The following is a 57,671-nucleotide window of genomic DNA, read 5'->3' on the forward strand; positions in this document are numbered from 1 at the left end:
GTATCTCTAATCGTCAGCAGTAACAGCGAGGCAATAAGATGGATTATACGCTCACCCGCATAGATCCTAACGGTGAGAATGACCGTTACCCCCTGCAAAAACAGGAGATCGTAACCGACCCCCTGGAGCAAGAAGTCAATAAAAGCGTGTACATGGGCAAGCTCGAACATGCCATGCACGATATGGTCAACTGGGGTCGTAAGAACTCCATCTGGCCTTACAACTTTGGCCTTTCTTGCTGCTACGTTGAAATGGTGACGTCATTCACTGCGGTGCATGACGTTGCGCGTTTTGGGGCCGAGGTACTCCGTGCTTCCCCGCGTCAGGCTGACCTGATGGTGGTAGCTGGTACGTGCTTTACCAAGATGGCACCTGTTATTCAGCGTCTTTATGACCAGATGCTGGAGCCAAAATGGGTTATCTCCATGGGCGCATGTGCAAACTCTGGCGGTATGTACGACATTTATTCCGTCGTGCAGGGCGTAGATAAATTTATCCCAGTGGATGTGTACATCCCGGGTTGTCCGCCACGTCCGGAAGCCTACATGCAGGCGCTGATGCTGCTGCAGGAATCTATCGGTAAAGAACGTCGCCCACTGTCGTGGGTTGTTGGCGATCAGGGTGTGTATCGCGCGAACATGCAGTCTGAGCGCGAGCGTAAACGTGGTGAACGTATTGCCGTCACCAACCTGCGTACGCCTGACGAAATTTAATTTGCGCCTGTAGGCCTGGAGAACACCTTCGCATATCACTACTCAAATAGCGCGAAGCCAGGCTCAACAGTCACCACGGACCATTTGCAATGGTGAACAATATGACCGACTTAACCGCGCAAGAAGCCGCCTGGCAGACCCGGGATCATCTGGATGACCCAGTCATTGGCGAACTGCGCAACCGTTTTGGGCCGGATGCCTTTACTGTTCAGGCTACCCGCACCGGGGTACCCGTTGTTTGGGTGAAGCGTGAGCAATTGCTGGAAGTTGTCGATTTCCTCAAGAAATTGCCAAAACCGTACGTCATGCTGTTTGACTTACACGGCATGGATGAACGTCTGCGTACCCACCGCCAGGGTCTCCCTGCTGCGGATTTTTCCGTTTTCTACCACCTGATCTCAATAGACCGTAATACGGATATCATGCTCAAGGTGGCATTGTCTGAAAACGACATGCATCTGCCGACAATCACCAAACTTTTCCCGAACGCGAACTGGTATGAGCGTGAAACCTGGGAAATGTTCGGCATGACCTTCGACGGCCACCCGCATCTGACGCGCATCATGATGCCGCAGACCTGGACCGGCCACCCGCTGCGTAAAGACTACCCGGCACGTGCAACCGAATTCGATCCGTTTGAGCTGACCAAAGCCAAACAGGATCTGGAAATGGAAGCGCTGACCTTCAAACCGGAAGACTGGGGCATGAAGCGCGGTACCGACAACGAGGACTTCATGTTCCTCAACCTCGGTCCAAACCACCCGTCTGCGCACGGTGCATTCCGTATTATTCTTCAGCTTGATGGCGAAGAGATTGTCGACTGCGTTCCGGACATCGGCTACCACCACCGTGGTGCTGAGAAGATGGGCGAGCGTCAGTCCTGGCACAGCTACATTCCGTATACCGACCGTATCGAGTACCTCGGCGGCTGCGTCAACGAAATGCCATACGTGCTGGCCGTTGAGAAACTGGCGGGTATCGTTACGCCGGATCGCGTTAACGTGATTCGCGTTATGCTGTCAGAACTGTTCCGTATCAACAGCCACCTGCTGTACATCTCCACGTTCATTCAGGACGTCGGCGCGATGACCCCGGTCTTCTTCGCCTTTACCGACCGTCAGAAAATTTACGATCTGGTCGAAGCGATTACCGGCTTCCGTATGCACCCGGCCTGGTTCCGTATCGGCGGTGTGGCACACGATCTGCCGCGCGGCTGGGACCGTCTGCTGCGTGAGTTCCTCGACTGGATGCCAAAACGTCTGGCCTCTTACGAGAAAGCCGCGCTGCGTAACACCATCCTGAAAGGCCGTTCCCAGGGCGTTGCTGCCTACGGCGCGAAAGAAGCGCTGGAGTGGGGTACGACAGGTGCAGGTCTGCGTGCGACCGGTATTGATTTCGACGTGCGTAAAGCGCGCCCTTACTCTGGCTACGAGAACTTCGACTTTGAAGTCCCGGTGGGCGGCGGTGTTTCCGACTGCTATACCCGCGTGATGCTGAAAGTGGAAGAGCTGCGCCAGAGTCTGCGCATCCTTGAGCAGTGCCTCAACAACATGCCGGAAGGCCCGTTCAAGGCGGATCACCCGCTGACGACGCCGCCACCGAAAGAGCGCACGCTGCAACATATCGAAACCCTGATCACCCACTTCCTGCAGGTTTCATGGGGTCCGGTCATGCCGGCGCAAGAATCCTTCCAGATGATTGAAGCGACCAAGGGTATTAACAGTTACTACCTGACCAGTGACGGCAGCACCATGAGCTACCGTACCCGCGTACGTACGCCGAGCTTTGCGCACCTGCAGCAGATCCCGTCCGCCATCCGCGGCAGTCTGGTCTCCGACCTGATTGTGTATCTGGGTAGTATCGATTTTGTTATGTCAGATGTGGACCGCTAATTATGCACGAGAATCAACAACCACAAACCGAGGCTTTTGAGCTGAGTGAAGCAGAACGTGCCGCCATTGAGCACGAGATGCACCACTACGAAGACCCGCGTGCGGCGTCCATTGAAGCGCTGAAAATCGTACAGAAACAGCGTGGTTGGGTGCCGGATGGGGCGATCTATGAGATCGCGAAAGTGCTGGGTATTCCGGCAAGTGACGTAGAGGGCGTAGCCACGTTCTACAGCCAGATCTTCCGTCAGCCGGTAGGCCGCCATGTGATCCGGTACTGTGACAGCGTTGTCTGCCACATCACCGGTTATCAGGGCATTCAGGCTGCGATTGAGAAAAAGCTCAATATCAAGCCGGGCCAGACCACGTTCGATGGACGCTTTACCCTGCTGCCAACCTGCTGCCTGGGTAACTGCGACAAGGGGCCGACCATGATGATTGATGAGGACACTCACAGCCATCTGACGCCGGAAGCGATTCCTGACCTGCTGGAGCAGTACAAATGAAAACTGTAATTCGTACTGCTGAGACGCATCCGCTGACCTGGCGTCTGCGCGATGACAAACAGCCGGTATGGCTCGATGAATACCAGAGCAAAAACGGCTATGCCGGCGCGCGTAAAGCCCTTGGCGGCATGGCGCCGGACGACATCGTTAACGCGGTGAAAGACTCCGGCCTGAAAGGGCGCGGCGGTGCGGGCTTCTCCACCGGTCTGAAGTGGAGCCTGATGCCGAAAGACGAATCCATGAACATCCGTTACCTGCTGTGTAACGCCGATGAAATGGAGCCGGGCACCTATAAAGACCGCCTGCTGATGGAACAACTGCCGCACCTGCTGGTGGAAGGCATGCTGATCTCCGCGTTTGCGCTGAAAGCCTACCGTGGCTACATCTTCCTGCGCGGTGAGTACATCGAAGCGGCGGAAAACCTGCGTCGCGCGATTGCCGAAGCCACCGAAGCGGGCCTGCTGGGTAAAAACATTCTGGGTACCGGCTTTGACTTTGAACTGTTCGTGCACACCGGCGCAGGACGTTATATCTGCGGTGAAGAAACCGCGCTGATTAACTCCCTGGAAGGCCGCCGCGCGAACCCGCGTTCCAAGCCACCGTTCCCGGCAAGCTCCGGCGTATGGGGTAAACCGACCTGCGTAAACAACGTTGAAACCCTGTGTAACGTTCCGGCTATCCTCGCCAACGGCGTGGAGTGGTATCAGGGCATCTCCTCAAGCAAAGATGCTGGTACCAAGCTGATGGGCTTCTCTGGTCGCGTTAAAAATCCTGGCGTCTGGGAACTGCCGTTCGGTACCACCGCACGTGAAATTCTTGAGGACTACGCTGGCGGCATGCGCGATGGCCTGAAATTCAAAGCCTGGCAGCCGGGTGGGGCAGGGACAGACTTCCTGACCGAAGCCCACCTTGATCTGCCAATGGAATTCGAAAGCATTGGTAAAGCAGGCAGCCGTCTGGGTACGGCGCTGGCGATGGCCGTCGACCACGAGATCGGCATGGTCTCGCTGGTGCGTAATCTGGAAGAGTTCTTCGCCCGCGAGTCCTGCGGCTGGTGTACACCGTGCCGTGATGGTCTGCCGTGGAGCGTGAAGATCCTGCGTGCAATCGAACGTGGCGAAGGCCAGCCAGGGGATATCGAGACGCTTGAGCAGCTGTGTCGATTCTTAGGCCCGGGTAAAACCTTCTGTGCCCACGCACCGGGTGCCGTCGAACCTCTGCAGAGCGCGATCAAATATTTCCGCGACGAGTTCGAAGCAGGTATCAAGCAGCCGTTCAGTAATACCCATGCGATTAATGGGATTCAGCCGAACCTGCTTAAAGCGCGCTGGTAACGACAAGAATTTTGATTAACGCTCGGTTTCGACCGAGCCAACTGGAAGCATGCTAATGGCTACGATTCATGTAGACGGCAAAGAATACGAAGTCAACGGGGCGGACAACCTGCTGGAAGCTTGTCTGTCTCTTGGCCTCGATATTCCGTACTTTTGCTGGCATCCGGCGCTGGGCAGCGTCGGTGCTTGCCGCCAGTGTGCGGTGAAGCAATATCAAAACGCGGAAGACACGCGTGGTCGCCTGGTGATGTCCTGTATGACGCCAGCCACCGAAGGCACTTTTATTTCGATTGATGACGAAGAAGCCAAACAGTTCCGCGAAAGCGTTGTGGAATGGTTGATGACCAACCACCCGCACGACTGTCCGGTCTGTGAAGAGGGCGGTAACTGCCACCTTCAGGATATGACCGTGATGACCGGCCACAGCTTCCGTCGCTATCGCTTTACCAAGCGTACCCACCGTAACCAGGACCTGGGGCCGTTCATCTCTCACGAAATGAACCGCTGCATCGCCTGCTACCGCTGCGTGCGTTACTACAAAGACTACGCAGACGGTCAGGATCTGGGCGTATATGGCGCGCACGATAACGTCTACTTCGGTCGTCCGGAAGACGGTACGCTGGAAAGCGAATTCTCTGGTAACCTGGTAGAAATCTGCCCGACAGGCGTATTCACGGATAAAACTCACTCCGAGCGTTACAACCGTAAATGGGACATGCAGTTTGCGCCAAGCATCTGCCAGCAGTGTTCCCTCGGCTGTAACACCAGCCCGGGTGAGCGTTACGGCGAGCTGCGTCGTATCGAAAACCGTTACAACGGCACCGTTAACCACTACTTCCTGTGCGACCGCGGTCGTTTCGGCTATGGCTATGTGAACCTGAAAGACCGTCCGCGTCAGCCGGTTCAGCGCCGTGGCGACGACTTCATTACCCTGAACGCTGAGCAGGCGATGCAGGGCGCGGCAGATATTCTGCGTCAGTCGAAGAAAGTGATCGGTATCGGCTCCCCGCGCGCCAGCATCGAAAGCAACTTCGCGCTGCGCGAGCTGGTTGGAGCGGAAAACTTCTATACCGGTATCGCTCAGGGCGAGCAGGAACGTCTGCAGCTGGTACTGAAAGTGCTGCGTGAAGGCGGTATTCATACCCCTGCGCTGCGCGAAATCGAATCTTATGATGCGGTCCTGGTGCTGGGTGAAGACCTGACGCAGACGGGCGCACGCGCGGCTCTGGCGGTTCGTCAGGCGGTGAAGGGTAAAGCACGTGAAATGGCAGCGGCGCAGAAAGTGGCTGACTGGCAGATTGCGGCGATCCTGAACATCGGCCAGCGCGCGAAGCATCCTCTGTTTGTGACCAACGTCGATAACACCCGTCTGGACGATATCGCTGCGTGGACCTACTGCGCGCCGGTTGAAGATCAGGCTCGTCTTGGCTTTGCGATTGCCCACGCGCTGGATAGCAGCTCGCCGGCCGTTGAGCTGGATCGCGACCTGCAGAACAAGGTCGACGTGATTGTTCAGGCCCTGGCCGGTGCGAAGAAACCGCTGATTATTTCCGGTACCAACGCCGGTAGCGCAGAGATCATTCAGGCAGCAGCCAACGTGGCCAAAGCTCTGAAAGGCCGCGGTGCTGACGTCGGTGTGACCATGATTGCCCGTGCGGTGAACAGCATTGGTCTGGGCATGATTGGCGGCGGCTCGCTGGAAGCAGCGTTAAGCGAACTGGAGTCCGGTGCCGCTGACGCCGTTGTGGTGCTGGAAAACGATCTGCATCGCCACGCCTCTGCCGCTCGCGTTGACGCTGCGCTCTCCAAAGCGCCGCTGGTGATGGTGATTGACCATCAGCGCACCGCGATTATGGACAAAGCGCACCTGGTGCTCTCTGCGGCAAGCTTCGCAGAAAGCGACGGTACCGTTATCAACAACGAAGGCCGCGCGCAGCGTTTCTTCCAGGTTTACGACCCGGCGTACTACGACAGCAACACCGTGATGCTGGAAAGCTGGCGCTGGCTGCACTCCCTGCACAGCACCGTGCAGAGCCGTGAAGTGGACTGGACGCAGCTCGACCACGTTATCGACGCGGTAGTCGAAAAACTGCCTCAGCTGGCAGGCATTAAAGATGCCGCGCCTGAAGCAAGCTTCCGCATTCGCGGCCAGAAACTGGCGCGTGAACCGCACCGTTACAGTGGCCGTACTGCGATGCGTGCCAACATCAGCGTGCACGAACCGCGCCAGCCGCAGGATAAAGACACCATGTTCGCCTTCTCGATGGAAGGGAACAACCAGCCGTCTGCGCCGCGTTCGCAAATCCCTTTCGCATGGGCACCGGGCTGGAACTCCCCGCAGGCATGGAACAAGTTCCAGGCTGAAGTGGGCGGCTCCCTGCGCCACGGCGATCCGGGCGTGCGTCTGATTGAAGCCTCCGAAACCGGTCTGGACTTCTTCACCACCGTACCGGCGAGTTTCCAGGCGCAGGACGGTAGCTGGCGTATTGCCCCGTACTACCACCTGTTCGGTAGCGACGAGCTGTCCCAGCGTTCACCGGTCTTCCAGACCCGTATGCCGCAGCCGTACATCAAGCTTAACCCGGCTGACGCCGCGAAGCTTGGCGTTAACGCGGGTGCAAACATCGCCTTTAGCTATGACGGCCAGACCATCAGCCTGCCGCTGATTATTTCTGAAAGTCTGACAGCAGGGCAGGTAGGTCTGCCGATGGGTATGCCTGGCATCGCGCCGGTTCTGGCGGGTGCGCGTCTTGATAATCTGCAGGAGGCAAAAGCATGAGTTGGTTAACGCCGGATCTTATCGACATCCTGCTGAGCATTCTGAAAGCGATTGTTATCCTGCTGGTGGTGGTCACCTGCGGCGCGTTCATGAGCTTTGGTGAACGTCGTCTGCTCGGTCTGTTCCAGAACCGTTACGGACCGAACCGCGTGGGCTGGGGTGGTTCACTCCAGCTGGTCGCGGATATGATCAAGATGTTCTTTAAAGAGGACTGGATCCCGCGCTTCTCGGACCGCGTGATCTTTACTCTGGCACCGATGATCGCCTTCACCTCGCTGCTGCTGGCGTTTGCTATCGTTCCGGTCAGCCCGACCTGGGTGGTCGCTGACCTGAACATCGGCATTCTGTTCTTCCTGATGATGGCAGGCCTCGCGGTTTACGCGGTCCTGTTCGCAGGCTGGTCCAGTAACAACAAATACTCGCTGCTGGGGGCGATGCGTGCTTCCGCGCAGACCCTGAGTTACGAAGTGTTCCTGGGTCTTTCCCTGATGGGCGTGGTGGCGCAGGCCGGTTCATTCAACATGACCGACATCGTCAATAACCAGGCCGACATCTGGAACGTTATTCCGCAGTTCTTTGGGTTTATTACCTTTGCCATCGCGGGCGTTGCAGTGTGTCACCGTCACCCGTTTGACCAGCCAGAAGCCGAACAGGAACTGGCCGACGGTTACCACATCGAATATTCCGGTATGAAATTCGGTCTGTTCTTCGTGGGCGAGTACATCGGTATTGTCACCATTTCCGCGTTGATGGTAACGCTGTTCTTCGGTGGCTGGCATGGCCCGTTCTTACCGCCGTTCATCTGGTTCGCGCTGAAAACCGCGTTCTTCATGATGATGTTCATTTTGATTCGCGCAGCGTTACCGCGTCCGCGTTACGACCAGGTAATGTCCTTCGGCTGGAAAGTGTGCCTGCCGCTGACGCTCGTCAACTTGTTGGTAACGGCCGCTGTCATTCTCTGGCAGCAGCCATAAGGGGCTATAGACCATGACCTTAAAAGAATTACTGGTAGGCTTCGGTACCCAGGTACGCAGTATCTGGATGATCGGCCTGCACGCGTTTGCCAAACGCGAAACCCGGATGTACCCGGAAGAGCCGGTATATCTGCCGCCGCGCTACCGTGGCCGTATCGTGCTGACGCGCGACCCGGACGGTTCCGAGCGCTGCGTTGCCTGTAACCTGTGTGCGGTAGCGTGTCCGGTAGGCTGTATCTCTCTGCAGAAAGCAGAGACGGTAGACGGCCGCTGGTACCCTGAGTTCTTCCGCATCAACTTCTCACGCTGCATCTTCTGCGGTCTGTGTGAAGAAGCGTGCCCAACCACGGCGATTCAGCTGACTCCAGACTTCGAGCTGGGTGAGTACAAGCGTCAGGACCTGGTGTATGAGAAAGAGGATCTGCTGATTTCCGGTCCGGGCAAATACCCGGAATATAACTTCTACCGGATGGCGGGTATGGCAATCGACGGCAAAGATAAGGGCGAAGCAGAGAACGAAGCTAAGCCTATCGACGTCAAGAGCCTGTTACCGTAAGGAGAGGGCAATGGAATTCGCTTTTTATATCTGTGGCCTTATCGCCATCCTGGCTACGCTGCGAGTGATTACGCACACCAATCCGGTGCATGCGCTGCTGTACTTAATCATTTCGCTGCTGGCCATTTCCGGGGTGTTCTTCGCACTGGGCGCGCACTTCGCCGGTGCGCTGGAAATCATCGTCTACGCCGGGGCCATCATGGTGCTGTTCGTGTTCGTGGTGATGATGCTGAACCTGGGCGGCTCTGAAATTGAGCAGGAACGTCAGTGGTTAAAACCGCAGGTGTGGATTGGTCCGGCAATTTTGTCGGCCATCATGCTGGCGGTGATTGTTTACGCCATTCTGGGCGTCAACGATCAGGGCATCGACGGCACGCCGATCGGCGCTAAAGAGGTCGGTATTACCCTCTTTGGCCCATACGTTCTGGCGGTTGAACTGGCCTCAATGCTGCTGCTGGCAGGTCTGGTTGTTGCTTTCCATGTTGGCCGCGAAGAGCGTGCTGGTGAGGTGCTGAGCAACCGCACTGACGACCGCGCGAAAAGAAAAACGGAGGAGCGCGCATGATCCCCTTAACACATGGACTGATCCTCGCTGCGATTTTATTCGTTCTGGGTTTGACCGGTCTGGTTATCCGCCGCAATCTGCTGTTTATGCTGATCGGTCTGGAAATCATGATTAACGCCTCCGCGCTGGCCTTCGTGGTCGCCGGAAGCTACTGGGGCCAGACCGATGGTCAGGTGATGTACATTCTCGCCATCAGCCTCGCGGCTGCCGAAGCGAGTATTGGCCTGGCGCTGTTGCTGCAGCTCCATCGTCGCCGCCAGAATCTGAACATCGATTCAGTAAGTGAGTTGCGTGGATGAACATGCTTGCCTTAACCATTATTTTTCCGCTGATTGGCTTCGTGCTGCTGGCGTTTTCTCGCGGCCGCTGGTCTGAGAATCTGTCTGCGACCGTCGGCATGGGCTCTGTTGGCCTGGCCGCGCTGGTGACGGCGTATGCGGGTATCGACTTCTTTAACAACGGTCGTCAGCCTTTCAGCGTACCGCTGTGGACCTGGATGTCGGTCGGTGATTTCAACATCGGCTTCAACCTGGTGCTGGACGGCCTCTCGCTGACCATGCTCTCCGTGGTCACCGGCGTTGGCTTCCTGATCCACATGTTCGCCTCCTGGTATATGCGCGGTGAAGAGGGTTACTCCCGCTTCTTCGCCTACACCAACCTGTTTATCGCCAGCATGGTGGTTCTGGTGCTGGCCGATAACCTGCTGCTGATGTATCTGGGCTGGGAAGGCGTAGGTCTGTGTTCTTACCTGCTGATCGGTTTCTACTACACCGATCCGAAGAATGGCGCAGCGGCCATGAAGGCGTTCGTCGTGACCCGCGTGGGTGACGTCTTCCTCGCTTTCGCGCTGTTCATTCTTTACAACGAACTGGGCACGCTGAACTTCCGCGAAATGGTGGAACTGGCGCCGGCGCACTTCGCTGCAGGCAACAACATGCTGTGGTGGGCAACGCTGATGCTGCTTGGTGGCGCCGTGGGTAAATCCGCGCAGCTGCCGTTGCAGACATGGCTGGCCGACGCGATGGCGGGTCCAACCCCTGTCTCCGCGCTGATCCACGCCGCGACCATGGTAACCGCCGGTGTCTACCTGATTGCGCGTACCCATGGCCTGTTCCTGATGACCCCGGAAATTCTGCATCTGGTGGGTATCGTCGGTGCGGTCACGCTGGTGCTGGCAGGCTTTGCCGCGCTGGTGCAGACCGACATCAAACGCGTTCTCGCGTATTCCACCATGAGCCAGATCGGTTACATGTTCCTGGCGCTGGGCGTTCAGGCATGGGACGCAGCCATTTTCCACCTGATGACACACGCGTTCTTTAAAGCGCTGTTGTTCCTGTCATCTGGTTCCGTGATCCTGGCCTGCCACCACGAGCAGAACATCTTCAAGATGGGCGGACTGCGTAAGTCCATTCCACTGGTTTATGTCTGCTTCCTGGTAGGCGGCGCGGCGCTGGCGGCACTGCCGCTGATCACCGCGGGCTTCTTCAGTAAGGACGAAATCCTTGCGGGTGCCATGGCGAATGGTCATATCAATCTGATGGTTGCGGGTCTGGTCGGTGCGTTCATGACCTCCCTGTATACCTTCCGTATGATTTTCATCGTATTCCACGGTAAAGAACAAATTCACGCTCACGCAGGGAAGGGGATTACCCACCACCTGCCGCTGATTGTGCTGCTGGTACTGTCCACCTTCGTTGGCGCGATGATTGTGCCACCGCTGCAGGGCGTACTGCCAGACACCACCGAGCTTGAGCACGGTCGCGTTCTGACGCTTGAAATCACCTCCGGTGTGGTCGCTATCGCGGGCATCCTGATCGCTGCGTGGCTGTGGCTGGGCAAACGTAGGCTGGTGACTGCCGTTGCCAACAGTGCGCCGGGCCGTCTGCTGGGCACCTGGTGGTACAACGCGTGGGGCTTCGACTGGCTGTACGACATGATCTTCGTTAAGCCGTTCCTGGGCATTGCGTGGCTGCTGAAGCGCGACCCACTGAACAGCCTGATGAATATCCCGGCGATCCTTTCCCGCTTTGCAGGTAAAGGCCTGCTGTACAGCGAGAACGGTTACCTGCGCTGGTATGTGGCGTCCATGAGCATCGGTGCGGTTGTCGTGCTGGCGCTGCTGATGGTGTTGCGTTGATCGTTAAGTGAATTTTATTCGAATTCGTTGAAAATCAGGCCCCTGCTGGGGGCCTTAAAAAGGAATGTAAATCGCCATGTTACTACCCTGGCTAATATTAATTCCCTTCATCGGCGGCTTCCTGTGCTGGCAGACTGAACGCTTTGGCGTGAAGATGCCGCGCTGGATCGCGCTGATCACCATGGGATTGACGCTCGCGCTTGGCCTGCAACTGTGGTTGCAGGGCGGTTACTCACTGACCCAGTCTGCGGGCATTCCGCAGTGGCAGTCTGAGTTCATCCTGCCGTGGATCCCGCGTTTCGGCATTACGATCCACCTGGCGATTGACGGTCTGTCGCTACTGATGGTGGTGCTGACCGGTCTGCTCGGCGTTCTGGCGGTACTTTGCTCCTGGCGAGAAATCGAAAAATACCAGGGCTTCTTCCACCTGAACCTGATGTGGATCCTGGGCGGCGTGATCGGCGTGTTCCTTGCCATCGACATGTTCCTGTTCTTCTTCTTCTGGGAGATGATGCTGGTGCCGATGTACTTCCTGATCGCGCTGTGGGGCCACAAGGCGTCCGACGGTAAAACGCGTATCACGGCGGCAACCAAGTTCTTCATCTATACCCAGGCGAGTGGTCTGGTGATGCTGATTGCTATTCTGGCGCTGGTGTTTGTTCACCACAACGCGACCGGCACCTGGACCTTCAACTACGAAGATCTGCTGAAGACGCCAATGTCCCACGGCGTTGAATACCTGCTGATGCTGGGCTTCTTCATCGCGTTCGCGGTGAAAATGCCGGTCGTTCCGCTGCACGGCTGGTTGCCAGACGCGCACTCTCAGGCACCAACGGCGGGTTCCGTTGACCTGGCGGGCATCTTGCTGAAAACGGCCGCCTATGGTCTGCTGCGTTTCGCACTGCCGCTGTTCCCGAATGCCTCCGCAGAGTTCGCACCGATTGCCATGTGGCTGGGTGTGATCGGTATCTTCTACGGTGCCTGGATGGCCTTCACGCAGTACGACATCAAGCGTCTGATTGCCTACACCTCCGTTTCCCACATGGGCTTCGTGCTGATTGCTATCTACACCGGCAGCCAGCTGGCGTACCAGGGCGCGGTGATCCAGATGATTGCGCACGGTCTGTCCGCAGCCGGCCTCTTCATCCTGTGCGGTCAGCTGTACGAACGTCTGCATACACGCGACATGCGCATGATGGGCGGCCTGTGGAGCAAAATTAAATGGCTGCCAGCGCTGTCCATGTTCTTCGCGGTGGCTACCCTGGGGATGCCGGGTACCGGTAACTTCGTCGGCGAATTTATGATTCTGTTCGGCAGCTTCAAAGTGGTACCGGTGATTACCGTGATCTCCACCTTTGGTCTGGTGTTCGCTTCCGTGTACTCGCTGGCGATGCTGCACCGCGCCTACTTCGGTAAAGCGAAGAGCGAAATTGCTGCACAAGAACTGCCGGGGATGTCGCTGCGTGAGCTGTTCATCATCCTGCTGCTGGTCGTACTGCTGGTGCTGCTGGGCTTCTTCCCGCAGCCGATTCTGGATACCTCGCATAGCGCGATGGGCAACATCCAACAGTGGTTTGTTAATTCTGCTTCTACTACAAGGCCGTAATTCGCCATGACAATAACTCCACAACAACTGATCGCGCTGCTACCGCTGCTGATCGTCGGATTGACGGTGGTGGTTGTGATGCTCTCCATTGCGTGGCGACGCAATCACTTCCTGAATGCCACGCTGTCGGTCATCGGCCTGAACGCCGCGTTAGTCTCTCTCTGGTTTGTTGGCCAGGGTGGGGCGATGGACGTCACCCCGCTGATGCGCGTTGACGGTTACGCCATGCTGTATACCGGTCTGGTGCTGCTGGCGAGCCTGGCAACCTGTACCTTTGCGTACCCGTGGCTCGAAGGCTACAACGACAACAAAGAAGAGTTTTACCTGCTGGTTCTGATTGCCGCGCTGGGCGGCATTCTGCTGGCGAATGCGAACCACCTGGCCGCGCTGTTCCTCGGTATTGAGCTGATCTCTCTGCCGCTGTTCGGCCTGATTGGTTACGCCTTCCGTCAGAAGCGCTCCCTGGAAGCAAGCATCAAGTACACCATTCTGTCTGCTGCTGCGTCCTCGTTCCTGCTGTTTGGTATTGCGCTGCTGTACGCACAGTCCGGTAACCTCTCCTTTATGGCGCTCGGCAAGAGCCTCGGTGACGGCATGCTGCATGAGCCGCTGCTGCTGGCAGGTCTGGGCATGATGATTGTTGGCCTCGGCTTCAAACTCTCTCTGGTGCCGTTCCACCTGTGGACGCCAGACGTATACCAGGGCGCCCCGGCTCCGGTGTCGACCTTCCTGGCGACGGCGAGCAAGATCGCTATCTTCGGTGTGGTCATGCGTCTGTTCCTGTACGCGCCTGTGGGTGACAGCGAAGCGGTTCGCGTGGTGCTGGGCATTATCGCGTTCGTCTCCATCATCTTCGGTAACCTGATGGCGCTGAGCCAGACCAACATCAAGCGTCTGCTGGGCTACTCGTCTATCTCTCATCTGGGCTACCTGATGGTGGCGCTGATAGCGCTGCAGAGCGGCGAGATGTCGATGGAAACCGTAGGCGTGTATCTGGCCGGTTACCTGTTCAGCAGTCTCGGCGCCTTCGGCGTGGTGAGCCTGATGTCCAGCCCGTACCGTGGCCCGGATGCCGATTCACTGTTCTCCTACCGTGGTCTGTTCTGGCACCGTCCGATCCTGTCCGCGGTAATGACCGTGATGATGCTCTCTCTGGCAGGTATCCCGATGACGCTTGGCTTCATCGGTAAGTTCTACGTGCTGGCTGTGGGTGTGCAGGCGCACCTGTGGTGGCTGACCGCGGGCGTGGTTATCGGCTCCGCGATTGGTCTCTACTACTACCTGCGCGTGGCCGTGAGCCTGTACCTGAGCGCGCCTCAGCAGCTCAACCGTGATGCCCCAACCAACTGGCAGTACAGCGCCGGTGGTATCGTCGTGCTTATCTCCGCACTGCTGGTGCTGATCTTCGGTATCTATCCGCAGCCGCTGATTGATATCGTGCAGCGAGCGATGCCGCTGATGTAAAAACAAAAAACCCGCCTCGGCGGGTTTTTTTATGGTTTTCTCCCTCTCCCAGTAGGAGAGGGCCGGGGTGAGGGCACCAGCCCGCACCATGCTTAAGCCAGCTGCTTGCGGCTAATCAACGGCCCGTCAATCTTCTTCATCGAGCGGTCCAGCACTTCCTCAATCACCGACGACAGCTCGTTCAGCTCAAACTTCGCGACGTACCCGTCGGCCTTCACCTTGCGAATATGGTCTTCGTTGGCGTTGCCGGAAAGGGAAGAGTGGATCACTACCGGAATGTCCTTCAATACCGGGTCGGTTTTGATTTTGCGCGTGAGCGTAAAACCGTCCATCTCAGGCATTTCGAGGTCGGTCAGCACCAGAGCGATCTTATCGGTGATGGGAACTCCTTCAGCCTGCGCCTGTGCGGCCAGCACGCCAATTTTCTCCCACGCGTCTTTGCCGGTGATATGCAGCTGCGCGGGGATCTCCATCGCCTGTAGACCTTTCTCCAGCATCGAGCGCGCCACCTTGGAATCTTCTGCAACGATAGCGACAGCGCCTGGCTTGATATGGAATTTGGTGGTCTTTAGATTCGTGGCGTGCAGATCGTGATTGGCCGGGGTGATGTCATACAGGATCTGCTCAACGTCCAGCACCATCGCCAGATCGTTGGTATCGGTCTTCTCGTCAAGACACGCAATGCTGGTGATGTAGCGACCGCTGACGGCGGTTTCCGCCGCATGCACCTGCTTCCAGTCCAGACGCATGATGTTCTCAACCGATTCCACGGCAAACGCCTGCACGCTGCGCGCATATTCGGTGATCAGCAGGATGTTCAGCCCGGTAGTGGGCTTACAGCCCGCCACGGCGGCCAGGTCAATCACCGGGATCACCTGATCGCGAATATTCACCATTCCCATCAGCGGCGATTTCATCCCGGCGGGTTTCGTGAACTCCGGCATCGGCACAATTTCACGCAGCTTAAAGACGTTAATGCCAAACAGCTCAGATTTATTTTCGTTCAGAGAGGTGCCAAGACGGAACAGCAACAGTTCAAAACGGTTCGACAGGGTCAGATTCGCCCTGTCATCAATATCTTTCTGGAAATTATCCATTCTACCCTCGAGAGAAATGCTGACCTTTTAATCGTTATCGGCATCCTGAAGGAAAAATGAAGGACTAAACGCTAACCTGAGCGAAATCTTCGGCCAGCTCACATTCCGGGAACAGCGCGCGGCACTCTGCCAGCAGCTTTTCGCAGCCCCGCGCGTCGTAGCGCGAGCTGACATGAGTGACGATGAGCCGCCCGACGCCCGCGTCACGGGCAAGCTGTGCCGCCTGTCGCGTGGAGCTATGGCCCCGGCCGTTGGCCTTCTCTTCCATCGCCGTTTCAAGCGTCGCTTCATGCACCATCACGTCCACGCCCTGAGCCAGCGTGAGCGCTGCCGGGCATGGGGCCGTATCGCCAAAAATCGCCAGCTTTTTGCCGGGCTGCGGTGCGGCGAGATAATCCTGGCCGTTAATGACGCGTCCGTCCTCCAGCGTGACGGTCTCTCCGTGCTTAAGACGCTGGAACAGCGGCCCGGGTTTTACGCCGTCGGCCATCAGCGCGGCGGCATCCAGCGCGCCGGGTTTATCACGCGCATCAATACGGTAGCCATAGCACTCCACAGGATGATTGAGCGGTTGAGCAGTAACCCGATAATCCTCGTCATCGAATACCAGCCCTTCGGCAATCTCAACGACCTCCAGCGGATAATCGGTCCATGACCCGCTCAGGCGTAGCGTAGTTTCAACAAATTCACGAATACCCGCTGGCCCGTAAATCGTCAGCGGGTTGGCGTTACCGGCCATCGAGCGGCTGCACAGAAGGCCGGGAAGGCCAAACAGGTGGTCGCCATGCAGATGGGTGATAAAAATTTTATCCAGCTTGCCGGGGTGGTAAGCGGTGTGTAACAGCTGATGCTGCGTCCCTTCACCACAGTCAAACAGCCACAGCCCGCCGCGGGTGGGATGCTTAAGATCCAGCAGGATCGCCGTCACGTTTCGTGAGCGGGTTGGCACGCCAGCGGACGTACCCAGAAAAATCAGTTCCATAACGCAATCAGACCTTTGCCGAACGGGGAGGGGTTTAGTATAACGTGATGAACCCCAGGAAGGAGACTGACATGATCCAGTGGCAAGATTTACATCATAGCGAACTCACCGTTCATTCACTTTATGCCCTGCTGAAGCTGCGCTGTGAAGTGTTTGTTGTAGAACAGACCTGCCCGTATCAGGACATCGACGGCGATGACCTCGTTGGTGAGAACCGCCATATCCTCGGCTGGCGGGATAACGAGCTGGTGGCGTATGCGAGGATTCTGAAAAGCGAAGACGATTTTGAGCCTGTCGTCATTGGCCGCGTCATCATCAGCGGCAAGGCGCGCGGTGAAAAGCTGGGCTATCAGCTGATGGAAAAAACGCTGGAGGCGTGCCGGAAACAGTGGCCGGACAAGGCGTTATACCTGGGCGCGCAGGCGCACCTGCAGTCCTTCTACGGCCATTTTGGTTTTACGCCGGTAACGGAGGTATACGATGAAGATGGTATTCCGCATATCGGCATGGCGCGGGAAACGAAGCAGGCGTAATGGCGAGTCGTTGGCTATAGTTAGCGGACTGGTGTACTAACATGGAGAAAAATATGTCATTTCAATCCTGGGATACCCGTATCGACGACGACCTGGCCTTGCTGAGCGAAACGCTGGAAGAGGTGTTACGTTCCTCTGGCGACCCTGCCGATCAGAAATATATTGAGCTAAAAGCCCGCGCCGAGCAGGCGCTGCATGAAGTGAAAAACCGCGTCAGCCATGCGTCTGATACCTACTACTACCGTGCCAAAAAAGCGGTGTATCGTGCCGATGATTACGTTCATGAAAAACCGTGGCAGGGTATTGGGGTGGGTGCTGCCGTGGGGCTGGTGCTGGGGCTGCTGTTAGCCCGTCGTTAAGCCGCTTAACCACTCCCTATACGTGGGTACTGCTATTTATGGCCAGTACCCCGTATAATATGACGTTTTAACAGGGAGAGGTTCGCGTGAATTCGATTTTCCTCGCGCTGGAGCAACTGCGTACCCAGCTTTCGCAAGCGTTACCCGCAGCACCCGGCATACGTCATTTCGACGTCTCTTTCCCGTTAAACGACGCCTTCGATCCCCTCGCCTGGCTGGGCGAGCAGCAGTGTTATCCGCAGTTTTACTGGCAGCAGCGTAACGGTGATGAAGAGCTGGCCGCGCTGGGGGCGGTCACCCAATTTTCCTCTCTGGCATTAGCCTCGCAGTTTTTGCGCGCGCAAAACGCGGCAGGTGATACCCGCATCTGCGGCCTGAACGCCTTTAATCCCGAACAGGGCAGCCTCTTTTTACCGCGACTGCTCTGGCGACGCACCGCCGGCACCGCTACGCTGCGTCTGCAGCTGTGGAGCAACCGCTCGCTTCAGGAGGATGCCCGCGTCGCGCAGGATTTTTTACAGCAGCTCCGTCCTGCGAGATCTATCCGTCCGCTCTCCGTGCAGGTTGAGCACGAAACCCATCAGCCGCAGCAGGCCGAATGGCTGAGACTGATCCGCAGGGCGACGGAGACCATCGCGCGCGGTGATTTTGAAAAAGTGGTGCTCGCCCGGGCAACCGATCTGCAGTTCACGCAGCGCGTTAACCCTGTCGCGCTGATGGCCGCCAGCCGCGCCCTCAATTTACATTGCTATCATTTCTGCATGGTATTCGACGCCAGCAACGCTTTTCTCGGCTCGACCCCCGAGCGTCTCTGGCGGCGGCGCGGCAAGCTGCTGCGCACGGAAGCGCTCGCGGGAACCGTCGCCAGCCATACCGATGATAGCCAGGCGCAGCGTCTCGGCGAGTGGCTGCTTAACGATGATAAAAACCAGCGCGAAAATATGCTGGTGGTGGAAGATATCTGCCAGCGTCTTCAGCACTCTACGCAGACGCTTGAGGTACTGCCCCCCCAGGTGGTACGCCTGCGTAAAGTGCAGCATTTGCGCCGCTGTATCTGGACCGAGCTGAAACAGGCCGACGACGAGCAGTGTCTGCTCATGTTGCAGCCGACCGCGGCCGTTGCCGGATTACCCCGACAGCCCGCGCGCGAGTTTATCCAGAAGGTTGAACCCTTTAACCGCGAGTGGTACGCCGGTTCGGCCGGGTATTTATCCCCCGAACAGAGTGAGTTCTGCGTGGCGCTGCGCTCCGCGCGCGTTCAGGAGGACTCCCTGCGGCTCTACGCCGGTGCCGGTATTGTCAGCGGATCTGACCCGGAGCAGGAGTGGCAGGAGATCGAAAACAAAGCCGCCGGATTGCGCTCTCTGCTCCTAAGGGATTAATACAGATTCGCGCAATCCCGATTCATATCAAAATTCCAATTTTTTCTATTATTTATACTGTGTCGCATTCTTGATACCGGACAATCTCATGTCAGTAAGTTCTTTTAACCGACGCTGGGCGGCGGTGATCCTTGAAGCCCTGACGCGCCATGGCGTCAGGCACGTGTGTATTGCACCGGGTTCTCGCTCAACGCCGCTGACGCTGGCGGCCGCTGAAAACCGGGCGTTGATTCACCACACCCACTTTGATGAACGCGGTCTCGGGCATCTTGCGCTGGGTCTGGCGAAAGTCAGCAAAGAACCTGTGGCGGTGATCGTCACCTCCGGTACCGCCGTGGCGAACCTCTATCCGGCCCTGATTGAAGCCGGGTTAACCGGTGAAAAGCTGATCTTACTGACGGCCGATCGTCCCCCTGAGCTTATCGACTGCGGTGCCAATCAGGCCATTCGCCAGCCGGGGCTCTTTTCTTCGCATCCTTCGCAGACGATTTCGTTACCGCGTCCCACCCAGGATATTCCGGCAAGCTGGCTGGTCTCCACCGTCGATCACGCCATGGAGACGTTGCGCAGCGGGGCGTTGCATATCAACTGCCCGTTTGCCGAGCCGCTGTACGGCGAGCTGGACGACACGGGTCTTGACTGGCAGCAGTCCCTCGGCGACTGGTGGCAGAGTGAAAAACCGTGGCTGCGCGAGCAGATGCATCTTGAGAGCGCGAAACAGCGCGACTGGTTCTTCTGGCGGCAGAAGCGCGGCGTGGTGATTGCCGGGCGCATGAGCGCCGCTGAAGGCAAACTGGTTGCCGAATGGGCGCAAACCCTTGGCTGGCCGCTGATTGGCGACGTGCTTTCGCAGACCGGTCAGCCGCTGCCGTGCGCCGATCTCTGGCTGGGTAACGCGAAAGCGGTCACCGAGCTTGCGCAGGCGCAGATTGTGGTCCAGCTTGGATCGAGTTTAACCGGCAAACGGTTACTGCAGTGGCAGGCCACCTGCACGCCGGAAGAGTACTGGCTGGTGGATTCGCTGGAAGGACGGCTTGACCCGGCGCACCACCGCGGCCGTCGTCTGGTCAGCAGCATCGACGCCTGGCTGGCGCTTCATCCGGCTGAAAAACGCAAGCCCTGGGCGGTGGCTATACCGGACCTTTCGCGCCAGGCGTGGGAACTGACCAAAGCGCATTGTAAAGCGTTTAGCGAAGCCGGGCTGGCGCACCGCATTCGTCAGTACCTGCCTGAACAGGGGCAGCTGTTTGTCGGCAACAGCCTGGTCGTGCGGCTGATTGACGCTTTCTCGAAGCTGCCCGCGGGTTACCCGGTGTACAGCAACCGCGGCGCCAGCGGAATCGACGGGCTGATCTCGACGGCGGCGGGCGTGCAGCGCGCCAGCGCGAAATCGACGCTGGCGATCGTGGGCGATCTCTCCGCGCTCTACGATCTCAACGCGCTGGCGCTGCTGCGTCAGGCGTCAGCCCCGTTTGTGCTGATTGTGGTCAACAACAACGGCGGGCAGATTTTCTCCCTGTTGCCAACGCCCCAGAGCGAGCGCGAGCGCTTCTATCTGATGCCGCAGAACGTGCAGTTCGAACACGCCGCGGCGATGTTTAGCCTGAAATACCATCGCCCGGAAAGCTGGGAACAGCTGGAGGCGGCGTTAAGCAGCGCCTGGAAACAGCCGGGCGCGACGCTGATTGAGCTGGTGGTGAACGAGGCTGACGGTGCGCAGGCCCTGCAAAGCCTGCTGGCGCAGGTGAGCCAGCAGTGAACCTCTCGGGCGTGCAGCAGGCCGGTAAGACAGGCTATCCCTGGCTGGTCTTTTTGCACGGTTTTTCTGGAGATTGCCGCGAGTGGCAGAGGGTCGGTGAAGGGCTCGACGATTATCCCCGGCTCTATCTGGATCTGCCGGGTCACGGTGGTTCCTCGAATCTGGGCGTGGCGGGGTTTGACGAGATGAGCACGTTGCTCACCCGAACTCTTCTTAGTTACAACATACTTAAATTCTGGCTCATCGGGTACTCCCTCGGCGGCCGCATTGCGATGTCCCATGCCTGCCAGCAGCCGAAGGGGCTGCTCGGGGTGATTGTTGAAGGTGGGCATCCGGGCCTGCAGGATGCCGAGGCGCGAAGTGCGCGGCTGGCGTCCGACCGCCGCTGGGCAACGCGTTTTCGCACCGAACCGCTGGAGAAGGTGTTCGCTGACTGGTACCAACAGCCCGTTTTCGCCTCCCTCACGAACGCCCAGCGCGAGGCGCTGATTACCCTGCGCAGCCAGAACAACGGCGCGACGCTGGCGATGATGCTCGAGGCGACCTCGCTGGCCGTGCAGCCCGATTTGCGTGCCGCGCTTAGCGCACGCGATTTCTCTTTTGACTATCTCTATGGCGAACGGGATGAGAAGTTCGCGGCCCTTGCCGCGGAAGTGAACGCCGTTCGCCATGCCATTCCCAACGCCGGACACAATGCCCACCGGGAAAACCCCGATGCGGTTATCGCGCGTCTGGCTCAGATAATGCGTTATCGAATAAAGGACACTCTATGATCTACCCTGATGAAAACATGCTTTACGCCCCGGTTGAATGGCAGGACTGCTCCGAAGGCTACACCGACATTCGTTACCACAAATCCACCGACGGCATTGCCAAAATCACCATCAACCGCCCGCAGGTGCGTAACGCCTTCCGTCCGTTGACCGTGAAAGAGATGATTCAGGCCCTGGCGGATGCGCGCTATGACGACAACATCGGCGTGATTGTCCTGACCGGCGAAGGCGATAAAGCGTTCTGCTCCGGCGGCGATCAGAAAGTGCGCGGCGACTACGGCGGATACCAGGACGATGCGGGTACCCACCACCTGAACGTCCTCGATTTCCAGCGCCAGATCCGCACCTGTCCAAAACCGGTGGTGGCGATGGTGGCGGGCTACTCCATCGGCGGTGGTCACGTGCTGCACATGATGTGCGATCTGACCATTGCCGCCGAGAACGCCATCTTCGGCCAGACCGGCCCGAAAGTGGGCTCCTTCGACGGCGGCTGGGGTGCCTCCTATATGGCGCGCATCGTCGGGCAGAAAAAAGCCCGCGAAATTTGGTTCCTTTGCCGTCAGTACAACGCCCAGGAAGCGCTGGATATGGGCCTGGTGAATACCGTGGTGCCGCTTGCCGATCTCGAAAAAGAGACCGTGCGCTGGTGCCGTGAAATGCTGCAAAACAGCCCAATGGCGCTGCGCTGCCTGAAAGCGGCACTCAATGCCGACTGTGACGGTCAGGCGGGTCTGCAGGAGCTGGCGGGTAACGCCACCATGCTGTTCTACATGACCGAAGAGGGTCAGGAAGGGCGCAACGCGTTTAACGAAAAACGCCAGCCGGACTTCAGCAAATACAAACGGAATCCGTAATGCGTCGCGCGCAGGTTTACCGCTGGCAGATACCGATGGACGCGGGCGTGGTGCTGCGTGAACGGCGGTTAAAAACCCGTGATGGCTTCTTCGTGCATCTGCAGCAGGACGAGCGGGAAGGCTGGGGCGAGATTTCACCGCTGCCGGGCTTTAGCCTGGAGTCGCTGGATGACGCGCAGTCAGCATTGCTGGCGTGGGCAGACGCGTGGCGTGAGGGCGCGGCTCCGGCGCTGCCGGACGTGCCTTCCGCGGCTTTTGGTATCAGCTGCGCGCTGGCGGAGCTGGACGACAGCCTGCCGGAAGAGGCTAACTACCGCGCGGCACCGCTCTGTACGGGCGATCCTGACGAGCTGTTCGCGCTGCTCTCCGCCATGCCGGGCGAGAAAGTGGCGAAAATTAAAGTCGGTCTCTACGAAGCGGTGCGCGACGGCATGGTCGCTAACCTGCTGCTGGAGGCGATCCCCGACCTTCATCTGCGTCTGGATGCTAACCGCGCCTGGACGCCGCTTAAGGCGCAGCAGTTTGCAAAGTACGTCAACCCGGCGTACCGCAGCCGCATTGCTTTCCTGGAAGAGCCATGCAAAACCCGCGATGACTCGCGCGCGTTTGCCCGCGAAACGGGGATTGCCATCGCCTGGGATGAAAGCCTGCGTGAGGACGATTTTGAATTTATCGCCGAGCCCGGCGTCAGCGCGGTGGTGATTAAGCCGACGCTGACCGGCAGCCTGGCGAAGGTGCGCGAGCAGGTCGCGGCGGCGCACGCCTCGGGGCTGACGGCGGTCATCAGCTCGTCGATTGAGTCCAGCCTTGGGCTGACCCAGCTGGCGCGCATTGCCGCCTGGCTAACGCCGGATACGATCCCCGGCCTCGACACGCTGAACCTGATGCAGGCCCAGCTTATCCGCACGTGGCCGGACAGCGCGCTGCCGTGCCTCGACGTCACGGCGCTGGAGCCGTTGTTATGAGTTTTACCGACTGGCCGTGGCGGCACTGGCGCGCGCAGTTTGCTGATAAACCGGCCCTGAGGCTGAACGACGAGGTGCTCAGCTGGCAACAGCTGTGCGTGCGCATCGACCGCCTTGCGGCAGGCTTTCACCGGCAGGGCGTGGAGGAGGGCAACGGCGTTCTGCTGCTGGCCCATAACCACCCGCAAACCCTGCTTGCGTGGCTGGCCCTGCTCCAGTGCGGGGCGCGTATTCTTCCCGTTAATCCGCAGCTGCCTCGCCCGCTGCTGGACGTGTTGCTCCCGCAGATGACGCTGCGCTTTGCGCTGGTGCTGGACGGTACCTTTGACGGTATTCCTGGTCTGAGCATGCGCGAGCATGCGGGGGAATATCGCGTTGCGTGGCAGCCGGCGCGGCTGGCGTCGATGACGCTAACCTCCGGCTCCACCGGGCTGCCGAAAGCGGCGGTGCATACCTGCGACGCCCATCTCGCCAGCGCGCGCGGCGTGCTGGCGCTGATGCCCTACGGCGAAGACGACGACTGGCTGCTTTCGCTGCCGCTGTTTCACGTTTCCGGTCAGGGGATTTTATGGCGCTGGCTGCAGGCCGGCGCGCGGTTAACCGTGCGCGAGAAACAGCCGCTGGCGCAGGCTTTGCGCGACTGTACCCACGCCTCGCTGGTGCCGACCCAGCTCTGGCGTCTGCTTAATACCCGTCAGCCTGTCACACTGAAAGCGGTGCTGCTGGGCGGTGCCGCCATCCCTGTGGAGTTGACGCAGCAGGCGCGCGAGCAGGGAATTCGCACCTTCTGCGGCTACGGCCTGACCGAGTTTGCCTCTACCGTCTGCGCAAAAGCGGCGGACGGCGAGCCGGACGTAGGCTATGCGCTGCCGGGCAGAGAGGTGCAGGTAGTTAACGGTGAGGTCTGGATCCGGGCAGAGAGTATGGCCTCAGGCTACTGGCGGGACGGCGAATTGGTTCCGCTGACCAACGCGCAGGGATGGTTCGCCACCCGCGATCGCGGTGAATGGCATGACGGCCGCCTGACGATCCTCGGCCGCATGGACAACCTCTTTTTTAGCGGCGGAGAAGGGATCCAGCCGGAGAGCCTTGAGCGTGTTATCGCCCGCCATCCGCAGATTAACCAGGTGTTTATCGTCCCGCTGGACGACGCCGAGTTTGGACAGCGTCCGGTGGCGGTGGTGGAGTGCGAGCCGGGAACGGATATCAGCTGTTTACCTGACTGGGTCAGGGATAAGGTGGCGCGTTTTGAGCAACCCGTCCGCTGGCTGCTGTTGCCGACCGAACTCAAAAATGGCGGGATTAAAGTCTCGCGCCGCGCGTTGCAGCAGTGGGTGAACGCCTCGCTGAAGGGATAATAGCCGTTTCAAATAATTACAATCTACTGACCTGCCGCACGCAGAGTGCTTGATCCCCGGGAGACTCCGGTTAAAATCTCGCGGTTTTGGGACTTCTTTATAATAATTGTGCGGGATCACGACAATGAAAAAAGTGGCATTAGTGGGCTTCGGCCTGATGGTTGTATCTGCGGCGGCTAACGCCATCAGCATTAACGGCTCGGCGGGTCAGGATTATACCCACCTGGGCTTTGGCATGGGTACCGAGACTTCCGGTCTGGCGATGACCGGCGGCTGGACGCATAACGATGACGACGGCGACGCGGCGAGCCTCGGCCTGGGTCTGAACGTTCCTCTTGGCCCGTTCCTGGCCACCGTCGGCGGTAAAGGTATCTATACCAACCCAAATGACGGTGACGAAGGGTACGCGGCGGCAGTGGGCGGCGGCCTGCAGTGGAAAATTGGCGACAGCTTCGGCCTGTTTGGTGAGTACTACTATTCGCCGGACTCCCTCTCAAGCGGTATCGAAAGCTATGAAGAGGCCAACGCCGGTGCGCGCTGGACCATCATGCGTCCGATTACCATCGAAGCGGGCTATCGCTATCTGAACCTGGCCGGCAAAGACGGCAACCGCGACAACGCGCTGGCCGACGGCCCGTACGTGGGCGTCAGCGCAGGCTTCTAATCACTCCGGCGCGGCGTTCTGTCGCGCCAGTTTCTCTCTTCTCCACCCCGCGTTTGCGCTATAGTGTTTTGACCAAATAAGCGGGAGAACATAATGATTAACGTGGAGATGTTATCCACCGGCGACGAAGTGCTGCATGGACAAATTATTGATACCAATGCTGCCTGGCTTGCCGATCTTTTCTTTGAGCAAGGATTACCGTTAACGCGCCGCAATACGGTGGGCGACAATCTTGAGTCGCTGGTCGCTATTCTGCGCGAGCGCAGCGAACAGTGCGACGTGCTGATTGTGAATGGCGGACTCGGCCCCACCGGTGACGATCTCAGCGCGCTGGCCGCCGCGACCGCAAAAGGCGAAGGGCTGGTGCTGCACGAGGCGTGGCTTTCGCAGATGGAGCGCTTTTTCTCCGAACGTGGCCGCGTCATGGCCCCCAGCAACCGCAAACAGGCTGAAATTCCCGCCAGCGCCGAGCTGGTCGATAACCCGGTGGGTACCGCGTGCGGGTTTGCCATGCAGCTGAACCGCTGCCTGATGTTCTTTACGCCGGGCGTGCCCTCAGAATTTAAAGTGATGGTCGAGCAGCAAATCCTGCCGCGCCTTCGCGATCGTTTTACCCTACCTGAACCGCCGCTGTGCCTGCGTCTGACCACCTTTGGCCGCTCGGAAAGCGATCTGGCCCAGAGCCTTGACCCTCTCCCGCTGCCGCCGGGCGTCTCCATGGGCTACCGCTCCTCCATGCCGATCATTGAACTCAAGCTGACAGGTCCGGCCGAACAGAAAGAGGCGATGCTGGCCCTGTGGCCCGAGGTGCAGCGCGTGGCGGGCGAAAGCCTGATCTTTGAAGGGACGGAAGGGCTGCCCGCGCAGATTGCGACGCATCTGCAGTCGCGTCAGCTGAGCGTGACCTTAAGCGAACAGTTCACCGGTGGCCTGCTGGCGCTGCAGCTGTCGCGCGTCAACGCGCCGCTGCTGGCCAGCGAAGTGGTGCCGTTCCAGCAGGAGACCCTGGCGCAAACCGCCCGCTGGGCTTCCGAGAGAAGGGTGAAGCATTTTGCCGGTCTGGCGCTGTTCGTCGGGGGGCTGGACGAGGAACACCTTAACTTCGCGCTGGCGACGCCGGAAGGCACCTGGGCCCTGCGGGTAAAAATGAGCATCACCCGCCACAGCCTGGCGGTGCGTCAGGAGGTTTGCGCCATGATGGCGCTGAACATGCTGCGCCGCTGGCTGAATGGCAAAGAGGTTGCCAGCGAGCACGGCTGGATTAACGTTGTCGAGTCGCTGTTCATTGAGTAAAACCTGTGCCGGGGCGTTTCGCCCCGGCACTGTTTAGCCCAGCGCCTTCGCCAGCAGGGAGATTGGATGCTCGCAGCGCTTGCTGGTGGACATCTCAATCTGCCACTTGCAGGTTTCGCAGTCCGTCACCACGATATCCGCGCCGCTCTCCTCAATCTGACGGAACAGCGGGGCGCCGATCGCCTGCGACGTTTCATAGTTTTCACGCTTAAAGCCGTAGGTTCCCGCAATCCCGCAGCAGCGCGAGTCCAGCACCGTCAGCTCCAGCCCCGGGATTAACCGCAGCAGCTCCAGCGTATAGAGCGACCAGCCCATCTTCTCCATATGACACGGCGTGTGGTACACCACTTTCAGCGGCAATTTCCCCAGCGGCAACGTCTGCCCGCTGTCCAGCTTGCGCCACAGGAAGCGTGTTGCCAGCTCGATGTGCTCTCGCAGGCCGGTGTTATCTACGTCCAGCAGATGCGGATACTCATCGCGCAGGGTGAAGGTACAGGTGGACGAGGTCGCCAGCACCGGTATGCCTTTGTCGACGATGGCTTCACGCAGGGAGGTGACATTGCTTCGAGCCTGACTGCGCGCTTTATCGGTAAACCCGTTAGCAATCAGCGGCACGCCGCAGCACTTCTCTTTGTTCAGTAGCTGAACGCCCGTTCCCATGGCGTTCAGCACCTTCAGCAGGTCTTTACCCAACTGCGGGTGGTTGTAGTTCACATAGCAGCCGTGGAAGAAGGCCACCTGATCGGCGTACTGCGCCTGCTCCGCCGCAACGGATTTGTACCAGCGGCGGAAGGTACCGTGAGAATATTTCGGCAGGCTGCGGTGATGGTCTATCTTCAGCGTGGCATCCAGCAGCTGGCGCACCGGTTTGAGAGAGGTCGCGGCATTCACCAGCGGGGCAAACGGCGTCGAGACGCTGCCCATCAGATCGGTGTGGCTCAGAATAGCGTCACGCAGCGTCGGCTTTTGCGTGCTGTAGCGCGCCCGGGCGCGCTGGATGATATCGCCGATTTTCACATCCGACGGGCAGGCGACTTCGCAGCGTTTGCAGTTAATGCAGTATTTCAGCGCCTCGTCGTACAGCTTGCCGTCCTTCAGACGCAGACGCTCGCCGTCCGGTCCGGCCTGCTTTGGCCCGGGATAGCGTGGGTTCACGCCGCTCACCGGGCAGACGGTGGTACACAGCGTGCATTTAATGCAGCTTTCAAAACGGGTGTCGTTCATTGTTCAGCCTCCGTGCGCTGGCTAATCTGCTCTGCCACATACAGCGCCGTGACGGCGCAGACTCCGCCACCGCATCCCTGGGCAATGGGATCGTACCCGCCCAGCAGCGAGCCGATGGCAAAGAGATGACTGGCGGGCTTCCCGGAAAGTTGCGGATGCAGCTGGCTATCGACAATCACGCCGAACTGCTGCCAGGGCTGCGGCGAGAAGAAATCGCTCTGATACCAGTCCGCGCGGGAGGCTCGCTGACGAACATCCAGCCCCATGATGGCTTCCCGGATGCCCTCCCGGCTGCTCAGCAGCCCGTTGCTGAAGAAGCTGCCGCTTGCCAGCACCGTATAGCGGGCACGAAGCGGAATATCGTCGTGGTTGCGCGTCCAGATTTCGCTCACCGCGCCGTCGGTCAGGGTGATTTTTTTCACCTCATCGCCCGCCATCCACACGCCGCCCTGCGCGACAAACTGGCGCTGGAGCTGGGTATGCAGGCGAATGCCGGGTACGGAAGGGGGAAGGGTTGGCAGCAGGCCGAGCGTGCAGGGCAGACGATCCGAGAGCCAGCGCCAGAGCCGGTTGTCGCGTAAACCGAAGCAGGCGGGCATCAGCAGGGCATCACAGCTATCGCTGAGCGGTCTGAGCGCGTCATACAGCAGCGGCCATTTGTCCTCGTTATCCAGAAAACGGGCGATATTCACCGCGCGAAACTCGCTCGGGTTGTCGCGCAGGACATCAAGCTCAGGCAGCTCTATCTCTGCCGTTTCGGCATTGACGCCCTGGCGACAGAGCGACGCGGCCGCGAGATGGGGCTGAAAATCCAGAAAGCCGCTAATGCCCACGACCCGGACGCGTGCGGCATTGAAGGGAGCAACGGGCACTTCTTCCGGGCTGAGCCAAGCAGAGCGCAGGGTGCCGAGCGGCGTGACGCGCTGGTGATTGAGCCGGGCGCTTCCCTTCAGACGCGCGCCGCAGTCCGCCAGCAGCGCTTCGGTTTCCAGCGCAAAGCGGTCAATATGCTGGGCGCCAATCAGGTGATACGGGTGCTCCGGCGGCAGCTTATCGCGGTACGCATCGTCCACCAGATCCAGCGAGCCCGACGAGAAGTGCAGGGCGCTCTGGCCCCGGGTGATAATGGCGCAGCGAAGACCCTGCTTCGAGAGCTTGATGCCGCAGAGCAGGCCTGCCAGCCCGCCGCCGACGATTACGGTATCAAATTTCATCGCGTTGCTCCTTCTCAAGACCGCAAAGCCCCTGGTAGACCCAGCGGGTAAATTCGCTTTCGCGCAGGGCATCGCCCCAGGCGACAGGCTGAATGCCTTTCCAGCGCTCGTTTAAAAACGCGCTGAGCTGATCGAGCGACTGGGTGGCGGTGGTGGTATGAAAACGCTGCAGCAGCCCGGCGGCACGACAGGCGCACAGCTCGCCCTGACAGGTACCCATTCCCACGCGGGTGCGGCGACGAAGATCGAGCAGGCTTGTGACCGTCAGGCTCTCCACCGCGTACTGCACCTCACCGGCGGTGACGGCTTCGCACTCGCATACCAGGCTGCGGCTCAGGCGTCCTTCACCGAGCCACTGCGGCGTTCTGTCGCCGTGGCGGTAAATCGCGGACCCGCGCAGCGGCGCGGGCAGGGAGATAATTTTTTGCAGCGTTTTTTCGGTGGACTGCCGCGAGCCGGGCAGCGGCTGGTCTGCCGTCACGCATGTTTCGATATTCCCCAGCTTGCGGCAGACGGCATCGGTCGCCCACTCGGCCATCAGGCGGTAGGTCATCAGCTTGCCGCCGGTGATGGTGATAAACCCGTCCATGCCGTCGCGCTCGGCGTGATCGAGCAGCACGATGCCCCGGCTGACGTTACGTCCGCTCGGGTCGTTGTCGCTGGCAATCAGCGGACGCACGCCCGCGTAGGCGCGCAGAATACGCGTCTGCGCCATCACCGGGGCCAGTTTTTCCCCTTCGCGCAGCAGGACGTCGACCTCTTCGGCGGTCACGCGGTTGTAGTCAATCTCGCTGTAGTCGATGTGGGTTGAGGTGGTACCGATTAACGAAATGGTGTCGCCCGGCACCAGGATATCGGCATCGGACGGCTTGCGGCAGCGGTTAATCACGTGGTTATTGATGCGGTGGTCGAGGATCAGCAGCGAGCCTTTCGCCGGGAACATGCGCACCGACAGGTCCGCGTATTCCGCGATGCGCTGCCCCCAGATCCCCGCCGCGTTGACCACCACGGCGGCATACAGCTCGCTGTGTTCATTATATTGCGCATTAAAAAGCCGCACGCCGCAGATGCGGTGACCTTCGCGGATAAGGCCGGTCACTTCGTGCCCGGTCAGGATGCGCGCGCCATGCTCGCGGGCGTCCAGCATGTTGGCGGCGGTCAGGCGGAAGGGGTCGACGGTGCCGTCAGGCACTTTCACCGCGCCGATAAGCGCCGGGTTAACCGACGGTTCCAGCCGCCGCGCCAGCGCCGGGTCCATTGCCTCAGCCTGAATGCCCGCCGCAGTGCAGGCGGTAATAAAGGTGTCCTGAAAGGCGAGATCATCTTCGGGAAGAGTAATAAAGAGGCCGTTGGTTGGCTCAATGCAGTGGCGGGCGATACGCTTGAGGATCTGGTTTTCAGCAATACATTCGCGCGCGGATTCACCGTCGGTAACCGCATACCGCGCGCCGCTGTGCAGCAGGCCGTGGTTACGCCCGGTTGCGCCCGTGGCGATATCGTGGCGCTCCAGCAGCGTAACGCTTAAGCCGCGAAGGGCGCAGTCGCGTGCGATCCCGGCGCCAGTTGCGCCACCGCCAATGATTATCACATCGCTGTAGCGAGGATCGTGAATGGTCATTGTTTACCCTCTATGTTCGTTTTTTTATCATTTAGCCATATCAATAGTGTGGTTTGTTTGATTTCGAACATAAACGCGCGAAATTCGAAAATGGAACGTGATTTCATGCGCTTTTTTGCGCATTCTGTCATATTTCTGTAACAATCTGTGCGTTGATTCACAGTAACAATCACCGTGATTTCTTAACATCCCCGCCTCTGGAATTCAGGTGCGAGCCACCTGCCCATTCAATTCAAGGCCACGGAGGCTGTTATGCTCAGTATCTTCAAACCTGCGCCGCACAGGGCGCGTCTGCCAGAGGCAGAAATTGATCCGCTATACCGCCGTCTGCGCTGGCAAATTTTCCTGGGTATCTTCTTCGGGTACGCGGCGTACTACCTTGTGCGTAAAAACTTCGCGCTCGCCATGCCGTATCTGGTGGAGCAGGGCTTCTCCCGCGGCGATCTGGGGTTCGCGCTGTCGGGGATCTCAATCGCCTACGGTTTTTCCAAATTCATCATGGGTTCCGTGTCGGATCGCTCGAATCCGCGCGTGTTCCTGCCCGCCGGCCTGATCCTGGCGGCCGCGGTCATGCTGTTCATGGGCTTTGTGCCGTGGGCGACGTCCAGTATTGCGATTATGTTCGTGCTGCTGTTCCTCTGCGGCTGGTTCCAGGGGATGGGGTGGCCGCCGTGCGGACGTACCATGGTGCACTGGTGGTCGCAGAAAGAGCGCGGCGGCATCGTGTCGGTGTGGAACTGCGCGCATAACGTGGGCGGCGGTATTCCGCCGCTGCTGTTCCTGCTGGGGATGGCCTGGTTCAACGACTGGCACGCGGCGCTCTATATGCCTGCCTTTGGCGCCATTCTGGTGGCGATTATTGCCTTCGCCCTGATGCGCGATACGCCGCAGTCCTGCGGCCTGCCGCCGATTGAAGAGTACAAAAACGATTATCCGGATGATTACAGCAAGGAGCACGAAGAAGAGCTGACCGCCAAACAGATCTTCATGAAGTACGTGCTGCCGAACAAGCTGCTGTGGTACATCGCGGTGGCAAACGTGTTCGTTTACCTGCTGCGCTACGGCATCCTCGACTGGTCGCCAACCTACCTGAAAGAGGTTAAGCACTTCGCGCTGGATAAGTCTTCCTGGGCCTATTTCCTGTATGAATATGCCGGGATCCCGGGCACGCTGCTTTGCGGCTGGATGTCGGACAAAGTGTTTAAAGGCAACCGCGGGGCGACGGGCGTGTTCTTTATGACCCTGGTCACCATCGCGACCGTCGTTTACTGGCTCAACCCGCCGGGCAACCCATCAGTAGACATGGCCTGCATGATCGTTATCGGCTTCCTGATTTATGGTCCGGTAATGCTGATCGGCCTGCACGCGCTGGAGCTGGCGCCGAAAAAAGCGGCGGGCACGGCGGCAGGCTTTACCGGCCTGTTCGGCTACCTCGGCGGTTCGGTCGCGGCGAGCGCCATTGTGGGCTACACCGTAGACTTCTTCGGCTGGGACGGCGGCTTTATGGTGATGATCGGCGGCAGCGTGCTGGCGGTACTGCTGCTCATTGTGGTCATGATCGGTGAGAAACGTCACCACGCGGAAGTGCTGGCGCGTCGTCAATAAGGAGCATTGCGATGAAATTATTTTACGTAACAACCGGCCTGCTGCTGGCGGGCCTGATGACAGGCTCCGCGCTGGCGGCGGATAAAATCGTTATCGCCCACCGCGGCGCCAGCGGCTATCTGCCGGAGCATACGCTCCCGGCGAAAGCGATGGCCTATGCCCAGGGCGCGGATTATCTGGAGCAGGATCTGGTGATGACCAAGGACGACCAGCTGGTCGTCCTGCATGACCACTACCTGGACCGCGTGACGGACGTGGCGGAGCGTTTCCCGGACCGCGCGCGAAAAGATGGCCGCTACTATGCCATTGATTTCACCCTGGCGGAGATCCGTTCCTTGAAGTTTACCGAAGGCTTCGAGATCGAAAACGGCAAGAAGGTGCAGGTCTATCCGGGACGTTTCCCGATGGGAAAATCTGACTTCCGGATTCATACCTTCCAGGAAGAGATTGAGTTTGTTCAGGGGCTGAACCACTCAACCGGTAAAAATATCGGCATCTACCCGGAGATCAAAGCGCCGTGGTTCCACCATCAGGAAGGCAAAGACATTGCCGCGAAGACGCTGGAGGTGCTGAAACAGTACGGCTACACCAGCAAGAAGGACAAAGTCTACCTGCAGTGTTTTGACGCCGCCGAGCTGAAGCGCATCAAAACCGAGCTGGAGCCGAAGATGGGGATGAACCTCAATCTGGTGCAGCTGATTGCCTATACCGACTGGAATGAAACCCAGGAGAAGCAGCCGGACGGCAAGTGGGTGAACTATAACTACGACTGGATGTTTAAGCCGGGCGCGATGAAGCAGATTGCGCAGTACGCCGACGGCATCGGGCCGGATTACCACATGCTGGTGGCGGAAGGCTCAGCGCCGGGCCACGTGAAGCTGACGGCGATGGTGAAAGAGGCGCACGCCAGCAGGATGCAGGTACATCCGTATACCGTGCGTGCAGACCAGCTGCCGCCGTATGCCACGGACGTGAATCAGCTTTATGAGGTATTGTATAACCAGGCGGGCGTGGACGGACTGTTTACGGATTTCCCGGATAAAGCGGTCGAATTCATTCACCGGAAGTAGGTTTGGCAGGTCGGGTAAGGCGAAGCCGCCACCCGACAATCTGGCTCTGCGGCCTGATGCCCTCACCCTAACCCTCTCCCACCGGGAGAGGGGATAAGGACAACATCACATCTCGATCTCTATATCGCCTTTTGCCCGGCAGCAGCAGGGCAAAATTTCCCCTTCGTTGATAAAGGCCAGCGGCTCGGTCAGCCAGTCCACCTGGCCGGCGACCAGGCGGCAGCGGCAGGAGCCGCAGTAGCCGGAACGACACTGGTACTCTACTTCTACCTGATGCGCCTCAAGCGCCACCAGCAGAGAAGGGTGCTCCTCCCGACACAGCACCTCAGTGCCGGAAAGACTTAACGTGACGCGTGACATCAGAGCTGGAAGTTGCTCAGGTCGTCGGTGTTGACTTCAGAATCAATCTGACCGACCAGATAAGAGCTGACTTCCACTTCCTGCGGCGCAACCTGCACGTTATCGGACACCAGCCAGGTGTTGATCCACGGAATCGGGTTAGAGCGCGTCTGGAATGGCAGGTCAAGACCGACGGCCTGCATGCGGATGTTGGTGATGTACTCAACGTACTGGCACAGGATGTCTTTATTCAGGCCAATCATGGAGCCGTCACGGAACAGGTAGTCGGCCCACTCTTTCTCCTGCTGAGCCGCCAGCACGAACAGGTCGTAGCACTCCTGCTTGCACTCTTCGGCGATTTCCGCCATCTCCGGATCGTCCGTACCGCTGCGCAGCAGGTTCAGCATGTGCTGGGTACCAGTCAGGTGCAGGGCTTCATCGCGGGCGATCAGACGGATGATTTTGGCGTTGCCTTCCATCAGCTTGCGCTCGGCAAAGGCGAAGGAGCAGGCGAAGCTCACGTAGAAGCGGATCGCTTCCAGCGCGTTGACGCTCATCAGGCACAGGTAAAGCTGTTTTTTCAGCGCGCGCAGGTTCACAGTGATGGTTTTACCGTTCACGTTGTGCGTACCTTCGCCCAGCAGATGCCAGTAGCTGGTCATCTCGATCAGCTCGTCGTAGTAATGGGCAATGCCTTCCGCGCGCTTCTGGATCTGCTCGTTGGTGACGATATCGTCAAACACCACCGCCGGATCGTTCACGATGTTGCGGATGATGTGGGTGTAAGAGCGGGAGTGGATAGTCTCGGAGAACGCCCAGGTTTCCACCCAGGTTTCCAGCTCCGGAATGGAGATCAGCGGCAGCAGCGCCACGTTCGGGCTACGGCCCTGGATGGAGTCCAGCAGCGTCTGGTACTTCAGGTTGCTGATGAAGATATGTTTTTCGTGATCCGGCAGAGACTGGTAGTCAATACGGTCGCGGGAGACGTCCACTTCTTCCGGACGCCAGAAGAAGGAGAGTTGCTTTTCAATCAGCTTTTCGAAGATGTCATATTTTTGCTGATCGTAGCGTGCCACGTTGACCGGCTGGCCGAAGAACATCGGCTCTTTGAGCTGGTCGTTTTTCGTCTGTGAAAAGGTGGTATATGCCATTGCGGTGAGTCCTGTTGAGATTTTATTGCCCGGCGGCACTGCGTTTGCCGGGCCTACAAAACCGTAGGCCGGGTAAGCGTAGCGCCACCCGGCGAAGTGCTTAGATCTTACATGCGCCGCTTTCGCAGCCATCGTCCTGAATTGACGGAACCAGGTCGTCCTGCGCGTCTTCCGCACCATCACGGGTGTTGTGATAGTACAGCGTTTTCACGCCAAATTTGTAGGCGGTGAGCAGGTCTTTCAGCAATTGCTGCATCGGTACCTTGCCGGACGGGAAGCGCGTCGGGTCATAGTTGGTATTGGCAGAGATCGACTGGTCGATAAACTTCTGCATGATACCCACCAGCTGCAGGTAGCCGTCGTTGTTTGGCATTTCCCACAGCAGCTCGTAGTTGTTGCCCAGCGTTTCGTAGTCCGGTACCACCTGACGCAGCACGCCGTCTTTCGACGCTTTGATGCTGACGTGGCCGCGCGGCGGTTCAATACCGTTGGTGGCGTTAGAGATCTGCGAAGAGGTCTCGGACGGCATCAGGGCAGAGAGCGTAGAGTTACGCAAGCCGTGGGTCTTGATGGACTCGCGCAGGCCTTCCCAGTCGAGATGCAGCGGCTCGCTGACGATCGCATCCAGGTCTTTCTTGTAGGTGTCGATTGGCAGAATGCCTTTCGCGTAGGTGGTTTCGTTGAACCACGGGCACGCGCCTTGCTCTTTCGCCAGCTCATTAGAGGCTTTCATCAGGTAGTACTGAATCGCTTCGAACGTCTGGTGCGTCAGGTTGTTAGCGCTGCCGTCGGAGTAACGCTTGCCGTTTTTCGCCAGCCAGTAGGCGAAGTTGATCACGCCGATACCCAGGGTACGGCGGCCCATTGCACCGCGTTTAGCGGCCGGGATCGGGTAATCCTGGTAGTCCAGCAGGGCGTCGAGCGCGCGAACCGCCAGCACGGCCAGCTCTTCCAGCTCGTCCAGGCTCTTAATCGCGCCCAGGTTGAACGCGGACAGTGTACACAGCGCGATTTCGCCGTTTTCGTCGTTCACGTCTTCCAGCGGTTTGGTCGGCAGGGCGATCTCCAGGCACAGGTTAGACTGGCGCACTGGCGCAACTACTGGATCAAACGGGCTGTGGGTGTTGCAGTGGTCCACGTTCTGGATGTAAATACGGCCGGTAGAGGCGCGTTCCTGCATCATCAGAGAGAACAGGTCTACCGCCTTCACGCGCTGCTTGCGGATGCTGTCGTCTTTTTCGTATTTGGTGTACAGACGTTCGAACTCGTCCTGATCGGCAAAGAACGCGTCGTACAGGCCCGGAACGTCGGACGGGCTGAACAGCGTAATGTCTTCGCCTTTCAGCAGACGGGTGTACATCAGCTTGTTGATCTGCACGCCGTAGTCCATGTGACGCACGCGGTTGCCTTCCACGCCGCGGTTGTTTTTCAGGACCAGCAGGCTTTCCACTTCCAGGTGCCACATCGGGTAGAACAGGGTCGCAGCACCGCCGCGCACGCCGCCCTGAGAGCAGGATTTTACGGCCGTCTGGAAGTGTTTATAGAACGGGATACAGCCGGTGTGGAACGCTTCACCGCCGCGAATCGGGCTGCCCAGCGCACGGATGCGACCGGCGTTGATGCCGATACCGGCACGCTGGGAGACGTATTTCACGATGGCGCTGGAGGTGGCGTTGATGGAATCCAGGCTGTCACCACACTCGATCAGTACGCAGGAGCTGAACTGACGGGTTGGAGTACGCACGCCAGACATGATTGGCGTCGGCAGAGAAATCTTGAACGTGGATACCGCATCGTAGAAACGCTTCACGTATTCCAGACGGGTGTCACGCGGGTAGTTAGAGAACAGGCAGGCGGCCACCAGAATATAGAGGAACTGGGCGCTTTCGTAGATCTCACCGGTTACACGGTTCTGAACCAGGTATTTGCCTTCGAGCTGCTTCACCGCCGCGTAGGAGAAGTTCATGTCGCGCCAGTGATCGATAAACCCGTTCATCTGCTCGAACTCTTCTTCCGTATAGTCTTCCAGCAGATGCGTGTCGTATTTGCCCAGCTCAACCATTTTCACCACGTGATCGTAAAGCTTCGGCGGCTCAAACTGACCGTAGGCTTTTTTACGCAGGTGGAAAATCGCCAGACGTGCAGCGAGGTACTGATAATCCGGTGCTTCGCGGGAGATGAGGTCTGCCGCTGCTTTAATGATCGTTTCGTGGATATCAGACGTTTTGATGCCGTCGTAGAACTGAATGTGAGAACGCAGTTCAACCTGGGAGATAGATACGTTGTTCAGTCCTTCTGCTGCCCAGTCGAGAACTCGATGGATTTTGTCCAGATTGATACGCTCGGTAGTACCGTCGCGCTTTGTCACCAGCAGACTCTGATTCATGTGGGTTTTACCTGTCCGTGAAATAAAAAATATCCCCCGTTTATCCACAGATCCGTCTTGTGACTAACTCTGTGGATAAATACTACATGTAGGGGGTTTGCGATAAGAAAAACGCTATATGGTGAGTATTCTAGTATCGAATCTTTTCAGCACAAGGGTTGATTTTGGCGTTAAATTGAGGTTGTGAAAGGGTAAAAAAGGCTAAGTCCTCGTACCGTAAGGCCTGGAAGACATGTCAATAATTAAGAAAAAAAATTCAAAATTTGATCGAGTGCTGATTTCTTCAACGGGAGGTTAGAATTGCGCAACATGATGTCGCGCAATCTTTATAAGAATAACGAATGACGTTAGTCGTTTTTGGCGGTTGTGTGCAACATATAGTTAACATCAACGCCCGGTGCGAGTTTGAATTTATTGGTTAGCGGATTGTAGTGCAGGCCGGTGATGTGCTGCTCTTTGAGCCACGTCTGGTCAACCCAGCTTAACAGCTCCGCAGGCTTGATGAATTTCTTCACGTCGTGCGTCCCTTTCGGCACCATGCGCAGTACATACTCCGCGCCAACGACGGCCATCAGCCAGGCTTTACCGTTACGGTTGATGGTTGAGAAGAAGACCTGGCCGCCCGGCTTCACCAGTTTTGCACAGGCATGTACCACCGACTGCGGATCGGGTACGTGCTCCAGCATCTCCATGCAGGTCACCACATCGTACTGATGGGGGTGTTTTGCCGCGTGCTCTTCCACGGTTTCCTGCACGTATTCCACCTGTATGCCGGACTCCAGCGCGTGAAGGCGGGCAACCTGGAGCGGTTCAAAGCCCATATCCAGGCCCGTAACATTCGCCCCTTCGCGCGCCATGCTCTCAGCCAGGATGCCGCCGCCGCAGCCGACGTCGAGCACTTTCTTACCGAACAGACCGCCGGAACGCTCCGCGATATAGCCCAGACGCAGCGGGTTAATGCGATGCAGCGGTTTGAACTCACCTTCGAGATCCCACCAGCGGGACGCCACCGCTTCAAATTTGGCAATCTCTTCGTGGTCAACGTTGTGAGCCACCGGGGATTTTTCGGCATTCATGGGCGCTTTTACTCCTTATTTAGCAAGACAAAGGAGTATATCAGGCAATCCCCGTGAATAAAGCGTATAGGTTTACCTCAATCACCTCGGCTGTGTTATAATTTGCGACCTTTGAATCCGGGATACAGTAGAGGGATAGCGGTTAGATGAGCGACCTTGCGAGAGAAATTACACCGGTTAACATCGAGGAAGAGCTGAAGAGCTCCTATCTGGACTATGCGATGTCGGTCATTGTTGGCCGTGCGCTGCCGGACGTCCGCGATGGCCTTAAGCCGGTACACCGTCGCGTACTATACGCCATGAACGTATTGGGCAATGACTGGAATAAAGCCTATAAAAAATCTGCCCGCGTCGTCGGTGACGTCATCGGTAAATATCACCCGCATGGTGATACCGCCGTATATGACACCATCGTTCGTATGGCGCAGCCATTCTCCTTGCGTTACATGCTGGTAGATGGTCAGGGTAACTTTGGTTCAGTCGACGGCGACTCCGCTGCGGCGATGCGTTATACGGAAATCCGTATGTCGAAAATCGCTCATGAGCTGATGGCCGACCTGGAAAAAGAGACCGTTGATTTCGTCGATAACTACGACGGCACCGAGCGCATCCCAGATGTGATGCCAACCAAGATCCCGAACCTGTTGGTTAACGGTTCATCCGGTATCGCGGTCGGTATGGCAACCAACATTCCGCCGCACAATATCACCGAGGTGATCAACGGCTGCCTGGCCTATATCGACGATGAAGACATCAGCATTGAAGGGCTGATGGAACACATCCCGGGTCCGGACTTCCCAACGGCGGCGATCATCAACGGTCGTCGCGGTATTGAAGAAGCGTACCGCACCGGCCGCGGCAAGATTTACATCCGTGCCCGCGCTGAAGTGGAAGCGGACGCTAAAACCGGCCGTGAAACCATCATTGTTCACGAGATCCCGTATCAGGTGAACAAAGCGCGTCTGATTGAAAAAATCGCCGAGCTGGTAAAAGAAAAACGTGTTGAAGGGATCAGCGCGCTGCGTGACGAGTCTGACAAAGATGGTATGCGCATCGTGATTGAGATCAAACGCGACGCGGTGGGTGAGGTTGTGCTGAACAACCTGTACTCCCAGACTCAGCTTCAGGTCTCCTTCGGTATCAACATGGTTGCGCTGCACCATGGTCAGCCGAAGATCATGAACCTGAAAGAGATCCTGAGCGCGTTCGTGCGTCACCGCCGTGAAGTGGTGACCCGTCGTACCATCTTCGAACTGCGCAAAGCGCGCGACCGTGCGCACATCCTTGAAGCGCTGGCGGTTGCGCTGGCCAACATCGACCCGATCATCGAACTGATCCGTCGTGCGCCAACCCCGGCGGAAGCGAAAGCAGCCCTGGTTTCCCGTCCGTGGGATCTGGGTAACGTTGCCGCGATGCTGGAACGTGCGGGCGATGACGCAGCGCGTCCAGAGTGGCTGGAACCTGAATTCGGCGTGCGTGACGGTCAGTATTACCTGACTGAACAGCAGGCTCAGGCGATTCTGGATCTGCGTCTGCAGAAACTGACCGGCCTTGAGCACGAAAAACTGCTCGACGAATACAAAGAGCTGCTGGAACAGATTGCTGAACTGCTGCATATCCTGGGCAGCGCAGAGCGTCTGATGGAAGTGATCCGTGAAGAGCTGGAGCTGGTCCGCGATCAGTTCGGCGATGCGCGCCGCACCGAAATCACCGCGAACAGCTCTGATATCAACATTGAAGATCTGATCAACCGCGAAGACGTGGTGGTCACCCTGTCTCACCAGGGCTATGTGAAGTATCAGCCGCTGACCGACTACGAAGCACAGCGTCGTGGCGGTAAAGGCAAGTCTGCAGCGCGTATTAAAGAAGAAGACTTTATTGACCGCCTGCTGGTGGCGAACACCCATGACACGATCCTCTGCTTCTCCAGCCGCGGTCGTCTGTACTGGATGAAAGTTTATCAGCTGCCGGAAGCGAGCCGCGGCGCGCGTGGCCGTCCAATCGTCAACCTGCTGCCGCTGGAAGCGAACGAACGTATCACCGCCATCCTGCCGGTACGCGAGTACGAAGAGGGCGTGAACGTCTTTATGGCGACCGCCAGCGGTACCGTGAAGAAAACCGCGCTGACCGAGTTCAGCCGCCCACGTTCCGCCGGGATCATCGCGGTGAACCTGAACGAAGGCGACGAGCTGATCGGTGTGGATCTGACCTCCGGTTCTGATGAAGTGATGCTGTTCTCTGCGGCCGGTAAAGTGGTGCGCTTTAAAGAGAACGCCGTCCGTGCAATGGGTCGTACCGCTACGGGCGTTCGTGGTATCAAACTGGCTGGCGAAGACAGCGTTGTTTCTCTGATTATTCCGCGCGGTGAAGGGGCTATCCTGACCGTGACGCAGAATGGTTACGGTAAACGTACGGCGGAAGGGGAATACCCAACCAAGTCTCGCGGCACGCAGGGCGTTATCTCTATCAAAGTGACCGAGCGCAACGGTTCCGTTGTGGGCGCGGTGCAGGTAGACGATGCCGACCAGATCATGATGATCACCGATGCGGGTACGCTGGTGCGTACCCGCGTGTCTGAGATCAGCGTGGTGGGGCGTAACACCCAGGGCGTGATCCTCATCCGCACAGCGGAAGATGAAAACGTGGTGGGTCTGCAGCGCGTTGCTGAGCCGGTGGATGACGAAGAGCTCGATTCCATCGACGGTAGCGTTGCGGAAGGCGATGATGATATCGCGCCGGAAGCCGACACCGACGATGACGTAGCGGATGACGCTGACGAGTAATGTCTCCTGATGCAAAAAAGGGCCGGATTCCGGCCCTTTTCTTTTGCACAAGCAGATAAGTCAACGTTGCGACCTGGCGCATTTACCGCTACCTTAACCACATTCTTTTGACCCCGACGGCGGAGCCTCGCCCCCTTGAAATACCTCGTCTCCTTTCGTACTACGCTGAAAGTTTCTCGCTATCTGTTTCGGGCGCTGGCGCTCTTGCTCTGGCTGCTGGTGGCCTTGTTCTCGGTGTTTTACATCGTTAACGCGCTGCACCAGAAAGAAGCGGAGATCCGCCAGGAGTTTAACTTAAGCTCCGACCAGGCCCAGCGCTACATTCAGCGAACGTCTGACGTGATGAAGGAGCTGAAGTATATTGCCGAAAATCGTCTGACGGCGGAAAACGGCATCCTTGCGCTTCGCGGGCGGAATGACAATACCGAAGTCCCGGACTTCCAGCCGCTGTTCCCGGACTCCGATTGCTCCACCATGAGCAATACCTGGCGCGGGTCGCTGGAATCCCTTGCCTGGTTTATGCGCTACTGGCGCGACAATTTCTCCGCCGCCTATGACCTGAACCGCGTATTCCTGATTGGCAGTGAAAATCTCTGCATGGCTGACTTTGGCCTGCGCGACGTGCCCGTTGAGCGTGACGATGCGCTGAAAAGCCTGCATGAACGTATTGTGAAATATCGCAATGCACCGCAGGACGAGCGCGGGAATAACATCTTCTGGGTTAGCCAGGGCCCGCGCCCGGGCGTGGGCTATTTCTACGCCCTGACGCCGGTGTATCTGGGCAATCGCCTGCAGGCGCTGCTGGGGATTGAGCAGACCATTCGCATGGAAAACTTTTTCACCCCGGGCAGCCTGCCTATGGGGGTGACCATTCTGGATGAAAACGGTCATCAGCTGATCTCACTTGCCGGGCCGGATAACCGGTTAAACGTCGAACCGCACTGGATGCAGGAGCGGTCGTGGTTTGGCTATACCTCCGGCTTCCGCGAACTGGTGCTTAAGAAGAGCCTGCCGCCTTCGTCGCTGAGCATTGTCTACTCGGTGCCAGTGGACATGGTGCTTGAGCGGATACGCATTCTTATCATGAATGCCATTCTGCTGAACCTGATCGCGGGTGGTGCGCTGTTCACCCTGGCGCGCATGTATGAGCGGAAAATCTTTATTCCGGCCGAAAGCGACGCCCAGCGGCTGGAGGAACACGAGCAGTTTAACCGGAAGATTGTCGCGTCGGCGCCGGTGGGGATCTGCATTCTGCGTACCCAGGACGGAACCAACATCCTGAGTAACGAGCTGGCGCATAACTACCTGAACATGCTGACGCACGAAGACCGCCAGAGGCTGACGCAAATTATTTGCGGTCAGCAGGTTAACTTTGTCGACGTGCTCACCAGCACGCACACCAACCTGCAGATCAGCTTTGTGCATTCCCGCTATCGCAATGAAAACGTGGCGATTTGCGTGCTGGTAGATGTCTCCGCGCGCGTGAAGATGGAAGAGTCGCTGCAGGAGATGGCCCAGGCGGCGGAGCAGGCCAGCCAGTCGAAATCCATGTTCCTTGCCACCGTCAGCCACGAGCTGCGAACGCCGCTGTACGGGATCATCGGTAACCTCGACCTGCTGCAGACCAAAGAGTTGCCGAAAGGGGTCGACAGGCTGGTGACGGCGATGAACAACTCCTCCAGCCTGCTGCTGAAAATCATCAGCGATATTCTCGATTTCTCTAAAATTGAGTCTGAGCAGCTGAAAATCGAACCGCGGGAGTTCTCGCCGCGCGAGGTGATGAACCACATCAGCGCCAACTATCTGCCGCTGGTGGTGCGTAAACAGCTGGGGCTCTACTGCTTTATTGAACCTGACGTGCCGCTGACGCTGCACGGCGATCCGATGCGCCTGCAGCAGGTCATCTCAAACCTGCTCAGCAACGCCATCAAATTCACCGACGTTGGCTGTATCGTGTTGCACGTCTGCCGGGCGGGGGATTACCTGAGCATTCGCGTGCGCGACACGGGCGTCGGCATCCCTGCGAAGGAAGTGGTCCGCCTGTTCGACCCGTTCTTCCAGGTCGGGACCGGCGTGCAGCGTAACTTCCAGGGCACCGGACTGGGGCTGGCGATTTGTGAGAAGCTCGTCAGCATGATGGACGGTGATATTTCCGTGGATACCGAGCCCGGCATGGGCAGCCAGTTCACCATCCGTATTCCGCTCTATTCGGCGCAGTATCCGGCAAAAGCGACGGTGGACGGGCTGAGCGACAAGCGCTGCTGGCTGGCGGTGCAAAACGCCTCGCTGAATGATTACCTGACGGCGCTGCTTGCCCACAGTGGAGTCAGGGTGTGTCTCTATGAAGGTCAAACACCGGACGTGGACGATGTGCTGATCGCCGACGAGATGCCGGAGCAACCGTGGCAGGGGAGAGGGTCGGTGCTCTTCTGCCGTCGCCACATCGGCATTCCTGTCGAGCGTGCGCCTGGGGAATGGGTACACAGCGTTGCAACGCCGCACGAGCTGTTGAGCCTGCTGGCGCGCATCTACAAAGTGGAGCTGGAAGAGCGCGACGGCGCGGGCGGATTGCCGTCACCGGAGTCTCTGGCGTCGGTGAATGACGATATGATGATTCTGGTGGTGGATGACCATCCGATTAACCGTCGCCTGCTTGCAGACCAGCTTGGATCGCTGGGCTACCAGTGCAAAACCGCCAATGACGGCGTGGATGCGCTGAATGTGCTGAGTAAAAATCATATTGATATCGTGCTTAGCGACGTCAACATGCCAAACATGGACGGCTACCGTCTGACGCAGCGCATCCGACAGCTGGGCCTGACGCTGCCGGTGGTGGGCGTAACGGCGAACGCGCTGGCGGAAGAGAAACAGCGTTGTCTGGAGTCAGGCATGGACAGCTGTCTGTCGAAACCGGTGACGCTGGACGTGCTGAAGCAGACGTTGTCGATTTACGCGGATCGCGTGAGAAAAACCAGAATATAAAAAAGGCCCGCAAGGGCCTTTTCGCGTTTCAACCCTCTCACCGTGGGAGAGGGACGGGGTGAGGGCCTCAGGCCGCACACCCGTCCGGGATCAATCCTTGTCCGATGCGCTCAGCGTAACGGAGGAGAGATAGTTCAGCAGAGCAATATCGTTGTCCACGCCCAGCTTCATCATCGCTGATTTCTTCTGGCTGCTGATGGTTTTAATGCTGCGGTTCAGCTTCTTGGCAATCTCGGTTACCAGGAAACCTTCTGCGAACAGGCGCAGAACTTCACTCTCTTTCGGGGACAGGCGTTTGTCACCGTAGCCACCCGCGCTGATTTTTTCCAGCAGACGAGAGACGCTCTCAGGGGTGAACTTCTTGCCTTTCTGCAGCGCAGCGAGCGCTTTTGGCAGATCGGTCGGGGCGCCCTGTTTCAGCACAATCCCTTCGATGTCCAGATCCAACACCGCGCTCAGGATCGCCGGGTTGTTGTTCATGGTCAGAACAATGATCGAGATATCCGGGAAGTGACGTTTAATGTATTTGATGAGCGTGATCCCATCACCGTATTTGTCTCCAGGCATGGAGAGATCGGTAATGAGCACGTGTGCATCAAGCTTTGGGAGGTTATTGATCAGTGCTGTAGAGTCTTCAAATTCACCGACTACATTCACCCACTCGATCTGTTCAAGTGATTTGCGAATACCGAACAGTACAATCGGATGGTCATCGGCAATAATTACGTTCATATTGTTCATGTATAAGGCTACCTTGCTACAGCAAGCTTTTGACGTAGGCGTCAATGTCGCTGATGTATTTTTCAATGCCAGAGGCATCTTTCTCACGAATTAGATGTTCCAGCGTTTCACATAACTGCTTGCCGGGAACCAGATTAAGCATGGCAAACACCCCTTTAAGCCGGTGTGCTGTCTGTGCCAGCGCTGCAAAATCATTCGCAGCGGACTCAGTATACAACCGCTTAACATCATCTGGTACTGTATCAACAAAGAGTGAATAGTATCCGCTGGCGTGAAGCTCGGCATTTTCATTGCCGCCTAACGGTGACTCCGTTATCTCTTCCTGCGCCAGCTGCTCTTCTATTAGTTGTAGTACAGCTTCCTGCATCGCATTGCTTATATTAAAGTTGACGCGCAGCTGGCCAGGGCCGATTTTCCGCACGCCTGACTCATCATCGCTTAAAAGCAAGCCGGAGGCAGTAAGATTAGACGGATTATCAGTTAAAAACAGATCAAATTCTTGACTTGCAAGTCTTTCATCCGGCGTGATGCAGGCCGCTCCCCAGTTTTCTAACTGACGAACGACAATATTGCGGATCTCGTTCGAGGTCACATCGACCATCACCACGACGTCATCCAGCAGACGTTCTTCATCCTCTTCCTGCGGATTGGCCGCCATTTTCACATGCAGAGAATAGCGGGTGCCGAGGGATTCACGGGCTTTGATATTCAGGTGGCCGCCAAGCTTACGCGCCAGCTGATCGCACAGCCAGAAGGTCAGGGCATTGGCCTTGCCGTAGCGATCGCTCTGCGTGTCATTCAGGAACGGGAAGTGCAGATTATCAATTTCACTTGTTGTGACGCCTTCCCCGGTATCCAGGATGCGGAACGTCAGACGGTCTTCTGCCGACTCCTCGGTGCTGACTTCAAGGGTGATCTTGCCGATCTGCGTGGTGGTCACGGCGTACTGAATAATCATCAGCAGAATGCGGCGCAGCGCTTCGCGATCGCCGTGGCGTTCGTCATTCGCAGGGAGATTGTTATTGATCAGCAGCTGCAGCCCTTTGCGCTTAATGACGGGCAGCACTTCCGGCACCACTTCATCGATCAGATCCTGGATGGAGAAGAGGGCTGGTGTTCCCTTCCAGAAATCATTTTCCAGCATGTTCGCCAGCTGGATCTCATCAACCATTCTGACCAGCGAATCGGCCTGGCAGGCAAGCTGGTGGCTTTCAGAGGTGTTTAACGCCGCCGCCTGGGTCGCCAGCGTTTTTAACGGCTGCTTGAAGGCATCGCCAATGTTCTGCATAAATGCGGCGCGCCCCTGCTGGTTTTTCTCATACAGCCTTTGCGCCTGCTTGAGCTTTTTATTGACCAGCACTTCGCGATCCTGGTCGCGAATAATGAAGATTTGCGTGCGGGGAGCCACCTGGCTGCGGAACTGACGGATCTCGTACAGTTCATTGTTGATGGTGGCCTGAATCACCCCCTGGTGTTGATCCGCCATGGTGGTGATGTTCTGCAGGTTAAGATGCGGCAGCAGATGGTCGGCAATTTTGTTGCTCATCACCGTACGATTCGCCTCCTGGTCATGAACCAAGACCCCAAGCGGCAGCACGGAAACAATCTCTTCATTCAGTGCACGCAATACGCGCAGCTCATTGTTGGTACCGGCCGGAACCGCAGAGGCGTCGCTCTGACGCCCCGTCTGGAAACGGAAGGTGCTGTAGCCAAACAGCGCCAGCGCCAGCAGACCGATATTCAGCAGCAGAGGCAGCAGAATATTTTGCAGGGTGTCGAGCAACAGCGTGCCAAACGGCACCTGCCACACGAGACGCATGCCGGTCGAGTTCAGCGATGAGGCAATTTCGATTTTCGAGCCGTTAAAGGAGATCGATACGCTCTCTGCGGCCTCTTTGTCGGACGCCGCACGCATGTTCTGGGTGCTGCTGTCTGGCTCCAGGCGGAAGCTGTCGAGCGGCATATCCGGCGGGATTAAATCATTAATCGGTAAATCGAAGGCCACCACCGTCGCCAGATGCCCTGGCTGGTTGAACGTGGTGCGCAGGGTAAAATAATGACCGTTTTGCCAGGCCAGACGACGCAGGGAAGAGAAGCTCTCACGCTCATCAAGGGCGTTCGCCTGCTGCAGCATCTCTGCCCGGCGGGAATCGACGATGCTGCCCACGGTTGTCTCTTTAAAGCCGGACGAGAGATCTTTTAACGGCAGCGTAGAGATCAGGATCATGCTGTTGTCCTGACCGTTCAGATAGTACATCGACCACGGTACCGTTTCGGCCCCCCAGAGGGTATCCAGATAGGTCGAAATACGCTGCGTCATCTCAAGCGTCGCGCTGTCGTGAGAGCCAAAGATAAGGGCCTCGGTCTTACGCTGCGGTTTTTCGAGATAATAGACATCCTGCTTAAGTCGCGTCTCCTGAAGTCCATCCCCGGACGAGGAGGTCGGGGCAGCAGCGATATTGTCGTAAATCTGCCAGGTGGCGTAGCGCCAGGTGTCTATGCGCTTATGCACGGCGTGGGTGATATCCACGACCTGATAGCTCTTATCCTTCAGCCAGGCGTTAACCGCGCTTTGTACCATCACCCCCATGGTGACTAACAGCACAACGATCAAAAGAAGAAAGAAACGGGTGATGCTCCCGGGGAGAAGGGAGAATTTGCTCGGGGCGGTAGTTTCAGTCTGACTCATTGATATCTTTAACCCGTTATGGTCGTGCTCTGTGGCGATAGGGCAGTATAAAGGGTAATAACTGAATTTCCAGCGCGACTGTCCGGGAAGAGGCGACTTTTTCTCCGGACAATATCGGCGGCGGGGAGTGCAGAAAACATGTACAAACTCGCCATGCGCGTACAAATAATCGACCCACGCCGTCAATAAATAGCACGAATTAACAAGAAATTAAGTCTTGCACCAATTTATGGACTTCGAAGAATACCCGAAGAGAATTTAGTTAATAGTCGTTACAATTACGGTGCGGTAGCACAAAAAAAGAGAAGTTACGTAAAGAAAGGTAAAAAAAAACCGAATGCGGAGCATCCGGTTCAATTAGGGATAAACAGACATTCAAAACTGAATGACGGTAATAAATAAAGTTAATGATGATAGCGAGAGTTATTTTAGAGATTAGGTGCGATCTTGTTTTGTCATTCAGTGCTGTAACGGATTTTATTGTAACTGTTTGATGTGTATGTGGTGATTTTCCTGTTTGATTATAAGTGCTAATTTTCTAAGCTATTTGTGCTTTGTAAAAGTTCCTTGATATTTACATTTTGAAACATGTTGATGGGTAAATGAAACATCTTCAAAGTTTTCGTATCATATTCGCATTGGATTATTCTGTAATTTTGCGGAGAATGAAATTGCCGACTGGTTAATGAGGGTTAACCAGTAAGCAGTGGCAATTATAAGGCATATAACAGAGGGTTAATAAAATGAAAGTTAAAGTACTGTCCCTCCTGGTACCAGCACTCCTGGTGGCAGGCGCAGCAAATGCGGCCGAAATTTATAACAAAGATGGCAACAAATTAGATCTGTACGGTAAAGTCGATGGTCTGCACTATTTCTCTGACGACAAGAGTGCCGACGGCGACCAGACTTACATGCGTCTTGGCTTCAAAGGCGAAACTCAGGTTAACGATCAGCTGACCGGTTACGGCCAGTGGGAATACCAGATCCAGGGCAACACCTCTGAAAGCGACAACCAGGCCTGGACGCGTGTGGCGTTCGCGGGTCTGAAATTCGCTGACGCGGGTTCTTTCGATTACGGTCGTAACTACGGCGTAATCTACGATGTAACCTCCTGGACCGACGTTCTGCCAGAATTTGGCGGCGATACTTACGGTGCGGACAACTTCCTGCAGTCCCGTGCTAACGGCGTGGCGACCTACCGCAACCAGGACTTCTTTGGTCTGGTGGATGGCCTGAACTTTGCCCTGCAGTATCAGGGTAAAAACGGCAGCGTAAGCGGTGAAAACGACACCGGTCGTAGCACCCTGAAACAGAACGGCGACGGCTACGGTGCATCCCTGACCTATAACCTTGGCGAAGGCTTCAGCGTAGGTGGTGCGATGTCCTCCTCCAAACGTACCGCTGACCAGAACGCACCGGGCGTATACGGTAATGGCGATCACGCAGAAGTCTATACTGGTGGCCTGAAATACGATGCCAACAACATCTATCTGGCAGCGCAGTACTCTCAGACCTACAACGCAACCCGTTTCGGTACCTCTAACGGCAGCAGCCCGACTACCGCTTACGGCTTCGCTAACAAAGCGCAGAACTTCGAAGTGGTTGCTCAGTACCAGTTCGACTTCGGCCTCCGTCCGTCCGTGGCTTACCTGCAGTCTAAAGGGAAAGACATCGAAGGTTACGGCGATCAGGATCTGCTGAAATATGTTGACGTTGGTGCGACTTACTACTTCAACAAAAACATGTCCACCTACGTGGATTACAAAATCAACCTGGTTGATGAAAATGAATTCACCCGTCAGGCGGGTATCGGTACTGACGATATCGTAGCGCTGGGTCTGGTTTACCAGTTCTAATCGCTTCATCGTGTGACGTAAGGGGCCTGCTGGCCCCTTTTTTGTGTCTCGCAGATTCGAACAACTCACGCGTTTTGGTGTACTCTTGCCGCCCTGGCATGAGGATAATAATGAATGGACATGACTTTTTTACGCGCCAGCTTTCTGGCTATGCTTTTTTTCCTGACCGCGTGTGACGATTCCGCGCCCGTGGCGAAAGCCGACGCACCCGCCGCGACGGTGCTCGAAGGCAAAACGATGGGCACCTTCTGGCGCGTCAGCGTGATGAACCTCGATAAAACACGCACAGATGAGCTACGCGGCAAAATCCAGTCTCAGCTGGATGCCGACGATCAGCTGCTCTCAACCTATAAAAATGACTCGGCGCTGATGCGCTTTAACCTCTCCACCAGCACCTCCCTGTGGCCGGTGAGCGAGGCGATGGCCGATATCGTGACCGAATCTATACGCGTGGGTTATAAAACCAACGGCGCGATGGATGTGACCGTCGGACCCCTGGTAAACCTCTGGGGATTTGGCCCTAACAAACAGCCGGTGACCACGCCCGAACAGGCGGCCATTGATGACGCCCGCGCCCGGACAGGGCTGCAGCATCTGACGGTGATCAATCAGTACGGACAACAGTACCTGCAAAAGGATATCCCCGATCTGTTTGTCGATCTGTCGACGGTAGGGGAAGGCTATGCGGCGGATCATCTTGCAGCGCTGATGGCCCAGGAAGGCATTTCCCGCTATCTGGTCTCCGTGGGCGGCGCGCTAGTCAGCCGGGGGATGAACGCCAGCGATAAGCCGTGGCGCGTAGCGATTCAAAAGCCGACCGATCGGCAAAATGCCGTACAGGCGATAGTGGATATCAACGGACATGGCATCAGTACCTCCGGGAGCTATCGTAACTATTACGAGCTTGACGGGAAGCGTATTTCGCATGTTATCGATCCGCATACCGGCCGTCCCATCACGCATAACCTGGTCTCGGTGACGGTCATCGCCCCAACCGCGCTGGAAGCGGATGCCTGGGATACTGGCTTAATGGTTCTCGGCCCGGAAAAAGCCAAAGAGGTGGTCCGCCAGGAAGGGCTGGCGGTTTATATGATCACCAAAGAGGGCGACGGGTTCAAAACCTGGAGCTCGCCGCAGTTCAATAGCTTCCTGGTGCGCGACAAAAATTAAAAAGCAAGGTTGCGGGTTTTTTATCAGTGGCACTCAGGCAGGCTCTATGTATGCTTACAAGAGGAGCCGATAATGAGAAACTCAACCTTTATTACCGATGAGGATCGCTGGCAGGCCGTGCTGGCCCGCGATCCGCTCGCTGACGAACAGTTTGTCTTCGCCGTGCAGACGACGGGTATTTTCTGCCGCCCGTCATGCCGCGCCCGCCACGCGCTGCGTAAAAACGTCCGCTTTTATCCCGATGCCCACCATGCTGTTCAGGCAGGGTTTCGCCCGTGCAAGCGCTGCATGCCGGACAAACGCGATCCGCAGGCGCAGAAGTTGGCAAAAGTGGAACACGCCTGCCGTCTTCTGGAGCAGGATCCCACGCTAACCCTGGAGGGGCTGGCGCAGCAGGTCGCCATGAGTCCTTTCCATTTCCACCGTCTGTTTAAGTCCGTGACCGGCATGACGCCAAAGGCCTGGCAGCAGGCGGCGCGAGGCCAGCGCCTGCGCACCGCGCTTGCACAGGGAGACAAAGTTACCGACGCCGTGCTGGCGGCGGGGTTTCCCGACAGCAGCAGCTATTATCGCAAAGCCAACGATGCGCTGGGCATGACGGCGAAGCAGTACCGCAAAGGGGATGCGGCAGTGCGTTATGCCATCAGCGACTGCTCGTTAGGACGCTGTCTGGTTGCAGAAAGCGAGCGGGGGATCTGCGCGATCCTGCTGGGTGACAGCGATGAAGAATTAGCCGAAGAGCTTGCCGCGCATTTTCCAAAAGCAGCGCATGCGCCGCTGGAAGAGGATTTCGCACAGCGGATCCAGCAGGTGATTGCCAGTATTGATAACCGCGATGTACCACTTGCGCTGCCGCTGGATATTCGCGGAACCGCGTTCCAGCAGCGCGTCTGGCAGGCCCTTCGCAACATTCCCTGCGGCGAAACGGCAAGTTACCGGCAGGTGGCGCAGGCGATTGGCCAGCCCAGTGCGGTACGCGCCGTTGCCGGAGCCTGTGCGGCAAACACGCTGGCGATTGTGATCCCCTGTCATCGCGTGGTTCGGAACGACGGCGCGCTGTCGGGTTACCGTTGGGGCTCGGCGCGAAAGGCGCTATTACTGAAACGTGAGGCGAAACGCCAGGAGGGATAATGCTCGATCTTTTTGCGGATGCTGAACCCTGGCAGGAGCCGCTTGCTCCGGGAGCGGTGATCCTGCGCCGTTTTGCACTCTCCCGTGCGGCGGCGCTTCTTGCCGGTATCGACGAGGTGACGGCGGTTTCGCCATTTCGCCATATGGTGACGCCGGGCGGCTACACCATGTCGGTGGCCATGGCCAACTGCGGCGAACTGGGCTGGGCGACGAACGAGCGGGGCTATCTGTATGCTCCGAACGATCCCGCTACCGGCCAGCCGTGGCCCCCGATGCCCGCGATTTTTCAGTCTCTCTGCCACGAGGCCGCCGTGGCAGCGCAGTATCCTGACTTCCGGCCGGATGCCTGCCTGATCAACCGCTACGCCGTTGGCGCGAAGCTCTCGCTGCATCAGGACAAGGATGAACCCGATCTTCGCGCGCCTATCGTCTCGGTATCGTTAGGTTTGCCTGCCGTCTTCCAGTTTGGGGGATTACGCCGCAACGACCCGCTCAAGCGCATTATGCTGGAACATGGCGATGTGGTGGTGTGGGGCAGGGAGTCGCGGCTTTATTATCACGGCATTCAGCCGCTGAAGCCCGGGGTTCACCCGCTCACGGGCGAGTACCGTTTCAACCTGACCTTCCGTCAGGCGGGGCACAGTAAACTAAAATAAGAATTATTCTTGATGTACACGCAGGGCAGTTTACACTGCTGGCTGATTTTTATTGTCCGGATTGCCTGCATGCAACTACTTCTCCTCGTCTGGCGTCAGTATCGCTGGCCCTTCATCGCAGTAATGGCGTTAAGCCTTGCCAGCGCCGCGCTGGGGATTGGCCTGATCGCGTTTATTAACGTGCGGTTGATTGAAATGACCGACACTTCGCTCTCCGTTCTGCCGGAGTTTCTCGGCCTGCTGCTCCTGCTGATGGCGGTTACGCTCGGTTCCCAGCTGGCACTGACCACGCTCGGGCACCATTTCGTTTTCCGTTTGCGCAGTGAGTTTATCAAGCGGATCCTGGACACCCAAATAGAGCGCGTTGAGCAGCTCGGCAGCGCCTCCCTGCTGGCGGGGCTGACCAGCGACGTGCGCGCCATTACCATCGCGTTCGTTCGTCTGCCGGAGCTGGTGCAGGGGATCATTCTGACCTTTGGTTCGGCCGCCTATCTCGCCTGGCTCTCCAGCAAAATGCTGGCGGTGACCGCGCTGTGGATTGTCATTACCATCTGGGGCGGCTTTATGCTGGTGTCGCGCGTCTATAAACACATGGCGGTACTGCGCGAAACCGAAGATAAGCTTTATAACGATTACCAGACGGTGCTGGAAGGGCGCAAAGAGCTCACCCTGAACCGCGAGCGCGCCGAGCATATCTTTAATCATCTCTATATCCCGGACGCGCGCGAATACCGTCATCATATTATTCGCGCCGACACCTTCCACCTGAGCGCGGTGAACTGGTCAAACATCATGATGCTGGGTGCCATTGGCCTGGTATTCTGGATGGCGAATGGCCTGGGCTGGGCCGACACCAACGTAGCGGCAACTTACTCGCTGACGCTGCTGTTTTTACGCACGCCGCTGCTCTCGGCGGTCGGCGCGTTGCCCACCTTACTGAGTGCGCAGGTGGCCTTTAATAAGCTCAAAAAATTCGATCTCGCGCCGTTCAAGGCCGAATTCCCACGCCCGCAGGCCTTCCCGAACTGGCAGACGCTGGAGCTGCGTAACGTCAAGTTCCACTATCAGGACAGCGCTTTCTCCGTGGGACCGGTCAACCTGACGATCCGCCGCGGTGAACTGCTGTTCCTCATCGGCGGTAACGGCAGCGGTAAATCTACGCTGGCGATGTTGCTGACCGGACTCTATCAGCCGCAGTCGGGCGAGATTTTGCTGGACGGCAAGGCGCTAAGCGCTGAGAAGCCCGAGGATTACCGCAAGCTTTTCTCGGCGGTGTTCACCGACGTCTGGCTGTTCGATCGGCTGCTGGGGCCGGAAGGGCAACAGGCCAATCCGGCGCTGGTGGAAAAATGGCTGGCGCAGCTGCAGATGTCGCACAAGCTGGAACTTCAGGACGGTAAAATTCTCAATCTGAAGCTTTCCAAAGGGCAGAAAAAGCGCGTGGCGCTGCTGCTGGCGCTGGCGGAAGAGCGTGACATCATCCTGCTGGACGAGTGGGCTGCGGATCAGGACCCGCATTTCCGCCGCGAGTTTTATCAGGTACTGCTGCCGCTGATGCAGGAGATGGGTAAAACCATTTTCGCCATCAGCCACGACGATCACTACTTCATTCATGCTGACCGCCTGCTGGAGATGCGCGACGGCAAGCTGAGCGAGCTGACCGGTGAAGATCGAGATGCGGCCTCGCGTGACGCGGTAGCGCGTACGGCCTGATGCCCTCACCCTAACCCTCTCCCACAGGGAGAGGGGATAGATCGTGGCCGTAATGCCGCTTTTTTCCCCATCCCGTCCCGTTGTTTATTCTTATTTACATATCCCCGCGCTATGCTTAACCCCAACTCATTTAATGGATTTATTATTGATGTCGGTATTAAAGAAAAACAGCGCCAGACAGCGTGACCAGGAGCGCGCGCGACTCATCTGGCTTCTCACGACCGATAAAGCGGTCACTTCTACGCTTTTAGGCAAACTCACCCTGGCTGAGCAATATGATGTCGGCACCCTGGCCGACGATATTGCTGAGGTAGGTGCGCTGGTTGCTCATTTACCCCCGCCGGATCTGGCGGATACCCTTGAAGCGCTTCCCTCGGAAGAGCGTCACGCCCTGTGGCGTCTGGTGCAGGATCACGAGCGCGGGCAGGTGCTGCTTGAGGCCTCCGAAAACGTCTGGGACGACCTGATCGACGAGATGAGCGATCGGGATATTCTCGACGCGGTGCAAACCCTGGATATCGACGAGCAGATTTACCTCGTTCAGCACCTGCCGCGAAACCTGACCGGCCGCCTGCTGGCGTCACTGCCTGCGGAGGAGCGGGCGCGCGTGCGTCAGGTGATGCACTACGAGAAAAACAGCGTCGGCGCGATCATGGAGTTCGGCGTTATCACGGTGCGCCCGGACGTGACGCTCGGTACCGTGCAGCGCTATCTGCGTCGCCTGGGCAAAATGCCGGACAACACCGATAAACTGTTTGTCACCTCCCGGGATAAAACCCTGCTTGGCGAACTTGAGCTGAAAACCATCCTGCTCAACAGCACCCAGCGGAAGGTGAGCGAGGTGATGGAAAACGAGCCGATGGTCTTCTCCCCGGAAGACGATGCGGAGAAAGCGGCGCGTACCTTCGAGCGTGACGACCTGGTGAGTGCCGCCGTCGTGGATTCCGTCGGCAAACTGATGGGGCGTCTGACCATCGATGAGATCGTTGACGTGGTCTATGAAGAAACCGACAACGACCTGCGCGCGCTCGGCGGGATCAGCGCCGAAGATGATGTCCATGCCTCCGTCGGCAAGGCGGTAAAAACGCGCTGGGCGTGGCTGGCCATTAACCTGTGTACCGCGTTTATCGCCTCCCGGGTGATTGACGGGTTTGAACACACCATTTCTCAGCTGGTGGCGCTGGCCTCGCTGATGCCGATTGTGGCCGGAATCGGCGGCAACACCGGAAACCAGACTATAACCATGATCGTTCGCGCGCTGGCGCTGGAAAACATTCAGCCAGGTAACTTTTCGTGGCTCATTTTTAGAGAGATGGGCGTCGCGCTAATTAACGGCCTGGTGTGGGGCGGGATTATGGGCGGCATCACCTGGTGGCTGTACGACGATATGGCCCTGGGCGGCGTGATGATGCTGGCGATGGTGCTGAACCTGCTGGTAGCGTCGATAATGGGCGTGATTATCCCGCTGACGATGACCAAACTGGGCCGCGACCCCGCGGTCGGGTCGAGCGTGATGATCACCGCCATCACCGATACCGGCGGTTTCTTTATTTTTCTTGGGCTGGCGACGATTTTTCTGCTTTAAGCCGACGCTTAATGCGGGCGGGGAGGAGTGCCATGACGATAATCCCGCCCAGCACGCCAATCGCCAGATTGCCGGTTGATACCGTGGCGGCTACGGTGACCAGCATGACGACCGTTTCTGCAATCGGGGCCGTTTTCACCGTGGCTGGCTGAAGGCTGTGCCAGCTGAAGGTTTTGACGGCAACAATTGCCATAATACCCGCCAGCACCGCCATCGGGATTTTGGCCATCACGTCGCTGAGCGCCGTCACCAGGATCAGCAGCACAATGCCCGCCGCAAAGGTTGAAATGCGGCTTCGACCTTTCCCCATCTCCACGTTGACGATGGTTTGTCCGATCATCGCGCAGCCAGCAATCCCCCCGTAAAATCCGGCCAGGATATTGCCGACGCCTAATCCAATGCTTTCGCGGCGTTTACTGGACGGCGTTGCGGTCAGCTCATCCACCAGCTTTGCCGTCAGCAGGGATTCCAGCAGGCCGACAAACGCGATGCTCAGCGCGCACGGCCAGATAATGCTCAGCGTCTGCACATTGAGCGGGACCAGCAGCTCGGTAAGACCCGGCAAACCGCCGCTCATGGAGCCTTCATCGCCCACGGTCGGCAGGATTTGACCGGTTGAAACGGTGAACAAGGTAAGCACAACAATCGCAATCAGCGGGGAAGGGATGCTTTTGATATAGCGCGGCATCCACAGCACAATCAGCAGCGTCAGGACGAACAGGCCCACAATCAGCGGGCTTCGGCTCCAGAAATGCGGCACCTGAGCGAAGAAGATCAAAATGCCCAGGGCGTTAACAAATCCGGTCATGACCGACTGGGGGATAAAGCGCATCAGTCTTGCCATGCCCAGCATGCCAAACAAAATCTGAATCACGCCCGCCATCAGCACGGCGGGAAGTATGTACTGTACGCCGTGCTGATGCACCATCGGGCCAATGACCAGCGCCACGGAACCGGCCGCTGCCGTGACCATCGCCGGGCGGCCACCCAGTACCGACAGGGTAAGACACAGCACCACGGAGGCGATCAGGCTGACCTTCGGGTCAACGCCCGCCACCACCGAAAATGAGATAACTTCGGGGATCAGCGCCAGGGCGGTAATCACGCCTGCCAGCGTTTCACGCGTCAGCTGCTTTGGGGAACGCAGCACGTTGGCCACGCGGTCTTCGGGGGATACAGCAGAATGGGGTAAGGACATAACAGTTCGCTGGTTAGGGCAGGCTTCCGTGCGCGCGATCACAAAACGCAACATACTAGCCAGTAAAACCGCGCTTTACCAGACGCATCGATAATTCCTCACAAACAATCCATCATTGAATTTCACAATTACAATAATTTCGTAACCTTTAAACAATATTTAAAAGTTGTTACCGTGCCCCCGCAGCTTTTTTCACCTGCAATTTCCACGCATCAAGCACTTTTACACTAAGGCATAAATTATGAAAAAAATGACTGCCATGCTCTTTTCTCTGGCCGTGGGGCTTAACACCGTCTCCATGGCGGCGAAAGCTGACGCACCAAAAGAGCAGGAAACGGACGTCCTTTTAATTGGTGGCGGTATCATGAGCGCCACGCTGGGAACCTATCTGCAAGAACTGCAGCCGGACTGGTCTATGACCATGGTCGAGCGCCTTGATGGCGTGGCGCAGGAGAGTTCGAACGGATGGAATAACGCCGGTACCGGACATTCGGCACTCATGGAACTGAACTATACGCCGCAGAAAAAGGACGGTTCCATTAGTATCGAGAAGGCGGTAGAGATCAACGAAGCATTCCAGGTTTCTCGCCAGTTCTGGTCTCATCAGGTCAACAGCGGCGTGATGCACGACCCGCACTCTTTCATCAACACCGTGCCGCACATGAGCTTTGTGTGGGGAGAGCAGAACGTCAACTTCCTGCGCGCGCGCTACGCCGCTCTGCAGCAGAGCACGCTGTTCCGCGGGATGAAATACTCTGAAGACCACGCGCAGATTAAAGAGTGGGCTCCGCTGGTCATGGAAGGTCGTGACCCGAACCAGAAAGTGGCGGCGACCCGTACCGAAATTGGTACCGACGTTAACTACGGTGAAATTACCCGTCAGCTGGTGACGTCTCTGAAGAAAAAAGAGAACTTCAACCTGCAGCTCAGCACCGAAGTGCG

General features: G+C 57.6%; 46 protein-coding genes (2 of these 46 cut by a window edge). 34 read left to right on the forward strand and 12 right to left on the reverse strand.

The window, feature by feature from the left end:
* From nuoA to nuoN, 13 genes are all read left to right on the forward strand, one after another.
* Window positions 1–23 carry the 3' portion of an NADH-quinone oxidoreductase subunit NuoA gene (nuoA, locus tag ACMWLG_RS03490; protein WP_014171000.1) on the forward strand. 418 nt of this gene lie to the left of the window's left edge, so 23 of the gene's 441 nt are visible here — the last part of the coding sequence; its start codon lies beyond the left edge, outside the window; the stop codon is at window positions 21–23.
* Window positions 24–38: 15 nt separating this feature from the next.
* Window positions 39–713, forward strand: coding sequence for an NADH-quinone oxidoreductase subunit NuoB (gene nuoB, locus ACMWLG_RS03495; RefSeq protein ID WP_003861482.1), 675 nt, complete (start codon window positions 39–41; stop codon window positions 711–713).
* A gap of 89 nt (window positions 714–802) precedes the next feature.
* Window positions 803–2,605, forward strand: coding sequence for an NADH-quinone oxidoreductase subunit C/D (gene nuoC / locus ACMWLG_RS03500; protein ID WP_023312537.1), 1,803 nt, complete (start codon window positions 803–805; stop codon window positions 2,603–2,605).
* A 2-nt stretch (window positions 2,606–2,607) separates the two neighbouring features.
* Window positions 2,608–3,108 (forward strand): NADH-quinone oxidoreductase subunit NuoE, encoded by a 501-nt coding sequence (gene nuoE, locus ACMWLG_RS03505; RefSeq protein WP_006176513.1) that lies wholly within the window; start codon window positions 2,608–2,610, stop codon window positions 3,106–3,108.
* Window positions 3,105–4,442 (forward strand): NADH-quinone oxidoreductase subunit NuoF, encoded by a 1,338-nt coding sequence (gene nuoF, locus ACMWLG_RS03510; RefSeq protein WP_023312536.1) that lies wholly within the window; start codon window positions 3,105–3,107, stop codon window positions 4,440–4,442. The genes nuoE and nuoF overlap by 4 nt, the downstream gene beginning before the upstream one ends.
* 55 nt (window positions 4,443–4,497) lie before the next feature.
* Entirely contained in the window at window positions 4,498–7,221 is a 2,724-nt protein-coding gene (gene nuoG / locus ACMWLG_RS03515; RefSeq protein ID WP_045402714.1) for an NADH-quinone oxidoreductase subunit NuoG, read from the forward strand.
* Window positions 7,218–8,195 carry an NADH-quinone oxidoreductase subunit NuoH gene (gene nuoH, locus ACMWLG_RS03520; RefSeq protein WP_008500211.1) on the forward strand — a complete coding sequence of 326 codons (978 nt, stop codon included), beginning with the start codon at window positions 7,218–7,220 and terminating at the stop codon, window positions 8,193–8,195. Before nuoG ends, nuoH begins: the two co-directional genes overlap by 4 nt.
* Before the next feature lie 13 nt (window positions 8,196–8,208).
* Complete coding sequence (gene nuoI / locus ACMWLG_RS03525; protein WP_003861491.1) at window positions 8,209–8,751, forward strand: NADH-quinone oxidoreductase subunit NuoI; 543 nt, start codon at window positions 8,209–8,211, stop codon at window positions 8,749–8,751.
* A 10-nt stretch (window positions 8,752–8,761) separates the two neighbouring features.
* On the forward strand, window positions 8,762–9,316 hold the full coding sequence (gene nuoJ, locus ACMWLG_RS03530) for an NADH-quinone oxidoreductase subunit J (protein ID WP_023312534.1): 555 nt from the start codon (window positions 8,762–8,764) through the stop codon (window positions 9,314–9,316).
* On the forward strand, window positions 9,313–9,615 hold the full coding sequence (gene nuoK, locus ACMWLG_RS03535; protein WP_003861496.1) for an NADH-quinone oxidoreductase subunit NuoK: 303 nt from the start codon (window positions 9,313–9,315) through the stop codon (window positions 9,613–9,615). The genes nuoJ and nuoK overlap by 4 nt, the downstream gene beginning before the upstream one ends.
* Complete coding sequence (nuoL, locus tag ACMWLG_RS03540; RefSeq protein WP_045402717.1) at window positions 9,612–11,453, forward strand: NADH-quinone oxidoreductase subunit L; 1,842 nt, start codon at window positions 9,612–9,614, stop codon at window positions 11,451–11,453. Before nuoK ends, nuoL begins: the two co-directional genes overlap by 4 nt.
* A 76-nt stretch (window positions 11,454–11,529) precedes the next feature.
* Complete coding sequence (gene nuoM / locus ACMWLG_RS03545; protein WP_023312532.1) at window positions 11,530–13,059, forward strand: NADH-quinone oxidoreductase subunit M; 1,530 nt, start codon at window positions 11,530–11,532, stop codon at window positions 13,057–13,059.
* 6 nt (window positions 13,060–13,065) lie between these two features.
* Window positions 13,066–14,523: an NADH-quinone oxidoreductase subunit NuoN gene (gene nuoN / locus ACMWLG_RS03550; RefSeq protein ID WP_023312531.1), complete on the forward strand. Its 1,458-nt coding sequence runs from the start codon at window positions 13,066–13,068 to the stop codon at window positions 14,521–14,523.
* A 92-nt stretch (window positions 14,524–14,615) separates the two neighbouring features.
* Here the strand turns inward: nuoN and ACMWLG_RS03555 are convergent, their stop codons facing one another.
* Together ACMWLG_RS03555 and rbn are read right to left on the reverse strand one after the other, a co-directional pair.
* Entirely contained in the window at window positions 14,616–15,620 is a 1,005-nt protein-coding gene (locus ACMWLG_RS03555; protein ID WP_023312530.1) for a chemotaxis protein, read from the reverse strand.
* Window positions 15,621–15,684: 64 nt separating this feature from the next.
* Window positions 15,685–16,602 (reverse strand): ribonuclease BN, encoded by a 918-nt coding sequence (rbn, locus tag ACMWLG_RS03560; RefSeq protein ID WP_045619308.1) that lies wholly within the window; start codon window positions 16,600–16,602, stop codon window positions 15,685–15,687.
* A 71-nt stretch (window positions 16,603–16,673) separates the two neighbouring features.
* Here rbn and ACMWLG_RS03565 point away from each other — a divergent pair, with 71 nt between their 5' ends.
* The 10 genes from ACMWLG_RS03565 to ACMWLG_RS03610 all read left to right on the forward strand — a co-directional run bounded on the left by ACMWLG_RS03565 (window position 16,674) and on the right by ACMWLG_RS03610 (window position 26,542).
* On the forward strand, window positions 16,674–17,135 hold the full coding sequence (locus ACMWLG_RS03565; protein ID WP_045354297.1) for a GNAT family N-acetyltransferase: 462 nt from the start codon (window positions 16,674–16,676) through the stop codon (window positions 17,133–17,135).
* 53 nt (window positions 17,136–17,188) lie between these two features.
* Window positions 17,189–17,494 (forward strand): stress response protein ElaB, encoded by a 306-nt coding sequence (elaB, locus tag ACMWLG_RS03570; protein ID WP_008500219.1) that lies wholly within the window; start codon window positions 17,189–17,191, stop codon window positions 17,492–17,494.
* Window positions 17,495–17,580: 86 nt separating this feature from the next.
* A complete protein-coding gene (gene menF, locus ACMWLG_RS03575) occupies window positions 17,581–18,876 on the forward strand; it encodes an isochorismate synthase MenF (protein WP_045402723.1) in 1,296 nt (431 codons plus the stop codon).
* Between the two features lie 88 nt (window positions 18,877–18,964).
* Window positions 18,965–20,635, forward strand: a complete 1,671-nt coding sequence (gene menD / locus ACMWLG_RS03580; RefSeq protein ID WP_045402725.1) for a 2-succinyl-5-enolpyruvyl-6-hydroxy-3-cyclohexene-1-carboxylic-acid synthase — start codon at window positions 18,965–18,967, stop codon at window positions 20,633–20,635.
* Entirely contained in the window at window positions 20,632–21,408 is a 777-nt protein-coding gene (gene menH, locus ACMWLG_RS03585; RefSeq protein ID WP_045402727.1) for a 2-succinyl-6-hydroxy-2,4-cyclohexadiene-1-carboxylate synthase, read from the forward strand. Before menD ends, menH begins: the two co-directional genes overlap by 4 nt.
* Window positions 21,405–22,262 carry a 1,4-dihydroxy-2-naphthoyl-CoA synthase gene (gene menB, locus ACMWLG_RS03590; protein WP_045402731.1) on the forward strand — a complete coding sequence of 286 codons (858 nt, stop codon included), beginning with the start codon at window positions 21,405–21,407 and terminating at the stop codon, window positions 22,260–22,262. The genes menH and menB overlap by 4 nt, the downstream gene beginning before the upstream one ends.
* The gene (gene menC / locus ACMWLG_RS03595; RefSeq protein ID WP_045402734.1) at window positions 22,262–23,227 is read left to right on the forward strand and encodes an o-succinylbenzoate synthase; all 966 of its coding nucleotides are present in this window, start codon (window positions 22,262–22,264) and stop codon (window positions 23,225–23,227) included. The genes menB and menC overlap by 1 nt, the downstream gene beginning before the upstream one ends.
* A complete protein-coding gene (gene menE, locus ACMWLG_RS03600; protein ID WP_045402737.1) occupies window positions 23,224–24,585 on the forward strand; it encodes an o-succinylbenzoate--CoA ligase in 1,362 nt (453 codons plus the stop codon). The genes menC and menE overlap by 4 nt, the downstream gene beginning before the upstream one ends.
* A 124-nt stretch (window positions 24,586–24,709) precedes the next feature.
* Window positions 24,710–25,249, forward strand: coding sequence for a YfaZ family outer membrane protein (locus ACMWLG_RS03605; protein WP_029740927.1), 540 nt, complete (start codon window positions 24,710–24,712; stop codon window positions 25,247–25,249).
* A 93-nt stretch (window positions 25,250–25,342) separates the two neighbouring features.
* Window positions 25,343–26,542, forward strand: a complete 1,200-nt coding sequence (locus ACMWLG_RS03610) for a nicotinamide mononucleotide deamidase-related protein YfaY (protein ID WP_045402741.1) — start codon at window positions 25,343–25,345, stop codon at window positions 26,540–26,542.
* A 33-nt stretch (window positions 26,543–26,575) separates the two neighbouring features.
* Here the strand turns inward: ACMWLG_RS03610 and glpC are convergent, their stop codons facing one another.
* Genes glpC through glpA form a run of 3 tightly spaced genes read right to left on the reverse strand, consistent with a single transcriptional unit; the run spans window position 26,576 to window position 30,598 of the window.
* Window positions 26,576–27,766, reverse strand: a complete 1,191-nt coding sequence (glpC, locus tag ACMWLG_RS03615) for an anaerobic glycerol-3-phosphate dehydrogenase subunit GlpC (RefSeq protein ID WP_045402744.1) — start codon at window positions 27,764–27,766, stop codon at window positions 26,576–26,578.
* Window positions 27,763–28,980 (reverse strand): glycerol-3-phosphate dehydrogenase subunit GlpB, encoded by a 1,218-nt coding sequence (gene glpB, locus ACMWLG_RS03620; protein WP_045402746.1) that lies wholly within the window; start codon window positions 28,978–28,980, stop codon window positions 27,763–27,765. The genes glpC and glpB overlap by 4 nt, the downstream gene beginning before the upstream one ends.
* A complete protein-coding gene (gene glpA, locus ACMWLG_RS03625; protein ID WP_045402749.1) occupies window positions 28,970–30,598 on the reverse strand; it encodes an anaerobic glycerol-3-phosphate dehydrogenase subunit A in 1,629 nt (542 codons plus the stop codon). The genes glpB and glpA overlap by 11 nt, the downstream gene beginning before the upstream one ends.
* Before the next feature lie 252 nt (window positions 30,599–30,850).
* Between glpA and glpT the strand changes: the two genes are divergently transcribed.
* Together glpT and glpQ are read left to right on the forward strand one after the other, a co-directional pair.
* Window positions 30,851–32,203 carry a glycerol-3-phosphate transporter gene (glpT, locus tag ACMWLG_RS03630; protein ID WP_045354273.1) on the forward strand — a complete coding sequence of 451 codons (1,353 nt, stop codon included), beginning with the start codon at window positions 30,851–30,853 and terminating at the stop codon, window positions 32,201–32,203.
* A gap of 11 nt (window positions 32,204–32,214) precedes the next feature.
* A complete protein-coding gene (glpQ, locus tag ACMWLG_RS03635) occupies window positions 32,215–33,273 on the forward strand; it encodes a glycerophosphodiester phosphodiesterase (protein ID WP_045402751.1) in 1,059 nt (352 codons plus the stop codon).
* Window positions 33,274–33,378: 105 nt separating this feature from the next.
* On the opposite strand, the gene yfaE is transcribed toward glpQ, so the two are convergent.
* The 4 genes from yfaE to ubiG all read right to left on the reverse strand — a co-directional run bounded on the left by yfaE (window position 33,379) and on the right by ubiG (window position 38,225).
* Window positions 33,379–33,633 carry a class I ribonucleotide reductase maintenance protein YfaE gene (yfaE, locus tag ACMWLG_RS03640; protein ID WP_008500234.1) on the reverse strand — a complete coding sequence of 85 codons (255 nt, stop codon included), beginning with the start codon at window positions 33,631–33,633 and terminating at the stop codon, window positions 33,379–33,381.
* Window positions 33,633–34,763 (reverse strand): class Ia ribonucleoside-diphosphate reductase subunit beta, encoded by a 1,131-nt coding sequence (nrdB, locus tag ACMWLG_RS03645; RefSeq protein ID WP_023312514.1) that lies wholly within the window; start codon window positions 34,761–34,763, stop codon window positions 33,633–33,635. Before nrdB ends, yfaE begins: the two co-directional genes overlap by 1 nt.
* 100 nt (window positions 34,764–34,863) lie before the next feature.
* A complete protein-coding gene (nrdA, locus tag ACMWLG_RS03650) occupies window positions 34,864–37,149 on the reverse strand; it encodes a class 1a ribonucleoside-diphosphate reductase subunit alpha (RefSeq protein ID WP_045402753.1) in 2,286 nt (761 codons plus the stop codon).
* A 347-nt stretch (window positions 37,150–37,496) separates the two neighbouring features.
* Window positions 37,497–38,225, reverse strand: coding sequence for a bifunctional 2-polyprenyl-6-hydroxyphenol methylase/3-demethylubiquinol 3-O-methyltransferase UbiG (gene ubiG, locus ACMWLG_RS03655; RefSeq protein WP_045402755.1), 729 nt, complete (start codon window positions 38,223–38,225; stop codon window positions 37,497–37,499).
* 146 nt (window positions 38,226–38,371) lie between these two features.
* Between ubiG and gyrA the strand changes: the two genes are divergently transcribed.
* Both gyrA and rcsC read left to right on the forward strand, forming a co-directional pair.
* A complete protein-coding gene (gene gyrA, locus ACMWLG_RS03660; protein WP_045354270.1) occupies window positions 38,372–41,008 on the forward strand; it encodes a DNA topoisomerase (ATP-hydrolyzing) subunit A in 2,637 nt (878 codons plus the stop codon).
* Between the two features lie 135 nt (window positions 41,009–41,143).
* Window positions 41,144–43,990: a two-component system sensor histidine kinase RcsC gene (gene rcsC / locus ACMWLG_RS03665; RefSeq protein ID WP_045402761.1), complete on the forward strand. Its 2,847-nt coding sequence runs from the start codon at window positions 41,144–41,146 to the stop codon at window positions 43,988–43,990.
* A gap of 90 nt (window positions 43,991–44,080) precedes the next feature.
* Here rcsC and rcsB read toward each other — a convergent pair whose 3' ends face one another.
* Together rcsB and rcsD are read right to left on the reverse strand one after the other, a co-directional pair.
* Window positions 44,081–44,731, reverse strand: a complete 651-nt coding sequence (gene rcsB / locus ACMWLG_RS03670; protein ID WP_006176468.1) for a response regulator transcription factor RcsB — start codon at window positions 44,729–44,731, stop codon at window positions 44,081–44,083.
* Window positions 44,732–44,747: 16 nt separating this feature from the next.
* Entirely contained in the window at window positions 44,748–47,420 is a 2,673-nt protein-coding gene (gene rcsD / locus ACMWLG_RS03675; protein ID WP_023312509.1) for a phosphotransferase RcsD, read from the reverse strand.
* Window positions 47,421–48,163: 743 nt separating this feature from the next.
* Between rcsD and ACMWLG_RS03680 the strand changes: the two genes are divergently transcribed.
* The 6 genes from ACMWLG_RS03680 (at window position 48,164) to mgtE (ending at window position 55,531) form a co-directional block, all read left to right on the forward strand.
* Entirely contained in the window at window positions 48,164–49,276 is a 1,113-nt protein-coding gene (locus tag ACMWLG_RS03680; RefSeq protein WP_045402762.1) for a porin OmpC, read from the forward strand.
* Window positions 49,277–49,390: 114 nt separating this feature from the next.
* A complete protein-coding gene (gene apbE / locus ACMWLG_RS03685; RefSeq protein WP_045402765.1) occupies window positions 49,391–50,446 on the forward strand; it encodes an FAD:protein FMN transferase ApbE in 1,056 nt (351 codons plus the stop codon).
* A gap of 72 nt (window positions 50,447–50,518) precedes the next feature.
* A complete protein-coding gene (gene ada, locus ACMWLG_RS03690; RefSeq protein ID WP_023312506.1) occupies window positions 50,519–51,577 on the forward strand; it encodes a bifunctional DNA-binding transcriptional regulator/O6-methylguanine-DNA methyltransferase Ada in 1,059 nt (352 codons plus the stop codon).
* On the forward strand, window positions 51,577–52,233 hold the full coding sequence (alkB, locus tag ACMWLG_RS03695; RefSeq protein ID WP_045354262.1) for a DNA oxidative demethylase AlkB: 657 nt from the start codon (window positions 51,577–51,579) through the stop codon (window positions 52,231–52,233). The genes ada and alkB overlap by 1 nt, the downstream gene beginning before the upstream one ends.
* Before the next feature lie 69 nt (window positions 52,234–52,302).
* Window positions 52,303–53,946 carry a multidrug ABC transporter permease/ATP-binding protein gene (locus tag ACMWLG_RS03700; RefSeq protein ID WP_045403230.1) on the forward strand — a complete coding sequence of 548 codons (1,644 nt, stop codon included), beginning with the start codon at window positions 52,303–52,305 and terminating at the stop codon, window positions 53,944–53,946.
* Window positions 53,947–54,094: 148 nt separating this feature from the next.
* Window positions 54,095–55,531 (forward strand): magnesium transporter, encoded by a 1,437-nt coding sequence (gene mgtE, locus ACMWLG_RS03705; protein WP_023312503.1) that lies wholly within the window; start codon window positions 54,095–54,097, stop codon window positions 55,529–55,531.
* Here mgtE and ACMWLG_RS03710 read toward each other — a convergent pair.
* The gene (locus ACMWLG_RS03710) at window positions 55,494–56,783 is read right to left on the reverse strand and encodes a SulP family inorganic anion transporter (RefSeq protein WP_047064438.1); all 1,290 of its coding nucleotides are present in this window, start codon (window positions 56,781–56,783) and stop codon (window positions 55,494–55,496) included. The two genes, mgtE and ACMWLG_RS03710, sit on opposite strands and share 38 nt — an antisense overlap.
* A 187-nt stretch (window positions 56,784–56,970) precedes the next feature.
* On the opposite strand from ACMWLG_RS03710, the gene mqo reads away from it, so the two are divergent.
* Window positions 56,971–57,671, forward strand: partial view of a malate dehydrogenase (quinone) gene (gene mqo, locus ACMWLG_RS03715; protein ID WP_029740950.1) — the start only. 949 nt of this gene lie beyond the right edge of the window; the window shows 701 of its 1,650 coding nt (coding positions 1–701); the start codon lies at window positions 56,971–56,973; its stop codon lies beyond the right edge, outside the window.

The organism is Enterobacter sp. 01-M-02-SI-ECC (genome assembly GCF_047530595.1).
GTDB lineage: Bacteria > Pseudomonadota > Gammaproteobacteria > Enterobacterales > Enterobacteriaceae > Enterobacter > Enterobacter cloacae_M.

Excerpts from the sequence above, each read along its gene's own strand:
- nuoB (WP_003861482.1), top strand. The coding sequence starts at position 39 with ATGGATTATACGCTCACCCGCATAGATCCTAACGGTGAGAATGACCGT.
- nuoC (WP_023312537.1), top strand. The coding sequence starts at position 803 with ATGGTGAACAATATGACCGACTTAACCGCGCAAGAAGCCGCCTGGCAG.
- nuoE (WP_006176513.1), top strand. The coding sequence starts at position 2,608 with ATGCACGAGAATCAACAACCACAAACCGAGGCTTTTGAGCTGAGTGAA.
- nuoF (WP_023312536.1), top strand. The coding sequence starts at position 3,105 with ATGAAAACTGTAATTCGTACTGCTGAGACGCATCCGCTGACCTGGCGT.
- nuoG (WP_045402714.1), top strand. The coding sequence starts at position 4,498 with ATGGCTACGATTCATGTAGACGGCAAAGAATACGAAGTCAACGGGGCG.
- nuoH (WP_008500211.1), top strand. The coding sequence starts at position 7,218 with ATGAGTTGGTTAACGCCGGATCTTATCGACATCCTGCTGAGCATTCTG.
- nuoI (WP_003861491.1), top strand. The coding sequence starts at position 8,209 with ATGACCTTAAAAGAATTACTGGTAGGCTTCGGTACCCAGGTACGCAGT.
- nuoJ (WP_023312534.1), top strand. The coding sequence starts at position 8,762 with ATGGAATTCGCTTTTTATATCTGTGGCCTTATCGCCATCCTGGCTACG.
- nuoK (WP_003861496.1), top strand. The coding sequence starts at position 9,313 with ATGATCCCCTTAACACATGGACTGATCCTCGCTGCGATTTTATTCGTT.
- nuoL (WP_045402717.1), top strand. The coding sequence starts at position 9,612 with ATGAACATGCTTGCCTTAACCATTATTTTTCCGCTGATTGGCTTCGTG.
- nuoM (WP_023312532.1), top strand. The coding sequence starts at position 11,530 with ATGTTACTACCCTGGCTAATATTAATTCCCTTCATCGGCGGCTTCCTG.
- nuoN (WP_023312531.1), top strand. The coding sequence starts at position 13,066 with ATGACAATAACTCCACAACAACTGATCGCGCTGCTACCGCTGCTGATC.
- ACMWLG_RS03555 (WP_023312530.1), bottom strand. The coding sequence starts at position 15,620 with ATGGATAATTTCCAGAAAGATATTGATGACAGGGCGAATCTGACCCTG.
- rbn (WP_045619308.1), bottom strand. The coding sequence starts at position 16,602 with ATGGAACTGATTTTTCTGGGTACGTCCGCTGGCGTGCCAACCCGCTCA.
- ACMWLG_RS03565 (WP_045354297.1), top strand. The coding sequence starts at position 16,674 with ATGATCCAGTGGCAAGATTTACATCATAGCGAACTCACCGTTCATTCA.
- elaB (WP_008500219.1), top strand. The coding sequence starts at position 17,189 with ATGTCATTTCAATCCTGGGATACCCGTATCGACGACGACCTGGCCTTG.
- menD (WP_045402725.1), top strand. The coding sequence starts at position 18,965 with ATGTCAGTAAGTTCTTTTAACCGACGCTGGGCGGCGGTGATCCTTGAA.
- menB (WP_045402731.1), top strand. The coding sequence starts at position 21,405 with ATGATCTACCCTGATGAAAACATGCTTTACGCCCCGGTTGAATGGCAG.
- menC (WP_045402734.1), top strand. The coding sequence starts at position 22,262 with ATGCGTCGCGCGCAGGTTTACCGCTGGCAGATACCGATGGACGCGGGC.
- menE (WP_045402737.1), top strand. The coding sequence starts at position 23,224 with ATGAGTTTTACCGACTGGCCGTGGCGGCACTGGCGCGCGCAGTTTGCT.
- ACMWLG_RS03605 (WP_029740927.1), top strand. The coding sequence starts at position 24,710 with ATGAAAAAAGTGGCATTAGTGGGCTTCGGCCTGATGGTTGTATCTGCG.
- ACMWLG_RS03610 (WP_045402741.1), top strand. The coding sequence starts at position 25,343 with ATGATTAACGTGGAGATGTTATCCACCGGCGACGAAGTGCTGCATGGA.
- glpC (WP_045402744.1), bottom strand. The coding sequence starts at position 27,766 with ATGAACGACACCCGTTTTGAAAGCTGCATTAAATGCACGCTGTGTACC.
- glpB (WP_045402746.1), bottom strand. The coding sequence starts at position 28,980 with ATGAAATTTGATACCGTAATCGTCGGCGGCGGGCTGGCAGGCCTGCTC.
- glpA (WP_045402749.1), bottom strand. The coding sequence starts at position 30,598 with ATGACCATTCACGATCCTCGCTACAGCGATGTGATAATCATTGGCGGT.
- glpT (WP_045354273.1), top strand. The coding sequence starts at position 30,851 with ATGCTCAGTATCTTCAAACCTGCGCCGCACAGGGCGCGTCTGCCAGAG.
- glpQ (WP_045402751.1), top strand. The coding sequence starts at position 32,215 with ATGAAATTATTTTACGTAACAACCGGCCTGCTGCTGGCGGGCCTGATG.
- yfaE (WP_008500234.1), bottom strand. The coding sequence starts at position 33,633 with ATGTCACGCGTCACGTTAAGTCTTTCCGGCACTGAGGTGCTGTGTCGG.
- nrdB (WP_023312514.1), bottom strand. The coding sequence starts at position 34,763 with ATGGCATATACCACCTTTTCACAGACGAAAAACGACCAGCTCAAAGAG.
- nrdA (WP_045402753.1), bottom strand. The coding sequence starts at position 37,149 with ATGAATCAGAGTCTGCTGGTGACAAAGCGCGACGGTACTACCGAGCGT.
- ubiG (WP_045402755.1), bottom strand. The coding sequence starts at position 38,225 with ATGAATGCCGAAAAATCCCCGGTGGCTCACAACGTTGACCACGAAGAG.
- gyrA (WP_045354270.1), top strand. The coding sequence starts at position 38,372 with ATGAGCGACCTTGCGAGAGAAATTACACCGGTTAACATCGAGGAAGAG.
- rcsB (WP_006176468.1), bottom strand. The coding sequence starts at position 44,731 with ATGAACAATATGAACGTAATTATTGCCGATGACCATCCGATTGTACTG.
- rcsD (WP_023312509.1), bottom strand. The coding sequence starts at position 47,420 with ATGAGTCAGACTGAAACTACCGCCCCGAGCAAATTCTCCCTTCTCCCC.
- ACMWLG_RS03680 (WP_045402762.1), top strand. The coding sequence starts at position 48,164 with ATGAAAGTTAAAGTACTGTCCCTCCTGGTACCAGCACTCCTGGTGGCA.
- apbE (WP_045402765.1), top strand. The coding sequence starts at position 49,391 with ATGGACATGACTTTTTTACGCGCCAGCTTTCTGGCTATGCTTTTTTTC.
- ada (WP_023312506.1), top strand. The coding sequence starts at position 50,519 with ATGAGAAACTCAACCTTTATTACCGATGAGGATCGCTGGCAGGCCGTG.
- alkB (WP_045354262.1), top strand. The coding sequence starts at position 51,577 with ATGCTCGATCTTTTTGCGGATGCTGAACCCTGGCAGGAGCCGCTTGCT.
- ACMWLG_RS03700 (WP_045403230.1), top strand. The coding sequence starts at position 52,303 with ATGCAACTACTTCTCCTCGTCTGGCGTCAGTATCGCTGGCCCTTCATC.
- mgtE (WP_023312503.1), top strand. The coding sequence starts at position 54,095 with ATGTCGGTATTAAAGAAAAACAGCGCCAGACAGCGTGACCAGGAGCGC.
- ACMWLG_RS03710 (WP_047064438.1), bottom strand. The coding sequence starts at position 56,783 with ATGTTGCGTTTTGTGATCGCGCGCACGGAAGCCTGCCCTAACCAGCGA.